This is a genomic window from Pseudomonas uvaldensis, from assembly GCF_021271205.1.
Lineage (GTDB): Bacteria > Pseudomonadota > Gammaproteobacteria > Pseudomonadales > Pseudomonadaceae > Aquipseudomonas > Aquipseudomonas uvaldensis.
This window is the reverse complement of the sequence record NZ_JAIWKS010000001.1, coordinates 629,562-684,694: the sequence shown is the minus strand read 5'-3', so window position 1 is coordinate 684,694 and position 55,133 is coordinate 629,562. Positions and strand designations below refer to the sequence as shown.

The window sequence follows — 55,133 nt, the reverse complement described above, 5'->3', positions numbered from 1 at the left end:
GACTCATACGCAGATTGCCGAACTGCGTCAGGCAATCGATCACCTCGCACCCATGCACTGGGACTACAGCGGCGTCATCGACCACTACAAATGTGTCTTCAATCGCGACCCGTTGTGGCTACCATTTCTGGATATGGAAGGGGTGATCGATCTGGCCGAAGCCGCGCTGGGGGACGATTGTCACATCATCGGCCAGACAGCCTGGCGCTGCCACCCCGGTTTCGTCGGGGCTCCATTACACGTGGATTATCTGGCGATGGCGTTGCCGCCGGACCTGCTCGCGGATCCAGCCTTCGAGCTGCCGATGCAGATTGTCACCGCACAGTTTTATCTGGATGACATCGATGCCGATTTGAGCCCAACGCGTGTCATTGCTGGCAGCCATCGGGCGGGACGGGCGCCTGCGGCAGGTGAGACGCAATGGGCAGGACATTCTGCGCAGCCGGTGTTATGCAAGGCGGGCGACGTGCTGGTGCTGCGTAGTGAGTTGTGGCATGCGGGCAGTGACAACCGCACCACCGATCGCACCCGTTATCTGCTGCAAGTGCATTATGGCCGGCGCATGGTCGCGCAGAAGTTTTCGCCTTATCTGCACTGGCGGTTCAACCCTGCCGTCCTGGCTGCCGCAACACCTCGCCAGCGGCGCCTGTTAGGCGACCATCGGGAAGCGGAATACGATTGACGCCGTGCCGGGCTGCCCGGTCAGATCCAGACATCATTATCCGCGGTTCGCTCATGGGCTTCGCCTGTGTTGATGACCCCGCGAGGTTCGATCAGCAACACCTTCGCTTCCCGAGCGGCACTGGGCCGGTGCTCGACGCCTTTCTTGACCACATACATTTCGCCTGCGCCTATTGTCACCGAGCCGTCGCGAAAATCGATACGAAGCTCCCCTTCCAACACTATGAAGGTTTCATCGGTGTCGGCATGGGAGTGCCAGATGAAATCGCCTTCAAGTCGGGCGACCTTGAACTGGTAGTCGTTCATTTCAGCCACGACTTTCGGTGCCCACTGATCCTGGAACAGGGCATATTTCTGAATGAGGTTGATGGGTGAGTGCCTGTTCATCGAAGGTGCTCGCTTTGGACTGGGGGAGGTCGTAAAAAAGTTGTTCGCCAGGCATGGAGCCCGGCGGAGCAGCTAATAGGATCCAGGCGTGACGCTGCGTCAGATTTCCTTCACAGGCGTCTCGCCCTGCACATTCTTGATCAACCCGATGACGTGAAGGCAGTCTGCCTTGTTCACATAGGATTCGCCGCTGGCGATCGTTTCGTGGTTGCCGGCCCTCAAGCGCCAGCGCCATTGGCCTTTACCGCTGCTCTGAGTGCCTCGGGTCTGTCTGTAGATTTCAAAATACATCGGTTCGCTCCCTGCGATTTACTTGTTCAAGACATGTTTTGAACATGACGTCGAAAGACTAGCCAAGATGAAAATTTTCGCTATCGCAAATACGTTTCCAAGGGTTATGAGATATTGCTATTGATGTCAGCATCAGGGGGCGACGGATGAACCGTAACGAATTGCGCAAGGCCGATATCAATCTGATGGTGGTTTTCGAGACACTCATGCTTGAGCGCAACGTGACCCGGGCGGCGGAAAAACTGTTTCTCGGCCAGCCGGCCATCAGTTCGGCCCTCAATCGGATGCGTGCGCGGTTCAATGATCCGTTGTTCATTCGTATCGGCCATCGCATGGAGCCGACGGCCCGGGCCGAGGAGATCTTCCAGCATTTGTCGCCGGCGCTGGATTCGCTCTCGGCGGCGTTGAGCCTGACCCATGATTTCGATCCCGCCAGCAGTACCATGACCTTCCGCATCGGCCTGTCGGACGATGTCGAGTTCGGCCTGTTGCCGCCGCTGTTGCGCAACCTGCGGCACGAAGCGCCGCAAGTGGTGTTCGTGGTCCAGCATGTCGATTACTGGCGAATTCCGGATTTGCTGGCGTCGGGCGACATTACCGTGGGCATCAGCCAGACCCGGGGATTGCCGGCCAACGCCAAGCGAAAACTGTTGCGACAGATTCAGCCACGGGTGTTGCGAGCCGATGCGTCGGACACGCTGCTGACGCTGGATGAATACTGTTCACGGCCTCACGTGCTGGTTTCACACACCGCCAACATTGCCGGTCTCGCGGATGAATGGCTGGCCGAGATCGGCCGCAAGCGCCATGTCGTGCTGTCGGTGCCTCAATACAGCGCGTTGCCGGCATTGCTGGCCGGTACCGATATGATCGCCAGCCTGCCGGACTATACGGCCGTCGCTATGGCCGCCTCGGGTCAGCTGTTCAACGAACCCTTTCCCTTCAAGACCCCGACCCTGGATTTGTCCATGGTCTGGCTGAGCCATGTCGACAATGATCCGGCCGAACGCTGGCTGCGCTCCCGGCTGGAGGCGTTCATGGGTGATGCCGAGGCTGTGGGTGCGGGAGCAAGGCTTGCCCGCGATGAAGGCTACCAGGTTCCCCGGCAGGCGCGCTAACCCCATCGCGGGCAAGCCTTGCTCCCATCCTCGCTCGATCCCGCCAAAGTGTTCTGTGCTTGAGAATTAAGTCGGGGTATGGTGGCGTCGACTGGAATCCACACCGCCCCTTTTCGAACCGGAGTCGAACACATGCCTCACCTGCACCTTGAGTACACCGCCAACCTGCCCGAGCTGAATGCCGATGTGGCGTTGCTGCGCTTGAACAACGCACTGGTCGCTTCCGGTCAGTTCGCAGCCGAGTCGGACATCAAGAGCCGAGCCACGAAGCTCGAGCACTTCCGGGTTGGAACCGGTTTGGGCGAGCGGGGGTTTGTACACGTGAAACTGTCCTTGCTGAGCGGTCGCTCTCCGGAAATAAAGAAGCAACTGGCGGACAGCCTGCTGGTCGTGGTCCAGGAGTTGGGCCCATGGCCAACTGGCCTCAACGTGCAGTGCAGTGTAGAGATCGTCGACTTGGACCGGGGCCCCTACGCGAAAGCCATCATTGACAATTGACGCTCAGTCGTCACGGGCGGTGCAGGCCTGGATCATCTGTTGTCTCAGCCAGACTGTCTGGCTGCGAGACGCTTGTACCGGCGTGACACGAATTGATGCTGTGCAGGATGGTGCGCACATGGTCGTACATGCCTACAGCTTTATAGGTAGGACGCATGCCGGTGCGGGTATTGACGAACAGTTCGTCCTTGAAACAGGTCCGCAGTTTCTTCAGGCAGTAGCTGACGGTTGATTGACTGACACAGAGTGCTTCGGACACACCGGTGACACTGCTTTGCTCGTACACGGCGCTGAACACCATGAGGTCCTGCATATCGAGCTTTCTGAGGGCGTTACTGTTCAGCATCCATTGCTTCTCGCTGTGCTCCTTGCGCGGATCTTGCGCAAACCAGATCGGTGATCCTAACGGAACGATGGTCCCAAGTGAATGCCGCGCAGGCGGTTTCACGGTCGGGAACGGGACAGATAATGTAGGGAATACGACAGGCACGATAGCGGCCGGGACCTGGTTCGGTTGTCGACCAAGTGCCTGGGGTGTATCGCTTAAAAAATAATTTAGTAGCAACTTTTTCACGAAAAATTGATGGTGGCTTACCTAAAGTTCAGGTTGCCGTGAAAACGAGTTTTTCACACTTTATTCCGGAAATTATTTTCGAAAAGCAACTTTCAGGAAACCGTCAATCATCATGCTGCCTATTAAAGCCGTGCGCCCCGAGTGGGTGACGCTGATCGCCAGTGCCTTCTTGTTAGTTGCCTTCAATATTGTTTTGTGGGAACACCTGCTGACCATCACGGCGGCCGATGGTCGGGGTGTGCTGGTATGCCTGGCATTCGGCGCGATGATTCTCGGGGCTTTCAACCTCGTGCTGACCTTCGTGGCGTTCCGTCCACTGCTCAAGCCCTTGCTGGTATCGCTGTTTTTAATCAGCGCCGGTGTCACCTATTTCATGGCCCAATACGGCGTGCTGATGGATGCTGGCATGTTTCGCAACTTCGCGGAAACCAACGCTACGGAAGTTCGCGATCTATTGTCATTTAAGTTGTTTGCCTACTTGGGGCTGCTGGGCGTAGTGCCGTCCTGGTTATTGTTGAAGACACCTGTCGAATATCGCCGGTGGCCCAGAGAGTTGTTAAGCAAGTTGATCGTCGGCGTGGCGTCGGCGGCGATCATCGGTGTGGTTGCCCTGGCCAACTATCAGGGGCTGTCGTCGTTGTTTCGCAATCATCACGAGTTGCGCCTGATGCTCGTGCCAAGCAACTACATCGGCGCGGCGTTCGGGTACTTGCACGAGCAGGTCGCTTCCGCCGAACAGCCGTTCATCAAGCTGGGGGAGGATGCGAGTCGTAACCCGGCCTGGCAAACCCACGCCCGCAAATCCCTGACGGTACTGGTGGTGGGTGAAAGCGCCCGCGCCGAGAACTTCGGCATCCTTGGCTATAACCGCGACACCACGCCGAAACTGAACCATGAGGCGGGCCTGATCGCCTTCACCGATGTGCATTCCTGCGGTACCGAAACCGCCGTGTCAGTGCCGTGCATGTTTTCCAACATGGGACGCAAGGGCTATGACGCCAGCAAGGCCAGGAACGAAGAGGGTTTGCTGGACGTTCTCAAGCGTGCCGGCCTGGAAGTCATCTGGCGGGACAACCAGTCTGGCTGCAAGGGCACCTGCGACCGGGTTACCGTGCAGGACGTGAGCAATCTCAAGGACCCGGACCTGTGTGCCAACAGTGAATGTCGCGACGAGATCCTGTTGCAGGGGCTGCAGCATTTCATCGACACCCTGGACAAGGACACGGTGCTGGTATTGCACCAGATGGGTAGCCATGGACCGGAATACTTCAAGCGCTACCCCAAGGAGTACGAGCATTTCACCCCGGTATGCGAAAGCAACGCGTTGAACAATTGCAGTCGTGAAAGCATCGTCAACGGCTACGACAACACGCTGGTGTACACCGATCATGTGCTATCGACCCTGATCGATCTGCTGCGGGCCAATCAGGATAAAGTCGACACGGCAATGCTGTATCTGTCGGACCATGGCGAGTCTCTGGGCGAATACAACCTGTTTCTTCATGGCACGCCCTACATGCTGGCCCCGGAGCAGCAGAAGCACGTGGCGATGCTTGCCTGGTTCTCCGACAACTATCAGAAATCCTTTTCGGTCGACACCCACTGCCTGCAACTGAGTCGGGACAAGCCTCTGACCCAGGACAACCTGTTCCACTCGATGCTCGGGTTGCTGGAAGTCAACAGTCAGGTCTACAACCCGGACCTGGACATGTTCGCCAACTGTCGCGGCGCCGTGATCGACGGTGTGCTGGCTCGCCAATAACATTATTTCTCGCAGGATCGTTCTGCTCTTCATCAAACTGATCCTGCGAGCCACGCGCGGCATCACCTGTCGTGCGATAAATCCGAATGTAGGACTATTCTTGCCATTGCGAAGGCGATTTCTCTCAGGCTCTTGCTCTATGGATGCTCGCAATCGCTGACGGCGATATATACTGCGCGCCATTCTTCAAGGGAGAGCCGTGTGGCCATCGATATTCACTGGATTCGCGACAACGATAGCCTCGATCGGTTTTGCGCCGAATGGCAACAGTTGCCCTTCGTCGCTCTTGACACCGAATTCATGCGGGTCGACACCTTTTACCCTATCGCCGGCCTTCTGCAGATCGGCGATGGCACGCGTGCCTACCTGATCGATCCCTTGACCATCGATAACTGGCAGCCCCTGGCGGCATTGCTGGAAAGCCCGGCAGTGCTCAAGGTGTTGCATGCCTGCAGCGAAGACCTTGAAGTGCTGCTGCGCCTGACGGGCAGCCTGCCCGCGCCGTTGTTCGATACCCAACTGGCGGCCGCCTATCTGAACCTGGGCTTTTCCATGGGGTATTCGCGGCTGGTGCAGGACGTACTGGGCATCGAATTGCCCAAGGGGGAGACCCGTTCCGATTGGTTACAGCGACCACTGTCCGAGACGCAGATCAGCTACGCGGCTGAAGATGCCGTGCACTTGGCGGAAGTTTTCGTACAACTACGCCCAAGGCTATCCGACGAGAAGTACGCCTGGGTCCTGGAGGACGGCGCCGAGCTGGTTGCCAACCTGCGCCGCGAAGTCGATCCCTACGAGGTCTATCGCGAAGCCAAGCTGGCCTGGAAACTGTCCCGGGCGCAATTGGCCGTGCTGCGCGAGCTGTGTGCCTGGCGTGAGCGGGAAGCGCGGGCTCGGGATCTGCCGCGCAATCGCATCATTCGCGAACATTCGCTGTGGCCCCTGGCCCGTACGCAGCCGGATAACCTCGGTGCGCTGGCAAAAATCGAAGACATGCATCCGCGTACCGTGCGCCAGGATGGCGAATTCCTGTTGGACCTCATCCAACGTGCCGCCAGTGTGCCGCCCGAGCAGTGGCCGCCGGCCGTACCGGAGCCGTTGCCGATCGAGGCCTCGGCCCTGGTCAAGCGTCTGCGGGCGCTGGGGCAGGCTGAAGCCGAACGGCTGGGAATTGCCCCTGAGCTGATGCTGCGCAAGAAAACCCTCGAAGCGCTGATCAAGAGCGGCTTCCCCGAGGGGCCTTACCAATTACCCGATTCGCTGCGTGGCTGGCGCCGCGAATTGATGGGCCAGGCGCTGCTGGACAGCCTGGCCACTGCCGGAGAACAGCCTTGAAACGAATCTGCTCCATCTACCGCAGCTCGAAGAAGAACGAGATGTACCTGTATGTGCTCAAGAGCGATGCGCTGGCGCGAGTACCGGAGCCCTTGCTGGCTGCCTTCGGCAAAGCGACCCACGTGTTCGATCTGGTGCTGAGTCCCGAGCGGCAGTTGTCCCGGGAGGACATCAACAAGGTGCTGGAAAACCTCGATACCCAGGGGTATCACCTGCAGATGCCACCGGCTGAAGACGAGTACATCGAACATCTGCCCGAAGAGCTGCTGCGACGCAACGATCCGGTCTGACGCGCTCCTGAGGTGCCCGTCCTGGGGCCTCTTGAAACACATTGGATTTTTTTGACGTTCGCCGCATGGATGGCGCGACACTCTGTCGGCGGTCGTTTGCACTGTTTTTGAAAGGTTTGATTCATGCGCGTTCTGATTGCCGAACACGACCATGCGGTGTACGCCCAGCTGCTGCGCCAGGCTGCATCCGATATCGAAGTCCTGACCAGCGGCGACTCCGCCGAACTGTCGCGCCTGGCCACCGACTGCCCGGTCTGGCTCGGCCAACCCGATCTGCTGGCGACTCTGCTGCGCCAGGGCCATCGACCCCGCTGGCTGCAGTCAACCTGGGCAGGCATTACGCCGTTGCTGGCCGAGGGCCTGACCCGGGACTACCGCCTGACCCGCGCCGTGGGCATCTTCGGCCAGCTGATGGCTGAGTACGTGCTGACCTATATGCTCGGCCACGAACGCGAGGTGCTGGCGCGTCTGGTCAGCCAGGTGGAGCGCAAGTGGGACCATCGGCAGGGACAGGGCCTGGCAGGTCGCAAGGTGTTGATCGTCGGGACCGGTGATATCGGCCAGTGCGTGGCAAAGTTCCTCGTACCGTTTGGCGTGCACCTCTATGGCATTGCCAGCGAGGCTCGGGAGTTGGCGCCTTTTGTCGAAGTCGGCACGATGAAGGACCTGCCGCGCCTGGTGGGCGAGGTGGACTATGTCATCAACCTGCTGCCCAACACGCCCCAGACCCATGATGTGTATGACGCGGCGCTGTTCAAGCGATTCAAGCCTACCGCACTGTTCATCAATGCCGGACGCGGGGTGGCCGTGGTGGATGCGGACCTGGTGCATGCCTTGAAGGAGGGGCATCTGGCCGGTGCGGTGATCGACGTTTGCCGCCAGGAACCCCTGCCGCAGCGTCACCCGTTCTGGACGGCCTGGGGCCTGCTCTTGACCGGCCACAGTTCGGCTCCGACATCGCCACCGATGATGGCGCAGTTATTTCTGGAGAACCTGCGGGCTTATCAGGCGGGCGAAGCCCTGCGTGGGGAAGTGGATTTCGCCCGGGGGTATTGAACCACTGTGATTCAAACTTGTGGGAGCGGGCTTGCTCGCGAAAGCGGTGTATCAGTCGATATTCACTTGTCTGACACACCGCATTCGCGAGCAAGCCCGCTTCCACATTTTTGCTTTGTACAGGATTACAGGGTGAAATCGCCTTCGGCCACCAGTTCGTTCAACGGTCGGCGCGGGCTTGGCGTCTCGCGGGCCTGGAGGTATTCGGCCAGGGTGGATTTGTCCCCCAGCTTGCCGATCGCCACCGCTGCGTGCAGCGCGTAGCCTTCGGGAATCTTCAATTCCTGGCGGGTCAGTTCGTGGTCGAAGCCGGCCATGCCGTGGGTGTGCCAGCCGCTGAGGCTGGCTTGCAGCGCCAGGTGGCCCCAGGCTGCGCCCGTGTCGAAGGTGTGGCACAACGCCGGAGTTTCTTCGCTGGCGCCCGGGACGGCAAAGGTGGTTTTTGACGCAACGATTACCAGCGCCGAGGCATGCTGGGCCCAGCCACGGTTGAATTCATTGAGCAGGCCCAGGAAACGCTCCCAGTTCGGTGTGTCGCGACGTGCATAAAGGAAGCGCCACGGTTGCGAGTTATAGGCCGACGGCGCCCAACGTGCCGCCTCGAAAAAGCCCAGCAGGGTTTCTTCGGCGATCGGCTCGCCGGTAAAGGCGCGGGGGGACCAGCGCTCGATGAATTGAGGATGGATGGCGTAATCGGCAATGCGAGGATTGGCGCTCATGGGTGTTACCTGACGGGGTTCGGGAAGGGGAATGACGAAACCTACTTCCCGACGCACGGCCTGACAAGCCCCGGCCTACCGACAGTCGCCAATGCTTGGCCTGGCGAGGCCCCGGCACTAGACTGTCGGCCTTTTCACCACCCGATGTCGATGCTCGAACCATGGCCGCCAAAGTCGAACCCTTCTGGATACGCAAGACCCTCGATCAGCTCGATGCGCAGGAATGGGAATCGCTGTGCGATGGCTGTGGCCTGTGCTGCCTGCAAAAGCTCGAAGACGAAGACGATAACAGCGTCTACTACACGCGTATCGCCTGCAAGCTGCTGGATCTGAAAACCTGCCAGTGCACCAACTACCCCAACCGCCGTGAATTTGTTCCTGATTGCATTCAACTCACGCCGGGCAAGGCCGATGAATTCAAGTGGCTGCCGCCGACCTGCGGTTATCGCCTGGTCAGCGAGGGCAAGGACCTGCCGTTGTGGCATCACCTGGTTTGCGGCGACCGCGACGCCGTGCATCATGAACGCATTTCCCAGTCCGGGCGCATGTTGGCCGAAGGCAGCGTGGCCGAGGAAGACTGGGAAGACCATCTGATTTTCCGCGCCGGCTGAACCGCCGGGCGTTGCATCACCGGGGAGCATCCATGTCGGCAGGATTGAGACGGACACTGGCACGGGGTTCGGCGGTGCGCAGCCTGGATTTCGACCTTGGCGATGGCAGCCGCTACAGTGATTTCAAGGCGGACGGCCAATGGCGGCTGACGCCAGGTAAAGCCGTCCGGGGCCTCTGGCGACCGGCCGGCGGGCTGGATGCTCGCCGGTCGCTCCCCCACACTGACCGAGTCGAACACAGATAATGTGTCAACACCGCCCCATGGGGAGCGAGCCGGCTCGCGATGAGGTCATCAGCCAAACGCAAACCGTCAGAGCCCGGCTTTCGGCGAAACCAGTGAATCATTTCCCGTCACCGTAGCCGTGCCAGTCGCCGCTTCGGCGTTGGCCTTCATGCGAGTCAGTTCATCACCGGCCTGCTCGATTCTTGCCCGAGCATTGCGCAGGTTCTGACGATTTTTCTCCAAAAGGGTCTTTGCCGAGCAATGCCCGGTAATACCCCGCGCCAGCGCCATGCCGCCGATGGCCAGTTGAGCCAGACCGATGATGCCGCCACGACGCAAGCCCTTGCCCATCATCAGCACACCGCCGGCCAGCGAGCCAGCACGCTCCCAGCCGTGTACGTTCTGCACTGGGTGGGACTGGAAAGGGGTGGTCTCGATCGGCTCGAACGGATTGTTATCGCTCATGGTCTGTCTCCAGTGTGGGAATGTGTATAAAACTGACTGCCAGAGAGAATCCGTCGTTCAATGGAATTTCACACCGGTCAGCGGAATTGCGGGCCCGAGCGAGTGTTGTTGCCTTTGGCCATGCGGTCATACAGCACGACGTTGACGGTGGCGGCCAGGTTCATGCAGCCGTTGGTGGGGATGTAGATCACGTCTTCGCACCAGTCGCGGATGTCCTTATCCAGCGAGCCGTCTTCGGGACCGAAGATATACAGCGCCCGGTCCGGGTGAGTGTATTCAGGCAGGGGACGGGCGCCCTCCACCAACTCCACGGCCACCGGCACGCAGCCCAGGGGCAGGATTTTTTTCAAATCGTCAATGCCGATCAGCGGGATGTCGTAGTGGACTTTCTTGGTGTCGGTGACGAAATCGGCGGCGCGTTCATAGCGCTTGCCGGTGTAGAACACCGACGCCACGCCGTAGCAGCCGGCGGCACGCATGACCGAACCGACGTTTTCCGGTGACTTGGGGTTGAACAGACCGATGCAGCTGTAGCGTTTGTTGGCCACGGGCGGAGTGCCTTTGGGAAAAGGCGCGATTATACGGGGAATGGGTAAGGCAGGTCAGTTTCGAGATTGGCGGTGCCTGTTGTATCGCCATCGCGAGCAGGCTCGCTCCCACATTGGAGTGCGTTCCCTTGTGGGAGCGAGCCTGCTCGCGAGGAGGGGGCGCGAAATTATTCGTCCTTCTTCATCAACCCAGCCAGCGCTGCAAACGGGTTGTGCGTCGCCTTGGCGATTTTCGGCGTGCTCAGGGAGCCGTCGCCGAAATATTGCTGGTCGGTGTAGCGCGAATGTTCATTGTCGTGGCAATACAGGCACAGCAGTTCCCAGTTGGAACCGTCCTGCGGGTTGTTGTCGTGGTTGTGGTCGCGATGGTGGACGGTCAGTTCGCTCAGGCGCTTGCCGGAGAACTCACGGGCACAGCGCCCACACACGTGGGGATACATTTTCAGGGCCTTGTCGCGATAGCCCATCTCCCGGTCGCGTTGGGCGTCGGCGAGGATCCGGTCCAGCTTGGAGGTGTTGGACGGTGGCGTTGACGAACTCATGGGTTCACCTTGTAGATAAAGACTGATGACGGTTGAACGAAGTTTAGCTCAGCCCTTGAGCTTCTCGGCAATCCAGATGGTGTGACGGGTGCCTTTGTTGCCATGAGCGAACACTTGCACCTCTTCGGCTTTGAAACCGGCTTTTTTCAGCTTGTCCGAAAACTGTCGATCGGCACTGGCCGACCAGACCGCCAACACCCCCTTGGGCCGCAGGGCCCTGGCGCAGGCGGCCAGGCCAGCGGCCGAGTACAGCCAACTATTGGCTTTCTGGGTCAGGCCTTCGGGGCCGTTGTCGACGTCCAGCATGACCGCGTCAAAACCCTGGGGGTCGCTCTGGAGTACCTTGGCGACATCTTCCATACGGATCACGGTGCGCGGGTCCGACAGGGGCCTGCCGGCCTTTTCACCGAGGGGGCCACGATTCCACTCCACCACGCCGGGTACCAGCTCGGCCACCACCACCTCAGCGTTCTTGCCCAGATGCTTGAGGGCCGAGGCGAGGGTGAAGCCCATGCCGAGGCCGCCGATCAACACGCGCGAGCCCGGACGGCCGGCGACCTTGCGGCAGGGGATCTCGGCCAGGGCATCTTCGGAACCGTGCATGCGCGTGTTCATCAACTGCCCGCCGTCACCGCCCTGGATCTTGATGACGAAGTCTTCACCGTATTCGAACAGGCACAGGGCGCCGCCGTTGTCGGGAATGGGCGTGGTATCGAGCAGAACGAAACGTTTCATGGAAGTCTCATGAGAAGGGCGGATCGGCGCAGTTGGGACTAGCCTTGAAGGTGACAGTAGCCACGGAGCCATTGATGAAGTGCATCATTGTAACGGCCATTGCCTTGGCGGCGCTCTCGATAAGTGACGCGCAGGCCCAGCAGCCGACGATTCCAGTGAGCCCACCGAGCATCCCCGGTTCGCCCGGCACCGCTACCCCCATGCCTTATCCACCCATCACCCCCAGCGGTGTGCCCAAGGCCGGGCCCGGAAGCGCCGGACCACCCTTACTGCCACCGATCGAAATGCCAAGGCCGCCCAAGGATCAGCCGATACCGGGGATGGAGCCGATAGCGCCGAAGTCCAAGCCCCCCGGCGGATGAAGCAAGGTGGATGCAAACCCTGTGGGAGCAAAGCTTGCTCGCGATTGCGGCGGCCCCTCCAGCATCGATGTCAATTGACCCAGCGCTATCGCGAGCAGGCTAGCTCCCACAGGGGCTGCGGTATGCACAGAGGCTGCGGTGCGGCTGTTAAACCTGTTGCGACAGCAACTGCCCATCCGCCATGCGCAGGCGCTTGGACAGGGATACAGCGAGGGCGCGGATGATTTTTGCGGCCACCTTGGGAGCATCGTTGATCATTTTTTCCAGGGAGTCCTTGCCCAGGTTCAGCAATTGGCAATCGCTGGCCGCGATGCACGTGGCCGAGCGCCGTTCGCCGTCCAGCACAGCCATTTCGCCGAATGCCCGGCCGCTGCGCAGGGTGGCGATGGTCACGGGTTGGCCGTCGGGGCCGGTTTTCTGCACGGCCACCTGGCCGGTGTGGATGATGCACATGAAGCTGCCGGCATCGCCCTCGTGGAAAATCGCTTCGCCCTGGGCGATGGCGCTGATGCTGAAGTAGCCCGACGCTGCGGCAAAGTCGACAGGCAGCAACGGGTCGAACAGACCGCAGTCCATCAACCAGTCGCGAATTTCGTTGTTCAGTAAGGTGGGTTCTGGCATGTCGTCACGGTCTTTTTCTTGTGTCTGTTGCGGTTGCGGGCAGGCCTGGATGCAAGATCCTCCATTGGGGGAGCGAGCAAACCCGCTCCCCCCTATACAGGCCGTGTCGTTCCCTATGACCCGGCCTTTATCCAGAGTTCCTCAAACCCGCTTCAGAATCTTCAACACAAACGCATATTCGAGCGCTACGTCACGCAACCCCTGGTAGCGTCCGCTCATTCCACCGTGGCCTGCGCCCAGTTCGGTCTTGAGCAGCAACGGATTGTCGTCGGTTTTGGTTGCCCGCAATTTCGCCACCCACTTGGCTGCTTCCCAATATTGCACACGGCTGTCGTTGTATCCGGCGATGACCAACAGTGCCGGATAAGCCTGGGCGCTGACGTTTTCGTACGGGGCGTAGGCCTTGATCCGATCATAGACCTGAGGATCCTCGGGGTTGCCCCATTCGTCGTATTCGGTGACGGTCAATGGCAAATCCGGGTCGAGCATTGTGTTGAGCACATCGACGAACGGCACTTCGGCGATGGCGACCCTGAACAATTCCGGGCGTTGGTTGAGCACCGCGCCGATCAGCAGGCCACCGGCGCTGCCGCCACTGATTGCCAACTGGTCGGCGGTGGTCAGACCGTTGTCGATCAGGTGTTCGGCACATGCGATAAAGTCGCTGAAGGTGTTGTGCTTGTGCTCTTGCTTGCCGGCGCGATACCAGGCTTCTCCCAGCTCGCCGCCTCCGCGTACGTGGGCAATGGCAAACGCCACGCCCCGGTCGAGCAGGCTCAGCCGTGCATGGGAAAACCACGGGTCGAGGCTGTGGCCATAGGCGCCGTAGCCATACAAGTACAGCGGCACCGGCTGGCCGAGGGCTTCGCGCTTGATCACCAGGCTGATGGGCACTTGCGTGCCGTCCGGGGCCGTCGCCCAGAGCCGTTGGCTGACGTAGGCATCGGCGTCGAACGGGCCCAGCACCGGGGTTTGCTTGAGTACGACCTGCTCGCCGCTGGCCAGGTCCAACTGGCGAATCTGCGCCGGACGGTTCAAGGCTTCATAGCGCAGGCGGATGCGGTCGCTGGAGAATTCCAGGCTGTTCTGCACATGCAGGCTGTAGGCCGCGTCGGGTAACTGCACCCGATACGCGGGCAGACCCTGTGGGTGAACTTCAATGATGGGCAGGCCACCTTCGCGCAAGCTCAGGGTCATGGCGCCCGCGTTCAGGCTCAGACCGTCGATCATCACCGTGTCGCTGTGTGGGATCAGGTTCTGCCAGTCGGCTTCGACCGGCGCCACGCCGGTGTCGGGTGCCTGGTACAGGGCGAAGTTGATGCCGTCGCGGTTGCTGCGGATAAACCACGTCCATTGTCCATCGAGCAGGCCGTGGTCGACGTCGTATTCATGATTTTCCGCCCGGGGCGCCAGGCAGGAGAACGGCTGCTGGGGTTGCGTCGCGTCGAGTACCCAGACTTCACTGGTGGTCTTGCTGCCCAGGGACAAAATCAGCTGGCGTTCGGAGCTGGAGCGGTAGCAATGCAGGAAAAAGCGTCCGTCCGGTTCATGGAACACTTGCTCGGCGGCGGTGCCATCGAGCCGATAGCGCCAGAGCTTGTGAGGGCGATGGGTGTCGTCCAGCTCGCCGAAAAACAGCGTCAGGCTGTCATTGGCCCAGGTCATGCTGCCATCGCAATTTTCGAAAGACAGTTCGCTGACCTTGCCGTTGGACAATTCCTTCACGAACAGGGTGTAGATTTCATCGCCCGAGGTGTCCTGGCTGTAGGCCAGGCGCTGATGATCGGGGCTGATGCTGAACGCCCCCAGGGAAAAGAACCCACCACCGGCCAGTTCGTTCGGGTCCAGCAGCAATTGCTCGCGGCTCTCGTCCACCGTCAGGCTGTCGTCGGTAGGACGTGGGCAACGGTAGTGGCGCGGGTATTCGTCACCGGCCGTGGTACGGGTGTAATACAAATACGGGCCCCAGGGAGAGGGCAGGGACAGGTCGGTCTCGAGGATCCGGCCCTTGATTTCCTGGAACAGGGTTTCGCGCAGTTCGGCCTGGTCGGCGAGTTGCGCCTCCTGGTAGCTGTTTTCAGCCTTGAGGTAATCGAGCACGGCCTCGGCATCGCGCTCCTGCAGCCAGGCGTACGGATCGACACCGATATCCCTGCGGGCCATCGGGGCGTTGGAAACGGGGGCGGATAAGGGCATGAAGGACTCTCGAACGTTGTACGAAAAAAGGACAAGCGGACGTTGCGATTAGTTCTGTCGGTCGGTCGCACTGTCCACAAAGGTCACCGGGCAGACGCCGGGGCAGCTTGAAGAGCGAAAAGCCGTTACTATAAGCGTCTATTTGCCTGCCTTGCCATGGACACCATGACCGAGAATGACTATCTGATTGCCTGGGGCCTCTACGCCTTCGCTGCGCTGGGCTGCCTGCTGGTATGGATGCGCATGACGCGCTGGATGTGGCGTTGGTTGCGCGAGCCGCTGCGGCTGCTGATGGCCGTGTTGCTGTTCAGCCCCACCATTGTCGACCCGGTGAAGGCAAAGGTTGCTCCGGCCTTGGCCATCGTTGCCCTGGACGTTTTGTTCAAGGTCGGCAACAACGCCTGGCGGGCGGTGTCCGATCTATTCATGTACGGCATGATCGCCTTGGGCCTTTACCTGATCGTCGTGCTGATCCGCTTGCCCATCGAGCGTGCAGCCAACGCCCGCAAGGAGCGGGACGCTGCCGCGAAAGCCGCTGCCGCCGTCGATGACACGCAGGATGAGCTGCCCTTCGGCGTGGCCGGCGACGACCGTTACGGTCGGCCGCCGGTGCCGAGCAACCCCCAGCGTTCGCGTATCGAACCGCGTCTGTAACCAGGCCTGCCTTCAAGCGAGAGTTCGAACATGTGTGAGTTATTGGGCATGAGTGCCAATGTGCCGACCGACATCGTGTTCAGCTTCACCGGGCTGATGCAGCGCGGTGGCAGGACCGGCCCGCACCGGGACGGCTGGGGCATCGCGTTTTATGAGGGCCGTGGCCTGCGCCTTTTCCAGGACCCGGCGGCCAGCAGCGAGTCGGAAGTGGCGAACCTGGTGCAGCGTTATCCGATCAAGAGCGAAGTGGTGATCGGGCATATCCGCCAGGCCAATGTCGGCAAGGTCTGCCTGTCCAACACCCATCCGTTCGTGCGCGAATTGTGGGGCCGCAACTGGTGTTTCGCCCATAACGGCCAGCTTGCCGACTTCCAGCCTCCAACCCGCTTCTATCGTCCGGTGGGCGATACCGATAGCGAAGCGGCGTTCTGCGATCTGCTCAACCGCGTGCGCGAGGCTTTTCCGGAACCGGTGGAGGTGGAACTGTTGCTGCCGTCACTTATTCAGGCTTGCGCCGAATACCGCAGCAAGGGCGTATTCAATTGCCTGCTCAGCGATGGCGACTGGCTGTTCTGCTATTGCTCGACCAAACTGGTCCAGATCACCCGTCGTGCGCCGTTTGGCCCGGCGCGGCTCAAGGACGTGGACGTGATCGTGGATTTCCAGGCCGAAACCACGCCCGACGATGTGGTCACGGTGATCGCCACCGAGCCTCTGACCGAAAACGAAACCTGGACCCGCTACGAACCGGGCCAATGGAGCCTGTGGCGACGCGGCGAATGCGTCAGCCAGGGCCGCACCGAATAAGGACGTCACGTTATGTTGCTCAGTTATCTACGGCTTGTGTTGTTTGCGGTGGGCCTGCTGGTGGGCGTGCAGGTACCGGGTTTCGTCAACGATTACGCCAAGCGGGTCGAGGCGCACCTGATCGAGGCGCAGACCGGCTTGCGCGGCTTCCAGGACACCGCCAACCAGTTTTTCAAAGGCGACATGCAGGCGCTGGTGGCCCATTACCGTGCCAGCGAAGACCCGATCTTCCGTAGTGATGCCGACAGCCTGAACACCTTGCTGGTGCGCCAGCAGGCGTTGGACAAGCAATTCCAGGCGATGCAAGGGCCGTGGTACATCCGTTTGCTGCAAGTGGCGCTGGCCGCTGATCCGGATATCCGTAAGGAAACCTGGAACGGTTACAGCTACCAGATCCTGCTGACCCCAGAGGCCATGATCTGGGGCATCGGCGGGGCCATGCTGCTGTCGTTCGGCCTGGAATGCCTGTTCCGCCTGATCGACTGGGTGGTGCTGGGCGGCAGGCGCCTGCGCCAGAGCCGGCCGATCGAAGAGCGCGACCTGCGCGGGCTCTGACTCAACCTGTTTAAACCGGTTTCCCGCGGCTCGGGGAATTTGTGGGAGCAAGGCTTGCCCGCGATGAATGCCACGCGGTTTGTCAGGAACCGAGGCGCCTGTTTCGCGAGCAAGCTTTGCTCCCACAGTAAGTTCCCTTGTCACATGGGGGCTTTGCCTGAGCCATCTTCGGCACCCAATCAAATTTTTCTTATGACCCGGCCGGGGATTTATTCGTTGGACGCGACGGCGCGCGCGCTCAAGAATCGGGGCAACCGGTCTCTGCGCTTTGCATCGTCGAGGCCCGATAACAATAAAACCGTGGAGAACCACCATGAGTGCACCCGACACCCTCGGCGTCCCCAAACCCCAGGCCCGGTCCGGCCCGTTCGACTGGTATCGCGACATCAACCAGCAGGAGCGCCGCACATTCTGGAGCTGCAAGATCGGCTACGCCCTGGACGGCATGGATACACAGATGCTCAGTTTCGTGGTGCCGACCCTGATCGCGATGTGGGGTATCACCACCGGTCAGGCCGGGCTGATCCACACCAGTACCCTGATTGCCTCAGCCATTGGCGGCTGGGTGGCGGGCATTCTGTCGGACCGTATCGGTCGGGTGCGCACCCTGCAACTGACGGTGCTGTGGTTCGCCTTCTTCACCTTCCTGTGTGGATTCGCCCAGAGCTATGAACAATTGCTGATCGCCCGTACGCTGATGGGCTTCGGCTTCGGCGGCGAATGGACGGCCGGCGCGGTATTGATGGGGGAGGTGATCCGGGCCAAGGACCGCGGCAAGGCGGTAGGCATGGTGCAGTCGGGTTGGGCGCTGGGCTGGGGCATGACAGCGATTCTGTATGCGCTGCTGTTTTCGGTGTTGCCGCCTGAGGATGCCTGGCGTGCCTTGTTCATCCTCGGCATCGTCCCGGCGGTGTTCGTGATTTTTGTTCGTCGGCTGGTCAAGGATCCGGAAATCTATAACCAGACCAAGGCCCGTGAAGCGTCCAGCAATTCTGCGAAATTCTACGAGATTTTCGCCCCTGGCATCCTGTTTACCACCGTTCGCGCTTCGCTGTTGACCACTGGCGCCTTGGGGGGCTATTACGCCATCACTTCCTGGCTACCGACGTTTCTCAAGAATGAACGCGGCTTGAGCGTCCTGAGCACCGGCGGGTACCTGGCGATGGTGATCGTCGGTTCCTACGTCGGCTATGTCATCAGCGCGTACCTGTCGGACATCCTGGGGCGCAAGAAGAACTTCGTCCTCTACGCCATCGGCTCGTTCACCATCGTGTTGCTGTATACCCAGATGCCGGTGAGCAATGATGTGATGCTCTGGCTGGGCTTTCCCCTGGGATTCTTCGCTTCCGGTATGTTCAGCGGCATGGGTTCGTTCCTGACGGAGCTGTTTCCTACGCGCATCAGGGGCTCGGGCCAGGGTTTTTGCTACAACATCGGCCGTGCGTTGGCGGCATTGTTCCCACTGTTGATCGGCCTGCTGAGCCAGAAAGTGCCACTGAGCGTCGGCATCGGTGCGTTCGCGGCGGTGTCCTACGGCGTGGTGATACTGGCGGCCCTGAGCCTGCCGGAAACCCAAGGCAAGCAGCTGGAAGCCGAGTAACGGTTAATCTGTGGGGCACAGGCCCCTGCTTAAATCTACAGGAGCGTTCACGTGAACCGCCTGCTATTGAATTGCGACATCGGCGAAAGCTTCGGCAGTTGGACCATGGGCCTGGACGCCGAGGTGATGCCCTTCATCGACTGCGCCAACATCGCCTGCGGTTTCCATGCTGGCGATCCGAGCACCATGCGCAAGACCGTCAGTCTGGCCCTGAGCCATGGTGTGCGGATCGGCGCGCACCCGGCCTATCAGGATCTGGTGGGGTTCGGCCGACGCTCCATGGCCTATACCGCCCGGGAACTGCAGGACCTGCTGCATTACCAGATCGGTGCCCTCGACGGTATTTGCCGGGCCCAGGGCGGTCGGGTCAGCTACGTCAAGCCTCACGGCGCGATGTACAACGACATGATGGCCAATCCGGCGCAGCTGCGCACCGTGATCCAGGCGGTCGCCGCCTATGACCGGGAACTGCCGCTGATGCTGATGGCGACCCGGGACAACAGCATCGCCCAGGCCCTGGGGGATGAATACGGCCTGACCTTATGGTTCGAAGCCTTCGCCGACCGTGCCTATGACAGCGCTGGGCATCTGGTTTCGCGGCAATTGCCAGGGGCTGTGCATCACGAGGCCGAGGTCATCATCGCCCAGGCCCTGACCATTGCCCGTGGCGGTGCGCTGACCGCCAGTGACGGAAGCGAGTTGATCCTGAATGCCAACACATTGTGCGTGCACGGTGACAACGCCAGTTCAGTGGCTGCCGTACGGCGCATCCGCGAGGCTCTGGACCGGCAGAGTGCACCATGAAGCCACGTGTGGAAGTGGTGGCGGTGGACTGCCTGATGGTGCGCCTGTTCGATGAAATCGCCGAGGCCAACATGCCCTGGATGCTCGCCGCCGGTGAGCGCCTGAGGGCGGTGTTCGCCGAGCGCCTGATCGACCTGGTGCCGTCCTACACGACGCTGATGGTGCATTACGACCTGCTGGCACTGAGCCCGGCCGAGGCGAAGGAACTGATCGACGAGGCGCTGAATAACTTGTCGCCCGACGATCGGACCGTCGGCCAGCGGCATGTACTGCCGGTGTGGTACGACCTCAGTGTCGGGCCGGAGCTGGCGCTGCTGTCCCAACGCAGCGGCCTGACCGTGGACCAGGTGATCCGTACCCATAGCGACCGTGAGTATCAGGTGTTCGCCCTGGGTTTTGCACCCGGGTTCGCTTTTATGGGGCTGGTGGACGAAGTGCTGGCCGCGCCACGCCTCGATACGCCACGCAAGCGGGTGGCGGCGGGCAGTGTCGGGATCGCCGAGCGCCAGACCGCTGCTTACCCGGTGGTATCGCCCGGCGGCTGGAACCTGATCGGCCGCACGCCGGCCCGACTGTTTGACCGTGGGCGTGATGGCTACAGCCTGATGCAACCTGGCGACACGGTGCGTTTCTCACCTGTGGACCACGCCGAATTCATCGCCCTGGGAGGGGATGACACACCGCTGGAGGCCCAGTCATGAGCCGTCTGTTGATCGAGGCCAGCACCCCTCTGTGCCTGTTGCAGGATGCCGGCCGTTTCGGGGTGAGGCATCTGGGCGTGACCCAGGGCGGCGCGGCGGATTGGTTGTCGATGAGTTGGGCCAACTGGATGCTGGGCAATGCGCTGGACGCCGCAGTCGTGGAGATTACCCTCGGCGGCTTCACGGTGGTGGCCGAAGAGGATTGCGTATTGGCGCTGGCGGGGGCAGACCTGGGGGCGCGGATCGATGGCCAGCCGGTCGCATCGTGGCGATTTTTCAGCCTGCGCAGGGGACAGGTGCTGTCGCTGACCCAACCGGTGCTCGGAGCCAGGGCCTATCTGGCGGCCCCCGGCGGGTTCGATGCGCCTGCGGTGCTCGGCAGTCGGGCGACGGTGGTGAGGGAAGAACTCGGTGGCCTGGACGGACAGGGGCGGGCGCTGGACCGCGGCGAGCAGCTGAGTTATTGCGGCTTGGCGACGTGCCGACCCATGCCGCACTCACGGATTCCGGATTTCCAGCAGCAGGCGCCGCTGGATCTGATCCTGGGGGCGCAAAATGGCGCATTCAGTGGACGGAGTCTGTTCGATGCGTTCAATACGGCCTGGACACTGGACAGCCGCGCCGACCGCATGGGTATCCGGTTGTTGGGCACGCCGTTGGAATATCAGGGTAGCGCGATGATTTCCGAAGGCATTCCCCTGGGCGCCGTGCAGGTGCCGCCGGACGGTCAGCCGATCGTGCTGCTCAACGACCGGCAAACCATTGGCGGTTATCCACGCCTGGGGGCTTTGACGCCGCTGTCCCTGGTGCGCCTGGCACAATGCCTGCCGGGGGCGCAGGTGCGGTTGCGGCCGGTGGTGCAGGAGGTTGCGCATTGGCAGCAGGTCCAGTATTTGCGCAGTCTTCAAGGTAGCTAGGAGCTTCGCGAGCAAGCCCGCTCCCACATTGGATCTTGTAGACGACATAGATCCAGTGTGGGAGCGGGCCTGCTCGCGATGAGGCCAGATCAGACGCCCAAAAAACTACTTGGACAGAAACCGCATCCCTTCCTCCAGCCCCCGCAACGTCAGCGGATACATCCGGTCCTCCACCAACTCCCGCACGATATTGGTCGAAGCGGTATAGCCCCAGGTGTCCTTGGGGTAAGGATTGATCCAGATGAGTTTCTTGTACGTCTCCATGAAGCGCTGCATCCACACATAACCGGCTTCTTCATTCCAGTGTTCGACGCTGCCACCGGCCTGGGTGATTTCATAAGGCGCCATGGCGGCGTCACCGATGAAGATCACTTTGTAGTCGGGACCGTATTTATGCAGCAAATCCAGGGTCGAAGTGCGTTCCGAGGTGCGACGCAGGTTGTTCTTCCAGACCGACTCGTAGATGAAGTTGTGGAAGTAGAAGTATTCCAGATGCTTGAACTCGGTCTTGCAGGCCGAGAACAGCTCTTCGCAGATTCTTACGTGGGCATCCATCGAGCCGCCGATGTCGAACAGCAGCAGCAACTTGACGGAGTTGCGCCGTTCCGGGCGCATCTGGATGTTCAACAGGCCGGCGTCCCGAGCGGTGTGGTCGATGGTGCCGTCGATGTCCAGCTCTTCGGCCGCCCCCTGGCGGGCGAACTTGCGCAGGCGGCGCAGGGCGATCTTGATATTGCGAGTGCCCAGTTCCACCTGGTCGTCGAGGTTTTTGTACTCGCGCTGGTCCCAGACTTTGACCGCCTTGCCCTGGCGCTTGCCAGCGTCACCGACGCGGATACCTTCGGGGTTGAAGCCGCCGGAGCCAAACGGGCTGGTGCCGCCAGTGCCGATCCATTTGTTGCCGCCGGCATGGCGCTCCTTCTGTTCCTCCAGACGCTTCTTGAATTCTTCGATCAGCTTGTCGAGGCCGCCCAGGGTCTGAATCTGTGCACGCTCTTCGTCGGTCAGCGAGCGCTCGAATTCCTTGCGCAACCAGTCTTCGGGGATCAGTGCCTGAAGGTGATCGTCGAGTTTCTCCAGGCCATTGAAGTAGGCGGCGAACGCCCGGTCGAACTTGTCGAAATGTCGCTCATCCTTCACCAGGATTGCCCGGGCCAAGTAATAAAACTCGTCCATGTCAGCGAAGATCACCCGCTGTTTCAGTGCGTTGATCAGGTCCAGCAGTTCGCGCACCGACACGGGCACCTTGGCCGCGCGCATTTCATTGAACAGGTTGAGCAGCATGGCAATCGCCCTCGCTCTTGTTAAACGACGAGGGTTTCAGCGAGTGCCGCGACGGCTCATGAACGCCAGGCGCTCGAGCAGTTGCACGTCCTGCTCGTTCTTGACCAGGGCACCGGCCAAAGGCGGGATCGCCTTGGTCGGATCGCGCTCGCGCAGGACCGCTTCGCCGATGTTGTCGGCCATCAACAGCTTGAGCCAGTCCACCAGTTCGGAGGTGGAAGGTTTCTTCTTCAAGCCCGGCACCTTGCGCACGTCGAAGAACACGTCCAGCGCTTCGCTGACCAGGTCCTTCTTGATGTCCGGGTAGTGCACGTCGACGATTTTCTGCAGCGTGGCGCGATCGGGGAAGGCGATGTAATGGAAGAAGCAGCGGCGCAGGAAGGCGTCCGGCAGCTCTTTTTCGTTGTTGGAGGTAATGATGATGATCGGGCGCTGCTTGGCCTTGATGGTTTCATCGGTCTCGTAGACGTAGAACTCCATCTTGTCGAGTTCTTGCAGCAGGTCGTTGGGGAACTCGATGTCGGCCTTGTCGATCTCGTCGATCAGCAGGATCACCCGTTCCTCGGACTCGAACGCCTCCCAGAGCTTGCCCTTCTTCAGGTAGTTGCGCACGTCATGGACCTTGTCCACACCCAGTTGCGAGTCCCGCAAGCGGCTGACCGCATCGTACTCATACAAGCCCTGGTGGGCCTTGGTGGTGGATTTGATATGCCAGGTAATCAGGCGCGCGCCGAAGGACTGCGCCAGTTGCTCGGCCAGCATGGTCTTGCCAGTGCCCGGTTCGCCCTTGACCAGCAACGGCCGCTCCAGGGTGATGGCGGCGTTGACGGCCAGTTTCAGGTCATCGGTGGCGACATAGGCGCTGGTGCCTTCGAACTTCATCTGCAATTCCTCGACGGTGACGCCGGCCTGGACGAGGCGGGGCGCGTAATAAAATGCCATGCCCGACTATAACGCGACGTCCCGCCGACTGTGAACGCAGACGCCGTATTCAGTCTCTGAATGGAGCGTCACATGTTGACTCAGTCTTGGCATCAACCCTAATCCGTTGAGGGGGCCGGTTGTTCATATCGGGCATTGAACGCCTGGACGAAACCGTTGCGCAGTATCTGCAGGAAGGCTTCGAAAGCGCTGATGTCCTGTTGATGCACATTGCCGCTGAGCTCTACGCGGGTGGCGAACTGGTTCTTGCGCTGGTTCTTGAGCGCCGTCTCGCCGGTGCCGACCAGTGCTTCCCAGATTGAGCGGAAGATGTTCTTTTTCTCGTTCTCCACATCCTGCTGCCAATCGAAAACATCCACGTCACGAAGCAATGGCTTGATGTAGCCACTGAGCCTGGCGTTGTTGGCCTCCGCCTCGATCACCAGGTCGCCGTGGCCCGCGTTGAAGTCGAATTTGCCGTAGGCCGCGGCAAAATCATTCAGGCGCTTGAGTTCGATGTTCCTGGCCCGCAGGCGGAAATCGAAATCCTCGAAATTGCTCAACGGGTCGAACGTGGCCTGTACCTCCAGCGGAGCATGTTCGGCCACCAACGCCTTGCCTTCGAATCGGGCGTCGCGCTTGCCTTCGGTGTCGACCACATTGGTCAGGTTGTAAATACTGGCATCGACGTTGGTGGCCCGCAGATTGACCGGTGGTTTGGAGTTGAAATTGCGGAACGTGACCTTACCGTCATTAATGCGGACTTCATTGAGGGTGATGGGCAGCAGTTTGCTCAGTTGTTCGCGCCAGTCGGTGCCCCGGCCCGTCTGGGAGTTCTGCCGGTTGCCGCCACCGTCGACGAAGTTCACCTCCGGATGGGCGAACGTCACTTCGGCCACCACCGCATGGTCGTACCACAATGAATGCCAGCTCACGGACAAATCGATCAGCGGCGCATCGACGAACGGCACCGGAACCTTGCCATCGACCTTGACGATTTTCAGCCCGTTGATCCGATAGGCCCCGCGCCAGAGTGCCAGGTCCACATCCGTGATCTGCCCGCGGTAATCGCCCATGTCGGCCAGCCGCTCGTTGAGGTAGTCCCGTACCAGATAAGGCAGGGCCAGATGCAAGGCCACCAGCAGCGCGACGATGGCGGCCAGGGTCCACAGTGGCCAACTGTATCGACGTTTCATGTCATTGAGTCTCCAGCATGTTTCTCCAGAACACCCCAAAACCATTGACTGTTGTAACACTTGGACGTTCGGTGCAACTGGACGCCCACCGGCAACAGGCATACCTTTAGGCGCTTGAATTCACGCCGCATTAAGGACCCCGACATGAGCCGCATATATGCTGACAACGCCCATTCCATCGGTAATACGCCCCTGGTGCAGATCAACCGGCTCGCCCCGCGCGGCGTGACCATCCTGGCCAAGATCGAAGGACGGAACCCGGGCTACTCGGTCAAGTGCAGGATTGGCGCGAACATGATCTGGGACGCGGAAAGCACAGGCAGGCTCAAGCCGGGCATGACCATCGTCGAACCCACGTCGGGCAACACCGGCATCGGTCTGGCGTTCGTGGCCGCCGCCCGTGGCTACAAACTGATGCTGACCATGCCGGCCTCCATGAGCATCGAACGACGCAAGGTGCTCAAGGCCCTCGGCGCCGAGCTGGTGCTGACCGAGCCGGCCAAGGGCATGAAAGGGGCCATCGAGAAGGCCGCCGAGATCGTGGCCAGCGATCCAGCCACCTACTTCATGCCGCAGCAGTTCGATAACCCGGCGAACCCGGCCATTCACGAAAAAACCACCGGCCCGGAAATCTGGAACGATACCGACGGCGCGGTGGATGTGTTGGTGGCGGGCGTGGGCACGGGAGGCACCATTACCGGGGTGTCGCGGTACATCAAGAACACCTGCGGCAAGCCGATCCTGTCGGTGGCCGTAGAGCCAGAGAGTTCGCCGGTGATCACCCAGGCGATGGCCGGCCAGGAAATCAAGCCCAGCCCCCACAAGATCCAGGGGATCGGCGCGGGCTTCGTGCCGAAGAACCTCGACCTGACGATGGTCGACCAGGTGGAACGGGTCACTGACGAGGAATCCAAGGCCATGGCTTTGCGCTTGATGCAGGAGGAGGGGATACTTTGCGGAATCTCCTGTGGCGCGGCGATGGCCGTGGCCGTGCGCCTGGCGGAAAAACCGGAAATGCAGGGCAAGACCCTGGTGGTGATCCTGCCGGATTCCGGCGAGCGGTACCTGTCGAGCATGCTGTTCAGCGACCTGTTCACCGAACAGGAAACACAGCAGTGACGTTGGGTTGAAATGAAGCCTGATGCGACGAGGGGATATCCCCTCGCCGCAAGAACGAGAGGAGAATGTTTGCTGGCGTCAGCCATGGTTCAGCTGACGCATGCTAGAAGGGTTTATTGCGTTTTACTCAACAGAGAATGTTGCGTCGGACGGTTTTTACCCAGGCCATGAATCTTTAACATGGCCTTCGGCTACGTCGGGCAATTGGCGTTGCTTGAGTTTTTGACAAGGAGTTTGAAAATGACCGTTTCGTTCGTCGCCAAGGCGTCGGTCTTGCTGTTGTTCATAGGCAGTACCCTCTACGTACACCTGCGCGGCAGGGCGCGCCTGCCGGTGTTGCGCCAGTTCGTCAACCACTCGGCGTTATTCGCCCCCTACAACACCTTGATGTACCTGTTTTCCGGGGTGCCCTCCAAACCTTATCTGGACCGCAGCAAGTTTCCGGAACTGGATGTGCTCAAGGACAACTGGCAGGTCATTCGCGACGAAGCCATGCGCCTGTTCGATGAGGGATACATCCGCGCTGCAGAAAAGAACAATGACGCCGGCTTCGGTTCGTTCTTCAAGAAAGGCTGGAAGCGCTTCTACCTCAAGTGGTACGACAAACCATTGCCATCGGCGCAATTGCTGTGTCCCAGAACCGTCGAACTGGTCAACCGCATTCCCAACGTCCGCGGCGCGATGTTCGCCCTGCTGCCGGGCGACAGCCACTTGAACCCGCATCGCGATCCGTTCGCGGGCTCGCTGCGCTATCACCTTGGGCTTTCCACGCCCAATTCCGACGATTGCCGGATCTTCGTCGACGGCCAGATCTATGCCTGGCGCGATGGCGAAGACGTGATGTTCGACGAAACCTATGTGCATTGGGTCAAGAATGAAACACCGCAGACCCGTGTGATCCTGTTCTGCGATGTCGAGCGGCCGCTCAAAAGTCGGCTGATGACCCGCCTCAACCGTTCCATCAGCGCCTTCCTTGGGCGTGCCACCGCACCGCAGAACCTGGATGACGAACATGTCGGTGGTATCAACCGGGCCTATGCCTGGAGCAAGTCGTTCAGCGATGGCATCAGTGGCCGGGTCAAGCAATGGAAGCGCAAGCATCCCAAGGCCTACCGTGTGATGCGGCCGGTACTGGCGGTAGCGGTGCTGACGGCATTGGGCTACTGGTTGTTCGTTTGAGCATTGCATTATGCCTCGAGCGCTGGTTATAGTCGGCGCTCTCCGGGTCCTCGAACCCATCCTTTCCAGAGATCGGCTCATGCCTGTATCCCCAGTTGTCGCGGTCGTGATTCCAGCGTTGAACGCTGGCGTCGTGCCGTGGGGGAATCAGCAACGTGGGCAGGTCGGTCAATACCCTCCACCTGTCAGTAGCCCACCGGTGTGCGTCGTCGTATCACCGCCGGGTGTTGGCGTCCAGGGCTGATCGGCAGTCGTTGCCGTTTCCTGCGCCCGCCTGAAAAAACTACTGAATTTCAGCTCCGGCTGAGTTGGCTTTTGCCTGATAACAGGTGGCATTCATGTTTTCCCTATCCAGAAACGCCTTATTGGCGGCGGCTTCCACGAGCCTGTTCGTCCTGCTGTGGAGCAGCGGGGCGATCTTTTCCAAACTGGGCCTGGCCCATGCTTCGCCTTTTGCTTTCCTGCTGATCCGCTTTTCCATAGCCCTGTGCGCGCTGGTGCTGTTGATCCCGGTGTGCAAATTCAAGTTACCCAGAATCGGCAAGCCGATGCTGTACGCGGCGGCCACTGGGTTGGTGCTGCTGGGCGCCTATCAGATTTTCTATCTGTTGGCGTTGCAGATGAATGTCACACCGGGGGTCATGGCGACGTTAATGGGGGTACAGCCGATCCTGACGGTGGTGCTCATCGAGCGCCAGCGTTCCTGGCAGCGGATGTCCGGTCTGATGCTGGGGTTGGCGGGGCTGGTCATGGTGGTCTACCAGGGCATCGGCCTGGCCGGTATGTCCCTGGCTGGAATGCTGTGTGGATTGCTTGCGCTGCTGAGCATGACGGCCGGTTCGATCATGCAGAAACGCATCACCCAAAACCCTCTGGGCACGCTGCCCGTTCAATACCTTGCCGGGCTTGTGCTGTGCGCGGTGTTCGTGCCGTTTCAACCGTTTCACTTCGAACACAGCGCGGGTTTCATCGTGCCGGTGGTGTGGATGGCGCTGGTGGTTTCGGTGCTGGCAACGCTGTTGCTGTACCGGTTGATCGCACGGGGCAACCTGGTGAACGTCACCAGTCTGTTCTACCTGGTGCCGGCGGTGACGGCCATCATGGATTACCTGGTGTTTGGCAACCGGTTGGCGTTGCTGAGCGTGCTGGGGATGGGGCTGATCATCGTCGGGTTGGCGTTTGTGTTTCGTAAAAGTGGCTGACCGTTAGAGGCTCGTCAGCCGCACGATCGCTCTCGCGAGCAGGCTCGCTCCACCAGTACGGTACAAAAACCTGTGGGAGCGGGCTTGCTCGCGAAGGCTTTTTCCGCCACGCCGACACCCTACCGGGCCGACACCTCAGCCGGCTTCACCGCCCCAGGCTTCAACACCAGCCACAATGCCGCCGCGATCAACACTCCGCCATACAGATGCGCCATGCCCAGCGGCTCATCCAGCAGCAACGCCCCCCACAGCACGCCGAACGGCGGGATCAGGAAGGTCACGGTCATGGACTTCACCGGGCCGATGGCACTGAGCAGTCTGAAATAAAGGATGTAGGCCAGCGCGGTACACACCAGGCCCAAGCCCAACAGCGACAGCCAGACGCTCCAGCCTCCCCAACTGGCCGGTGGCTGGCTGATGACGCTGTAGCCGAACAATGGCAGCAGAAACAACGTGGCACCGAACATGCTGCCCAGGGCCGAGAGGCGGCTGTCGAGCCCGCCTTGATGATCGAGCCAGCGACGGGTCAGGAAGCCGGCGAAGCCATAACAGGTGGTAGCCATCAGGCAGGCGAGGGCGCCCATCAGCAGTTGCAGGTCGAACGCCACTGGCCCGGCACCGGTCAGGATGCCCACGCCCAAGAGGCCGAGGAACACGCCGCTGACCTTCGCCACGGTAAGCTGTTCGCTGAAGAACAGTCCACCGATCAACACGCCCATCAGAGGCGTCGTAGCGTTGAAGATCGCCGAATAACCCGCCGGCAGCACCTGGGCCGCCAGGGAATAGAACGTGGCCGGGATGCCCGAGTTGATCAGGCCCAGCACCATCACCACCTTCAGCTTGCCGCGAAAACTCCAGTCGACACGCATCAGCGCCAGGATCACCAGCAAGCCGACGAAGGCGATGGAGACGCGAAAGAAGGCGGTGGGGATCGTGCCGATGACCGGGGCGATGATGCGCATGAACAGGAAGCTAGCCCCCCAGATGGCGGCCAGTGACAGCAGGCGCAAGATGTCGACGAGGTTCACAAGTCATTCCTTCCTTGATGGGCTGGCAAGTGTCGCCGCCCTCCAGGCCGATGGCAACGGTTGCGTTGCCGACGGATTGGCCTCTAAGCTCAGTCGCCAATAACAAGATGACCCGTCGAGGTTCCCGATGCCCCAGCCATGGCCCGCCACCGAAATCGCCCGTTCGATTCTCGACGGTTTCGACGATTATCGTGAGCATTTCCGGCAAATCACCGATGGCGCCCGGGCCCGGTTCGAGCAGGCCCGGTGGCAGGAGGCGCAAGCGGCTTCGGCGGCGCGGATCAATTTGTATGAAGAGAAAGTCTTCGAAACCGTCGCCCGGCTGCGCAAGGCTTTCGACGCCGAAGCGCTGATGGACGTCAGCTGCTGGCCTCTGGTGAAAAGCGCCTACATCAGCCTGATCGACCTGCGTTTCGACGATGAACTGTCCGAAACCTGGTACAACTCGATCTTCTGCGGCCTGTTCAGCCACGACCTGATCAGCGACGGCACGATGTTCATCCACACCACCCGGCCCAGCCTGCGCCGAGCCCGTGCTGCCCAGACCCGCACCTACAAGCCTCAGGGCCAACTCGACCGGATGCTGGCGCAGATCTTTGCCGATTACCGTTTCAGCGAGGACTATGCCGACCTGCCGGGTGATTTGCAGCGTCTCGAAGCCCAGCTACGAGAGAACCTGCCGGACTGGGTCTGCAAGGACCCCGAGCTGACGGTGGAGCTGTTTTCTTCGGTGCTCTATCGCAACAAAGGCGCCTATCTGGTGGGCCGGATCTACACCCGGGATGACCAATGGCCCCTGGTCGTTCCGCTGCTGCATCGCGAGGGCCGGGGCATCCAGATCGACGCGCTGATCACGGACGAGGCCCAGGTGTCGATCATCTTTTCGTTCACGCGTTCCTACTTCATGGTGGATGTGCCGGTGCCCGCGGAATTCGTCGGCTTTCTCAAGCGCATCCTGCCGGGCAAGCACATTGCCGAGCTGTACACCTCCATTGGTTTCTACAAGCATGGCAAGTCCGAATTCTATCGGGCCTTGATCAATCACCTGGCCAATACCGACGACCAATTCATCATGGCGCCCGGTGTGCGCGGCATGGTCATGAGTGTGTTCACGCTGCCGGGTTTCAATACCGTTTTCAAAATCATCAAGGACCGTTTTTCCCCCTCGAAAAACGTCGACCGGGCCACGGTGATCGAGAAGTATCGACTGGTGAAAAGCGTCGACCGGGTCGGGCGCATGGCCGATACCCAGGAGTTCGCCGATTTTCGCTTTCCGTTGAGCAAGTTCGAGCCGGCGTGCCTGGAGGAGTTGCTGGAGGTCGCGCCGTCGACGGTGTCGGTGGAGGGCGACACGGTGTTGATCCGCCACTGCTGGACCGAGCGGCGCATGACACCACTGAACCTCTACCTGGAGAACGCCAGCGAAGCCCAGGTGCGTGAGGCACTGGAAGACTATGGTCTGGCCATCAAGCAACTGGCGGCGGCCAATATCTTTCCCGGAGACATGCTGCTCAAGAACTTCGGCGTGACCCGTCACGGCCGCGTGGTGTTCTACGACTACGATGAAATCTGCTTCCTGACCGAAGCCAACTTCCGCCATATTCCCCAGCCGCGCACGCCGGAAGATGAAATGGCCTCCGAGCCTTGGTACTCCATCGGACCGCTGGACGTCTTCCCCGAGGAGTTCCCGCCGTTCCTGTTCGCCGACGCCGGACAACGCAAGTTGTTCGACCAGATGCACGGCGAGCTGTACAACGCCGACTACTGGAAAGGCCTGCAGGAGGCGATCCGGGCCGGGAAGGTAATCGATGTGTTTCCGTACCGGCGCAAGGGATAGAAGCCGCTTCAAGGTTCAAGCGGCAAGTTTCGAGTTTCCGGCCAACGCAGCTTGCAACTTGCAGCTTGCCGCTTGAAACTTGCCGCTGCTCCTTTTCCCTTGCGTACCTGATGACTGACCAAGCCCCCGCTATCGACAAGTTGCTGAAAAACCTCGACCACGCCATGCTCGCCGACCGTCACCGGTTGCGGCGCCAGTTGCTCGAGCTGCGCAAGAAACCCGATGAGGCGAAACTCGCCCAATGGGTGACGCGCATGCAAGCGTCCTGTGATCAGGTGCTGGCGCGCAAGGCCAGCCTGCCGGTGATCCGCTACGACGACAACTTGCCGATCGCCGCCAAGCGCGACGAGATCAAGCAGGCGTTGCTCAAGCATCAGGTACTGATCATCGCCGGTGAAACCGGCTCAGGCAAAACCACCCAATTGCCGAAGATCTGCCTGGAAATCGGTCGCGGCCAGCATGGCTTGATCGGCCATACCCAGCCACGCCGTATCGCCGCCCGCAGCGTGGCCAGCCGCGTGGCCGAGGAACTGGGCACGCCACTGGGCGCGTTGGTGGGCTATCAGGTGCGGTTCGAGGACCAGAGCGACGCCAATACGTTGGTCAAGCTGATGACCGACGGGATCCTGCTGGCCGAAACTCAGAATGACCGTTACCTGGAACGCTACGACACCATCATCGTCGACGAAGCCCACGAGCGCAGTCTGAACATCGACTTCCTGCTGGGTTACCTGAAAACCCTGCTGCCGCGCCGCCCGGACCTGAAGGTCATCATCACCTCGGCGACCATCGACCTGGAGCGCTTCTCCAAACACTTCGATGACGCGCCGATCGTCGAGGTTTCCGGTCGCACCTTCCCGGTGGAAACCTGGTATCGCCCGCTGACCCTGGAGCAGGACGAAGAGGGCAACCGGGTCGAGGATGACCTGACCGTCGACCAGGCGATCCTCGCCGCCCTCGATGAAATCGCCGCCCATGAGCGCAGCGAGCGCCGCAGCCCTGGCGATGTGCTGGTGTTCCTGCCGGGCGAACGGGAGATTCGCGACGCGGCGGAGATGCTGCGCAAGGCCCAACTCAAGCACACCGAAATCCTGCCGCTCTATGCGCGTTTGACGCCAGCCGAGCAGCAGCGGATTTTCCAATCCCATCCGGGGCGGCGTGTAGTGCTGGCAACCAACGTCGCCGAAACCTCGCTGACCGTACCGGGTATCCGCTATGTGATCGACAGCGGTACCGCGCGCATCAGCCGCTACAGCTATCGCGCCAAGGTCCAGCGCCTGCCCATCGAGGCCATTTCCCAGGCCAGCGCCAACCAGCGCAAGGGTCGCTGCGGGCGGGTCGAGCCGGGGATTTGCATACGTTTGTACAGCGAGGAAGATTTCCTCGGCAGGCCGGAATTCACCGATCCCGAGATTCTGCGTACCAACCTGGCGGCGGTGATCCTGCAGATGCTGCACCTGCGCCTGGGCGAGATCACCGACTTCCCGTTCATCGAACCGCCGGACGGCAAGGCCATCAGCGACGGTTTCAACCTGCTGCAAGAATTGTCCGCAGTGGACCGCAACGGCCAGCTGACCCCGCTGGGCCGCCAGTTGGCGCGCTTGCCGGTGGATCCGCGCATGGGTCGCATGCTGCTGGAAGCGGCGAAGCTCGGCAGCCTTCAGGAAGTGCTGATCGTCGCCAGCGCCATGTCGATCCAGGATCCGCGCGAACGCCCACCCGAGCGCCAGCAGGCCGCGGACCAGGCCCATGCCCAATGGAAAGACACGGATTCGGATTTCGCCGGGCTGGTCAATCTGTGGCGCGGTTTCGAAGAGCAGCGCCAGGCGCTGACTGCCAGCCCGCTGCGCAACTGGTGTCGCAAGAACTTCCTCAATTACCTGCGCCTGCGGGAATGGCGCGATTCCCATCGTCAACTGAGCCTGATCTGCCGCGATATGCAGTTGAGCCTCAACAAAGAGCCGGCGGACTACCCGAAGCTGCACAAAGCGGTGCTGTCGGGCCTGCTCAGCCAGATTGGCCAGAAGACCGAAGACGGCGATTATCTGGGTGCCCGTCAGCGACGCTTCTGGGTCCATCCGTCATCGGGCCTGGGCAAGAAACGTCCGCAATGGCTGATGACCGCCGAGCTGGTGGAAACCACCAAGCTGTATGCGCGCATGGTCGCCAAGATCGAGCCGGACTGGATCGAACCGCTGGCCGGACACCTGATCAAGAAAAACCACTTCGAACCCCATTGGGAGAAGAAGCGCGGGCAGGTGGTGGCGTATGAACAGATCACTTTGTTCGGGCTGATCGTGGTCGGACGCCGGCCGGTGCATTACGGCCCGGTGGACCCGGTGGTGTCGCGGGAGCTGTTTATCCGCGAGGCGTTGGTGCGCGGCGAGATCCAGTCCCGGGCCAAATGCCTGGGAGCCAACACCAGGCTTCTGGAACAACTCGACGAACTGGAAGCCAAGGCGCGCCGCCGCGACATCCTGGCGGACGAAGAAACCCTGTTCGCTTTTTACGACGCACGGTTGCCGGCCGAGATTCACCAGACGGCGACCTTCGACAGCTGGTATCGCATCAACAGCCAGAAAGACCCACAGCTGCTGATCATGCGCGAGGAGGACGTGCTGGCGCGTGACGCCAGCGAAGTCACCGCCGCGCATTTTCCCGACACCTTGCGCGTCGGCGACCTGACCTTGCCGCTGAGCTATCACTTCGAACCCAACCACCCCCGCGACGGTGTGACCCTGCGAGTGCCGGCGCCGCTGTTGCCGATGCTGCCGCCGGAACGCCTGGAATGGCTGGTACCCGGAATGATCGAGGCCAAGTGCATCGCCCTGGTGCGCAACCTGCCCAAGGCCCTGCGCAAGAATTTCGTGCCGGTGCCGGATTTCGTCAAGGCCGCGCTGCAACGCATCACTTTTGCCGAAGGCTCGTTGCCCCAATCCCTGGGTCGCGAATTGCTGCGCATGACCGGGGCGAGGGTGAGTGACGAAGCCTGGGCTGAGGCGGCGCAGCAGGTGGAAAGTCACCTGCGCATGAACCTGGAGATCGTCGACGGCCAGGGCAAGTTTCTCGGCGAAGGCCGCGATCTGGCCGAATTGACGGCGCGGTTTGCCGAAGCCAGCCAGGCCGCATTGGCCGTGCCGCAGACGGCCAAGAGCCAGGCGCCCGTGGAGGCGAAGGTCTTCGCGCCGGTGGCGGAAAAAACCCAGCAAAAAATTGCCGGGCTGTCGATGACGGTGTATCCGGCCCTGGTGGAAGAGGGGGGCGTGGTCAAGGAGGGCCGTTTCCCGACGCCCGCCGAAGCCGAATTCCAGCATCGCCGCGCCTTGCAGCGCTTGCTGATGCAGCAATTGGCCGAGTCGGCCAAGTTCCTGCGGGGCAAATTGCCGGGATTGACCGAGCTGGGCCTGCTCTACCGCGAGCTGGGGCGTATCGACAGTTTGGTGGAAGACATCCTGCTGGTGAGCCTCGACAGTTGCGTGCTGGAAGGCGAGGCGAGTCTGCCCCGTGACGGCGCCGCGCTGGCTTCCCTGGCCGAGCGCAAGCGTGGCGGCTGGACGGAGCACGCCGAGCGCCTGGCGAAGCTGACCCTGGACATCCTCAAGCTCTGGCACGGCCTGCAAAAACGCTTCAAAGGCAAGATCGACCTGGCCCAGGCCGTGGCCCTGAACGACATCAAGCAGCAGCTCAGCCATTTGGTGTACCCAGGTTTCGTGCGCGAAACCCCGCATCAATGGCTCAAGGAACTGCCACGTTATCTCAAGGCCATCGAACAGCGCTTCGAGAAACTGGGCAGTCAAGTACAGAAGGATCGGGTCTGGAGCGGCGAGTTGTCGACGCTCTGGACCCAATACCAGGCCCGCGCGGGCAAACATGCCCAGGAAGGCAAGCGTGATCCGCAACTGGAACTGTACCGCTGGTGGCTGGAGGAGTACCGGGTGTCGTTGTTCGCCCAACAGTTGGGGACCAAGGTGCCGATTTCGGACAAGCGCCTGAGTAAGCAGTGGGGGCAGGTCGAACCCTGAAGCTGACACAAACCGCTGTGGGAGCGGGCTTGCTCGCGAATGCGGTGTATCAATCGACATAGAATTTGGATGGACCACCGCTTTCGCGAGCAAGCCCGCTCCCACAAGTGTTTTGTGTTGTCAGTAAGGGAGAATGGGCCAAACGCCAGCGTTTATGGCAAACTTCGCGCCTATAAGTGCCGGTCCCGTGGTTTTGAGCTTCAATGCCTACGGGCGGATCGGAATAAAGCGAGGCCAGGTCTGCTTCCCCGGGATGGGAAAAGACCCTTTGCGTGTTGGCACGATTGTGCCAATGCTTTCTGCCTGAACAGATCAGAGACACGACCATGCATAACGTCGTCATCAGTGGCACCGGCCTGTACACCCCGGCCAACAGCATTTCCAATGAAGAGCTGGTGCAATCTTTCAACACCTATGTCGCGCAATTCAATGCGGACAACGCCGAGGCCATCGAGCGCGGCGAAGTGGAGGCCTTGACCGAATCCAGCGCGGCGTTCATCGAAAAGGCCTCTGGCATCAAGAGCCGCTTCGTCATGGACAAGGACGGCATCCTCGACCCGCAACGCATGACCCCACGCCTGCCGGAACGCTCCAACGAGCAGTGGTCGGTACTCTGCGAAATGGCTGTCGGCGCCGCGAAACAAGCCCTTGAGCGTGCCGGGCGCACCGCCGCCGACATCGACGGCGTGATCGTCGCCTGTTCCAACTTGCAGCGCGCTTACCCGGCCATCGCCATCGAAGTCCAGGAAGCCTTGGGCATCGACGGTTTCGGCTTCGACATGAACGTGGCCTGTTCCTCGGCGACCTTCGGCATCCAGGCCGCGGCCAACAGCGTACAACTGGGCCAGGCGCGGGCGATCCTGATGGTTAACCCCGAAGTGTGCACCGGCCACCTGAACTTCCGCGACCGTGACAGCCACTTCATTTTCGGCGACGCAGCCACCGCCGTGATCATCGAACGGGCGGACCTGGCGACTTCGCCGTATCAGTTCGACGTGGTCAGCACCAAACTGCTCACCAAGTTCTCCAACAATATCCGTAACAACTTTGGTTTTCTCAACCGGGCGGCCGAGGAAGGGATCGGCACGCGGGACAAGCTGTTCGTCCAGGAAGGTCGCAAGGTCTTCCGCGACGTCTGCCCGATGGTGGCCGAGCTGATCGGGGTTCATCTGGAGGAAAACCAGCTGGACGTCGGTGAAGTGAAGCGCTTCTGGCTGCACCAGGCCAACCTGAGCATGAACCACCTGATTGTGCGCAAGCTGCTGGGCCGGGAAGCCACCGAAGAGGAAGCCCCGGTGATCCTCGACACCTACGCCAACACCAGCTCGGCCGGTTCGGTGATTGCATTCCACAAGTACCAGGACGACCTGCCCAGCGGCACGGTCGCGGTACTCAGCTCGTTCGGCGCCGGTTATTCGATTGGCAGTGTGATTCTGCGCAAGCGTTGATCTTGTGGGAGCAAGGCCTTGCTCCCACAAGCCCCGCTCCCACAGATCGGACAGGATGTTGAATGACGGCCGGTGATGACACCCAACTGCTCCAACGCCTCCTGGCCGGCGAGCAGCAGGCCTACAAAGAGCTGGTCAGCACCTACCAGGGAGCGATGCGCGCCGTGGCGTTCGCTATTGTGGGCAGCCGCCATGCCGATGAAGTCGTGCAGGACGCCTGGCTGTCGGTAGTGCGCAATCTCGACGGGTTCCAGGGCCGTTCCAGCCTCAAGACCTGGCTGCTGACCATCACGGCCAACGCGGCCAAGGGACGCTATAAACAAAATCGTCGCGAAGTATTGCTCGACGATCTTCCGGCGCCCCACGGCACCCTCGGCGAGGATCGCTTTGCCGCCGATGGACACTGGCTGCTGGCGCCGTTCGCCTGGCACCAGGACACGCCGGAAGCGCTGCTCACGGAGAGCGAATTGCGCGATTGCCTTGAACACACCTTGCTCAGCCTCTCGGAGCTGCAAGGCAGCGTGCTGACCCTGCGCGAGCGCCAGGGGCTGGAGCTGGAAGAAATCTGTAACCTTCTCGATATCTCGCTCTCCAACGTACGCGTGCTGTTGCATCGCGCCCGATTGAAAGTTTTCGCGACTGTTGAACATTTCGAGGAAACCGGCGAATGCTGACCTGCAAGGAACAAGTAGCGCGCTCCAGCGATTACCTCGACGGACAACTGACCTTCCGTGAACGCCTGATGGTGCGCCATCACCTGATGTTCTGCCCCAATTGCCGGCGCTTCATCCGCCAGATGCGCCTGATGCAGGCAACCCTCAGGAAGCTTCCCGTAGCACCGGTGCCGAACCTGGACCACCTCGCGGAAAAACTTGCCGCCGAGCGCCGTAGAGCCCACCGCTAAACCCCGAGACGCCCCCAACCTTGTGGGAGCGGGCTTGCTCGCGAATGCGGTGGTCCATCCAACTTCGATGTCGATTGATACACCGCTTTCGCGAGCAAGCCCGCTCCCACAGGGGTCATCGGTGTTTCCAGTTATTTCTTTTCGAAGTAAAAAGTTCCGCTGTCATGAAATCTTTATGTGATGGCAACCTGCCTGACACAACCGGTCGCCAAGATCCCCTCCCAACACCAGCGGGCCCGTTTCCGCGTGTTTTCTAACGCATAGACTACCAACAGGGGAATTCTTCGATGATCCGTAAGCACTTCGCAGGTTTTGCCGCCAGCGCGCTGGCAATGGCAGTAACCGCCCAGGCTTTCGCCGGCACCGTCACCACCGACGGCGCCGATATCGTGGTCAAAACCAAGGGCGGCCTTGAAGTCGCCACCACTGACAAAGAGTTCAGCTTCAAGCTTGGCGGTCGTTTGCAGGCTGACTACAGCCAGTTCGATGGGATCTACACCGACAACGGCAACTCGGCCGATGCCGCTTACATCCGTCGCGCCTTCCTGGAACTGTCCGGTGTGCTGTACACGGATTGGGCCTACACCATCAACTACGACATGTCCCACAACAGCGGCGACTCCGACAACGGCTACTTCGACGAAGCGTCCCTGGCCTACAACGGCTTCAAGCCGGTCTCGATCAAAGTCGGTCGCTTCGACCCCGATTTCGGCCTGGAAAAAGCCACCAGCTCCAAGTGGGTGACTGCGCCTGAGCGTAACGCCGCCTACGACCTGATCGATTGGACCAACAGCCACCAGAACGGCCTGGGCCTGCAAGCGTCCAGCACCTTCGCCGATTCGTTCTACGCCTCGGCCGGTGTGTTCAGCAAGGACACCGACGACACCGACGGCGACAGCGTCAAGCAAGTCAACGGCCGTTTTGTGTTCGCGCCGATGCATGACGCCGGCAATGTGCTGCACTTCGGTGTGAACGTGGCTTCCCGTGATGTTTCCGACACCGTATTCGACGCACGCTATCGTTCCCGCCTGGGCATGCGTGGTGTTGAAACCCTCGGCGGCAACGATGCCGGTCCGAACGGCAACCGTCCTGTACTGGGCGGCGCCAACAACTCGCCAGCAGGTTCCTACGACCGCGATACCGCGTTCGGCCTGGAAGCCGCCTTTGCCATGGGCCCGGCCTCGATCCAGGGTGAATACATCACTCGCAAGACCAAGGCTGACGCCGACGGTTTCGAAGACATCAAGGGCCACGGTTTCTACGTGCAGGGCGCCTACACCCTCACTGGCGAGTCCCGTGGCTACAAGGTCGGCAAATTCGATTCGATCAAGCCTCAGAACAAGTCCATCGGTGCCTGGGAACTGTTCTATCGCTTTGACAGCCTGACCGTCGAGGACGACAACATCACCACGGCCTCGGCCACCCGTGAAGTGGGCGATGCCGAAGCCAAGGTGCACAACCTGGGCGTGAACTGGTACGCCAACGAGGCTGTGAAAATCACCGGCGCTTACATCAAGGCCAAGACCGACAAAGTCACCAACGCCAACGGTGACGACGATGGTGACGGCTTCGTGGTCCGTGCCCAGTACGTGTTCTGAGTCGCGCTGACCTGATACAGAGCGCTTTCTTCATCCGTTAAAGCTCCTTTCAACCCCGCTCCGGCGGGGTTTTTTTATGGTGCGCGGGCCGAGATCGGCGATACTCGCCCCATCCGCAGTCTGGAGATCGGGGAACCGCATGCCGCTACACGTCCTGGACAACCTGTCCGCCATCGCGCCGCATGAGTGGGACGCGTTGGTGCCCATCAATCAACCGTTCCTGCGTCACGCTTTCCTCGGCGCATTGGAGGACAGTGCCAGCCTCGGGCCGCAATCCGGCTGGCAACCCGAGCATTTGCTGCACATCGAAGAGGGTCGTTTGATGGCGGCCTTGCCCAGTTATCGCAAGTGGCATTCATACGGCGAATACGTGTTCGATCACGGCTGGGCCGACGCCTGCGCCCGTGCCGGGATCGACTATTACCCCAAGCTGTTGACGGCGGTGCCATTCAGCCCGGTCAGCGGGCCCCGGCTGCTGACGGCGCGGCTGGAGGATGGTCTGGAGCTGCTTGGCTGCCTGCCGGGCTATCTGGAGATCGAGGGGCTTTCCAGTGCCCACATCAACTTCACCGACACCTTTACCGACACGGCGCTGGCCGGGCAGGAAGGTTGGCTGCAGCGGATCGGCTGCCAATATCACTGGCAGAACCGGGGTTACCGGGACTTCCAGGATTTTCTCGACGCCCTCAGTTCCCGAAAGCGCAAGCAGATGCGCAAGGAGCGCGAGCAGGTGGCGGGGCAGGGGATCGAATTCGAATGGCTTGCGGGGCATGAGCTGGACGAGGCACTGTGGGATTTCGTCTACGCCTGTTACGCCAATACCTACGCGGTGCGCCGTCAGGCGCCGTACCTGACCCGCGCGTTTTTCAGCCTGTTGGCCGAACGCATGCCCGAGGCGATTCGCGTCGTCCTGGCCAAACAAGGCGCCCGTCCCGTGGCGATGGCGTTCAGCCTGGTGGGCGGCGACAGTTTCTATGGGCGTTACTGGGGTTGCCTGGCGGAGTTCGACCGCTTGCACTTCGAGACCTGTTTCTACCAGGGTATGGATTACGCGATTGCCCAGGGCTTGCAGCGCTTCGATGCGGGTGCTCAAGGCGAGCACAAATTGATACGCGGGTTCGAGCCGGTGATTACCCGGTCGTGGCATTACCTGCGCCATCCGGGGCTGAAAGCGGCGGTGGAGGATTTTCTCGTCCGTGAACAGGAAGGGGTGTTGACCTATGCCGAAGAGGCCAGGATGGCACTGCCGTATCGGCAGTGCTGATATCGGCTGACCGCCACGGTGAGTCAGCAGTCAGCGCCTTATTCCTGGGGTCAAGCCGCACCTCTCAATTCAGTCGATCCCCACGAACCCACCCGTCTGATGCTGCCATAACCGCGCATACAGCCCGCCATGAGCCAGCAGTTCGGCATGGCTGCCCGTTTCGGCGATGCGACCGTTCTCCAGCACTACGAGACGGTCCATCCGGGCGATGGTCGAGAGGCGGTGGGCGATGGCGATCACGGTCTTGCCCTGCATCAGCGTTTCCAGGCTCTCCTGGATCGCGGCCTCCACTTCCGAGTCCAACGCCGAGGTCGCTTCGTCCATGATCAGGATCGGTGCATCCTTGAGCAGGACTCGGGCAATGGCGATGCGCTGGCGCTGGCCACCGGACAGTTTCACGCCGCGCTCGCCCACATGGGCATCGAAGCCGGTACGGCCCTGGGCGTCGGAAAGCAACGGAATGAATTCATCGGCACGGGCCTTGTGTACCGCTTCCCAGAGTTGCGCGTCGGTGGCGTTGGGTTTGCCGTAAAGCAGGTTGTCGCGAATCGAGCGGTGCAGCAGCGAGGTGTCCTGGGTGATCATGCCGATCCGCTCGCGCAGGCTTTCCTGGCTCACTTCGGCGATGTCCTGGCCGTCGATGAGGATGCGGCCACCTTGCACGTCATAGAGACGCAGCAGCAGGTTGACCAGGGTGGATTTGCCCGCGCCGGACGGGCCGATCAGGCCGATCTTCTCGCCGGCCCTGATGGTCAGATTCAGGTCGCTGATCACGCCGCTTTTCTTGCCGTAGTGGAAGTCCACATGCTCGAAACGCACCTCGCCACGGGCGACCGCCAGTGGCTTGGCGTGTTCGCGGTCGGTGACACTGACCGGCTGGGCGATGGTCTCCAGGCCGTCCTGGACCATGCCGATATTTTCGAAGATGCCGTTGACCACCCACATGATCCAGCCGGACATGTTGACGATGCGGATCACCAGCCCGGTGGCCAGGGCAATGGCGCCGACGCTGATCAGCGACTGGGTCCACAGCCACAACGCCAGGCCGGTGGTGCCGACGATCAACAGTCCGTTCATGCTGGTGATGACCACGTCCATGCTGGTCACCACACGGCCGGCCAACTGGGCTTTTTCGGTCTGTTCCTGGATCGCTTCGCGTGCGTACTGTTGTTCGAAGTTCGTGTGGGCGAACAGCTTCAGGGTGGTGATGTTGGTGTAGCCGTCGACGATCCGGCCCATGAGCTTGGAGCGGGCGTCGGACGACACCACGGAACGTTCCTTGACCCGCGGCACGAAGTAATAGAGCGCGCCGATGTAGGCGGCGATCCACAGCAGCAGCGGGATCATCAGGCGCCAGTCGGCTTCGGCGAACAGTACCAGCGAACTGATGGCGTAGATCAGCACGTGCCACAGCGCGTCCACGGCCTGTACCGCTGAGTCGCGCAGGGAGTTGCCGGTCTGCATGATGCGTTGGGCGATACGTCCGGCGAAATCGTTCTGAAAAAAATTCAGGCTCTGCTTGAGCACGTAGCTGTGATTCTGCCAGCGGATCAGGCTGGTCATGCCGGGGCTCAGGGTCTGGTGCACCAGCAGGTCATGCAGCGCCACGAAGATTGGCCGCAGGATCAGCGTCACCACCGCCATCCACGCCAGTTCCAGGCCGTGGATCTTGAAGAAATCGACGTTGGGCGTGCCTTGGGCCAGGTCGATGATGCGGCTCAGGTAGCTGAACAGCGCCACTTCGATCAATGCGCCGACCAATCCCACCACCAGCAGGACGGCGAAGCTTGGCCAGACTTGTTTCAGGTAATACGTGTAGAAGGGCAGGACGCGGTTCGGTGGGGCCGAGCTGGGGGCGTCGCGGAAGATGTCGATCAGTTTTTCGAAACGGCGGTAAACCATGAATTAACAGCCCGGGCAGGGCTCTCCTTTGTGCTGTGAGCGGCGCATGATCAGCCGCCGCTCAGGCTTGCCCTGTGTGTTCAGTCGATGCGTTTGGCCGACTTGATGATCACAGGGTCGATCGGCACGTTTTGCATGCCTTGTTTGGTGGTGGACTGGGAGTTGACGATGATGTCCACGACATCCATGCCCTTGACCACTTTGCCGAAGACCGCATAGCCGGCGTCACGGCCCGGATCGAGGAAGGCGTTGTCGGCCACGTTGATGAAGAACTGGCTGGTGGCCGAGTTCGGGTTGGACGTGCGAGCCATCGCCAGGGTACCGCGAACGTTATGCAAGCCGTTGCTGGCTTCGTTCTGAATCGGGGCCTTGGTCTCCTTCTGTTGCATTTGCGGGGTAAAGCCACCGCCCTGGGCCATGAAGCCCGGAATCACTCGATGGAAGATCGTGCCGTTGTAGAAGCCGCTGTCCACGTACTCAAGAAAGTTTTTCGTACTGGCAGGCGCCTTGACCGGGTCCAGTTCGATTTCGATCTGGCCGTTGGTAGTCTCCAGCAGTACGTGCGGCGCCTTGGCCGGCTGCGCCGCCATCAGATTGGCGGCAAACAGAACGGTGCCGGCGGCGAGGGCGATTTTTTTCAGCATGGGTCAATGATCCTGATGGGTAGAGTCGACTGCGATCAGAAAGTCGAGCAGGGTTTGGTTGAAGCGTTCGGGTTGATCCAGCGGGGTAGCGTGCCGTGAATCGGCGATCACTACCAGCCGTGCATCGGGCAGCAGCTTTACATAGGCTTCTTTCACCGCCACCGGGGTGTAGTCGTGATCGGCACAGATGACCAGGGTTGGACAGGCAATTTGCGAGAGTCGTTCCTGCACCCCCCAACCCACGACGGCATCGAAGCTGGCGAGATAAGCATGTTTGTCGTTCGTTGCCCAGCGCCGGGCCATTTCCAGTCGTAACTCGGTCTGTTCGGGTTTGGGAAAAAGCTTGGCGCCCAGGGCCTTGCCGATGGTTTCCAGGCTGAGGAGGCGCATCAGGCTCCAGCGCTTGAACCATTGCCAGCAATCGTCGAGCGTGCGGATCTTTACCTGGGGCGTGCTGTTGACAATGCACAGGCTCTTGACGAGACCGGGTTCGTCCACCGCCAGTTGGAAGGCGATCATGCCGCCCATGGACCAGCCCACCAGATGCACCGGACCCAGGCCAAGGTGTTCGATCAGGGCGATCAGGTCGGCGCTGAAGCCTTCAATGCTGTAGTGCCCGCGGGGTTTGTCGGAGCGGCCGTGACCGCGCACGTCCACGACGATCAGGCGGTAGTGGGCGGATAACACCGGGATCTGCTTTTCCCAGTCCCGCGTACTGGAGCCCAGCCCATGGACCAACAACAAAGGTGCGCCATGGCCGTACTCCTCGTAGTGCAGGTTGCAATCTTCATGAGCGAAATAGGCCATGGGCGAAGTCCTTGTCAGGCTTGTTCAGGGGCGGCGAACGGCGCATCGAGCGGCGCGGTGTCGAAGGTACGCAACAGTTCGATGAGAATCTGGGTAGCCGGGCCGAGGGGTTTTTCCTTGTTCGAAAAAAGATAGAAGGTGGAGTTTCGGCTGCCTCCCTGTTCCAAGGGTAGACGCTTGAGCAAACCCTCCTTGAGTTCCCGCTCGATCATGTGCCGGGGCAGCCAGGCGAAGCCCAGGCCACTGCCGACGAAGGTCGCGGCGGTGGCCAGGCTGCCGACGGTCCAGCGCTGTTCGGCACCCAGCCAGCCGACGTCCCGGGGCTGCTGGCGACCGGAGTCGCGGATGACCACCTGCAGTTGGCTTTCCAGGTCCTGGAAGCTTAGCTCGCGATTGAGCCGATGCAGGGCATGTTCGGGATGGGCCACCGCGACGAACTCCACGTCGCTCAATTCCGCCCCCAGGTAGCCGGGGATGCTGAAGCCGCTGATGGCCAAGTCCGCTACGCCTTCGAGCAACACTTCCTCGACCCCCGACAGCACTTCTTCTCGCAGACGCACCCGACAACCGCGGCTCTGCGGCATGAACGCCGTCAGGGCCCGCACGAGGCGCGCGGAGGGGTAGGCAGCGTCGACTACCAGGCGCACTTCGGCTTCCCAACCTTGCTCCATATGATGGGCGAGGTCCTCCAGTTGGCTGGCCTGTTTCACTAATTGCCGGGAACGACGCAACAACACGCCGCCGGCCTCGGTCAGCACGGCCTTGCGTCCATCGATGCGCAGCAGCGGCACGCCGAGCTGGTCCTGCATGCGAGCCACGGTGTAGCTCACCGACGACTGGGAGCGATGCAACACTTCGGCGGCCTGGGCGAAACCGCCGTGGTCCACCACGGCTTGCAGCGTTCGCCATTGATCAAGGGTCACGCGGGGCGCTTTCATATTGAGCTCCTCTTGTCCTAAGCTGGCGGTCCCTGGGTGGAGACTGCCGAATGAAGAAAATCTGTTGTGCGTTGCTGGCCCTGTTGCCGCTGACTGCCCTTGCCTATCCCATCGATGTGGAAAAACACCTCGAAGGGGTGAGCATCGACTACACCCCCTACGACACCGATGCCGATATCGGTTCCATTCAGGTCAACAACTACGGCAATACCGACGCGGCCTGCACCGTGCTGTTCCGCAATGGGCCCGAGGCGCCTCGTACCCGCAAGATCGAAGTCGCCGCGGGTAAATTCAAGAACGTTACCGCCAAGTTCAACCGCGACATCATCAAGCTGCGTATTGTGCTGACGTGTAAGCCGAAATGATCGGATGCAAGGCGGCGACACAACGCTTGCCTTGCTTATAAACGAATTTATCGATTGTTTGCAGCAGTTATTTGCGCTTTTTCATCGATAAGGTCACGTTTAACCTTCACTCCATCGACTGACAACATTCTCCGATGGAGGCTACATCCCATGTCCCGCGTTCTGATCATCGAAAGCAGTGCTCGCCAGCAAGACTCTGTTTCCCGCCAACTGACCCAGACGTTCATCAACCAGTGGAAAGCCGCCCATCCGGCCGATGAAATCAGCGTCCGCGACCTGGCCGTCAACCCGGTGCCTCATCTGGACGCCAACCTGCTGGGTGGCTGGATGAAGCCTGTCGAGCAGCGCAACGACATCGAGAATGCGTCGCTGGAGCGCTCCAACCGGTTGACCGATGAGCTGCTGGCCGCCGATGTCCTGGTCATGGCCGCGCCGATGTACAACTTCGCCATCCCCAGCACCCTGAAAGCGTGGCTCGACCACGTGCTGCGTGCCGGCGTGACCTTCAAGTACACCCCAACCGGCCCGCAAGGCTTGCTGACCGGCAAACGCGCCTTCGTCCTGACTGCCCGCGGCGGGATTCACGCCGGTGCCAGCTCTGACCACCAGGAACCCTACCTGCGTCAGGTCATGGCGTTCATCGGTATCCACGACGTGACCTTCATCCATGCCGAAGGCATGAACCTGGGGGGCGACTTCCAGGAGAAAGGTTTGAATCAGGCTAACGCCAAACTGTCCCAGGTCGCTTGATCCGTTAATCCTCGGGTAATCGTCAGGTGGCCTACTGACCTGGCGCTTCCCTTCAAACCGTTTTGCGCATCGAACCTCCCTTTGCACTTATTGCTCCTGAGTGCCGTAGCCCGATCGAACGCTTTAGCGAGATCGGGCTTTTTTTTGCCTGTGATTCCACTTACACATACCGCCCCCTGTGGGAGCGGGCTTGCTCGCGAAAGCGGAGTATCAGCTGATTGACTGACCCACCGCCTTCGCGAGCAGGCTCGCCCCCACAGGTCAAAACCGCTATCTTCGCCGCCATTCGAAACGAGGGGCGTATGGGCTATCTACTTTTTGTGACCTTGATCCAGGCATTTTCCTTCAGCTTGATCGGTGAATACCTGGCCGGGCATGTCGACAGTTACTTTGCGGTGCTGGTGCGGGTGGTGCTGGCGGGGCTGGTGTTCATCCCGTTGACGCGTTGGCGTCAGGTGGAACCGTCGTTCATGCGCGGCATGCTCCTGATCGGCGCGTTGCAATTCGGCGTGACCTACGTGTGCTTGTACCTGAGCTTCCGGGTGCTGACCGTGCCCGAGGTGCTGCTCTTCACCATTCTCACACCGCTGCACGTTACTTTGATCGAAGACGCGCTGAACCGCCGTTTCAATCCCTGGGCGCTGGTCGCCGCGCTGGTGGCCGTGGCCGGTGCGGCAGTGATTCGCTACGACCGGGTCAATCCGGATTTCTTCATGGGCTTCCTGTTGCTGCAACTGGCCAATTTCACCTACGCGGCCGGGCAGGTGCTGTACAAGCACTTGGTGGCGCGCCACCCCAGCGACCTGCCGCACTACCGACGGTTCGGCTATTTCTACCTTGGCGCGTTGGCGGTGGCATTGCCGGCCTTTTTGCTGTTCGGCAAGACCAACTTCTGGCCCGAGGCCCCGCTGCAATGGGGCGTGCTGGTGTTCCTCGGCCTGGTCTCCACCGCGCTGGGGCTGTACTGGTGGAACAAAGGTGCATGCCTGGTCACCGGCGGGACGCTGGCGGTGATGAACAACCTGCATGTGCCGGTGGGGCTGTTGCTGAACCTTCTGATCTGGAATCAGCACGAAGAACTGGGGCGGCTGTTTCTCGGCGGCGCTGTCATCCTGGCGGCGGTGTGGATCAGTCGGTTGGGCCTGCACAGACCGCGGACGGCTTAGTCGCCAGTTGTTCAACCAGAAACTCAATGAACGCCCTGGTCTTCTGCGGCAGGCGCCGGGCTGACGAATACACCGCGTTAATGCTGATCGCCGGTGCCTGCCATTCGCACAGCACCGGCACCAGACGCCCGGCGGCCAGGGCGTCTTCGACGATGAAGTCCGGCAGCAGCGCAATGCCCATGCCGGCCTCGGCGGCCTGGGCCAGCAGGTCGCCGTTGTTGACGTGCAGGGGACCTGTGACCGTCACCCGTTGCGTCTCCTTGCCATTGCACAGTTGCAGGCTCACACCACTTTGCAGGTAGCCGTAGTTGAGGCACTGATGGGCGCGCAGCTCCTGGGGTGTCTGCGGGACGCCTGCGCGCTCGAGATAGGCGGGGGCGGCGACCATGATCCGCGGGGCCGGGGCGAGCTGGCGAGCGATCATGGTCGAGTCGGGCATGCTGGCGATGCGGATGGTCACGTCGAAGCCGCCGCGTACCGGATCGACCTGCTGGTCGCTGAGCACCACTTGCAGTTCGATGTTCGGATGCCGCTCGTGGAACAGAGGAATCAGCTTGCCCAACCGGCGCAGGCCGAACGACATGGGTGCGTTCACCCGCAACACGCCGCGCAGTTCACCGATCCCGTCCCGTGCCCGTTGTTCGGCTTCATCCAGTGCCGCCAGGACTTCCCTTGCCGCTTCGAAATACTCTGCACCCGCTTCGGTGAGGTGCAGGCTGCGGGTGGTGCGTTGCAGCAGTTGCACACCGATCGCTTCTTCCAGCGCCTGGATCTGCTTGCTGACTTTCGACCTTGGCACGTCCATGGCCCGGGCGGCTGCGGCGAAGCCATTCTCGCCGACCGTGACGACGAACGCGCGCATGCATTCGATGCGATCCATTATTGTCCCTTTTTTAGAATCAATGATTCTCGATTTTAGGTAATTGTCCCTTTAAATGCGAGCCCCTAAAGTAGCACCCATGCCGACGACATCACCGACGAAGGCAAGCGCTACTTACCCAAACCATTGAAATTTCGACATTAAAAAAGGAACACACCATGTCTAACCGCGAACTGCTGAACCCAACCAACTCCGCCCTGATCCTGATCGACCACCAGCCACAAATGGCCTTCGGCGTGCAATCGATCGACCGCCAGACGCTGAAGAACAACACCGTGGGTTTGGCTAAAGCCGCAAAGATCTTCAACGTGCCGACCATCTACACCTCGGTGGAAACCGAAAGCTTCAGTGGCTACATCTGGCCTGAACTGCTGGCGGTGCACCCGGACCAGAAACCCATCGAGCGCACCTCGATGAACTCCTGGGAAGACAAGGCTCTGGTAGACGCGGTGAAAGCCACCGGTCGCAAGAAACTGATCATCGCCGCGCTGTGGACCGAGGTCTGCCTGACTTTCCCGGCGCTGGAAGCCCTGGCTGAAGGCTACGAGGTGTACATCGTCACCGACGCCTCTGGCGGCACCACCAAAGAAGCCCACGACATGTCGGTACAGCGCATGATTCAAGCCGGTGCGGTGCCGGTGACCTGGCAGCAGGTGCTGCTGGAATACCAACGTGACTGGGCGCACAAAGAGACTTACGAGGCGGTGATGCAACTGGTACTGGAACACAGCGGCGCCTACGGCATGGGCGTGGACTACGCCTACACCATGGTCCACAAGGCCCCGCAGCGTCAGGCCAAATAATTAGCCAGTAGCCACAACCCCCTGTGGGAGCGAGTCTGCTCGCGATAGCAATCGGTCAGACGACATCGGTGTCGACTGGGGTTGCCAATCGCGAGCAGGCTCGCTCCCACAAGGGTGTGTGGGTTTCAGATGACTTTTTTCTGTGGTTCGGGAATATGACTTGCCCCCAACACCGCCGGCAACACCCCCGAACGCAAATCCATGCCGCTCGGCTGCTGATACAGATGCAACCCGAACTCGGGCATCACCGCCAGCAGGTAATCGAAGATATCCCCCTGGATTCGCTCGTAGTCGGCCCACACGGTGGTACGGGTGAAACAGTAGATTTCCAGCGGGATACCGTGGGCCGTGGTCTGTAGTTGCCGGACCATGCAGGTCATGTTCGGCTGAATCTCGGGATGGCTCTTGAGGTACGCCAGGGCATAGGCCCGGAACGTACCCAGGTTGGTCATCCGCCGACGGTTGGCCGACATCGCCGCGACGTTGCCCTGGGCTTCGTTCCAGGCCTTGAGTTCGGCCTGTTTGCGGCCGATGTAGTCGGTCAGCAGGCGTACCTGTGTCAGGCGCTGCTCTTCCTCATCGAGTAGAAAACGCACGCCGCTGGCGTCGATGAACAGGCTGCGCTTGATCCGTCGCCCACCGGACTGCTGCATGCCGCGCCAGTTCTTGAACGATTCGGACATCAGGCGCCAGGTAGGAATCGAGACGATGGTCTTGTCGAAGTTCTGCACCTTGACCGTGTGCAACGTGATGTCCACCACATCACCGTCGGCGCCGACCTGGGGCATCTCGATCCAATCGCCGACCCGCAGCATGTCGTTGCTGGTCAGTTGCACGCTGGCAACGAACGACAGGAGCGTGTCCTTGTACACCAACAGAATCACCGCCGACATCGCACCCAGGCCCGAGAGCAGCAACAGCGGCGAGCGATCGATCAGGGTGGCGACGATGATGATCGCGCCGAATACATACAGCACCATCTTCGTCAGCTGTACATAACCCTTGATCGAACGGGTACGCGCGTGCTCGGTGCGGGCATAAACATCCAGCAGGGCGCTGAGCAAGGCGCTGATGGCCAACAGCATGAACAGAATGGTGAACGCGGTGGCGACATTGCCGAGAAACACCAGGCTGGTCTTGTTGAGGCCGGGCACCAGGTGCAGGCCGAACTGGATGATCAACGAGGGCGTGGTCTGTGCCAGGCGATGAAAGACTTTGTTCTGGCGCAGGTCGTTGACCCACTGCAGGGCCGGTTGGCGACCGAGCAGCTTGGCGCCATGCAGGATCAAGTAGCGCGCCAGGCGTCCGAGGACCAGCGCAATGACCAGCAACAGCGCCAGAGCGATGCCCGAATGCAGGAGTGGATGCTGGTCGAGGGCACCCCAGAGGTCTTGAAGGTTGAGCCAGAGCTGTTTGATATCCATGGGCGAAACGGTTCTTCTGTGGGCGTGACGAAGCGAATTAGAGCATTTAACCCCGGTGAAGTGACCGTTGATGGCGGACTCGTTGATAAAAACACGCAGATTTGTCGCCGTTTGCACAAAGAAACTCGGCCTTCGCGCTTGAAACCGTTACCCTATGCAGCTGTTTTTTTGCATTTCTTCGAGGTAGCACCCGTGTTTTCCGAATTCGCCCTGCACGAACGCCTGCTCAAAGCCGTGGCCGAGCTTAAATTTGTCGAGCCAACGCCTGTGCAGGCAGCGGCCATTCCGCTCGCGCTCCAAGGGCGTGACCTGCGGGTGACGGCGCAAACCGGCAGCGGCAAGACCGCCGCGTTCGTGCTGCCGATCCTCAACCGCCTGATTGGCCCGGCCAAGATCCGCGTCAGCATCAAGACCCTGATCCTGCTGCCAACCCGTGAACTGGCCCAGCAGACGTTGAAGGAAGTGGAACGCTTTTCCCAGTTCACCTTCATTAAGTCCGGTCTGATCACCGGCGGCGAAGATTTCAAGGTTCAGGCCGCCATGCTGCGCAAGGTGCCGGACATTCTGATCGGCACGCCGGGGCGGATGATCGAGCACCTGAACGCCGGCAACCTCGACCTCAAGGAAGTCGAAGTGCTGGTGCTGGACGAAGCCGATCGCATGCTGGACATGGGCTTTGCCGAAGACGTGCAGCGTCTGGTGGATGAGTGCAGCCAGCGTCAGCAGACCATGCTGTTTTCCGCCACGACCGGCGGCTCGGGCCTGCGGGAGATGGTTGCCAAGGTGCTGAACAACCCTGAGCACCTGCAGCTCAACGCGGTCAGCCAACTGAACTCCTCCACCCGTCAGCAAATCATCACCGCCGATCACAACCAGCATAAAGAACAGATCGTGAACTGGTTGCTGGCCAACGAAACCTACGAAAAAGCCATCGTCTTCACCAACACCCGAGCCATGGCCGACCGCATCTATGGCCGTCTGGTGGCCCAGGAATACAAGGCGTTCGTGCTGCACGGCGAGAAGGACCAGAAGGATCGCAAGCTGGCCATCGATCGTCTCAAGCAGGGCGGCGTGAAGATCCTCGTCGCCACCGACGTCGCTGCCCGTGGCCTGGACGTGGAAGGCCTGGACATGGTCATCAACTTCGACATGCCCCGCAGCGGCGATGAATACGTACACCGCATTGGCCGTACCGGCCGTGCCGGCAATGATGGCCTAGCGATCTCGCTGATCTGTCATGGCGACTGGAACCTGATGTCGAGCATCGAGCGCTACCTCAAGCAGAGCTTCGAGCGCCGTACCATCAAGGAAGTCAAAGGCACCTACAGCGGACCTAAAAAGGTCAAGGCTTCGGGCAAGGCTGTTGGCGCGAAGAAGAAAAAAGTCGATGCCAAGGGCGACAAGAAGAAATCCGCCGCCAAGGCCCCGACCAAGCGCAAGACCGCCAACCGCCCTAAGACCGAGGCCCCGGCCCTGGTCAGCAAGGACGGCATGGCCCCGCTCAAGCGCCGCAAGCCACAGGCGCCGGCGGCTGAGTGACACGGCGATAAGCTTCATAAAAAAACCGGACCCTGGGTCCGGTTTTTTTATGGGGGTGATTGAGCGCTCAGCCAGCCTTCCTTTCCGCCGCTTCCAGCTCTTGCAGGCGCTTATCGATCAACTGGCATTTGTCCGGCAGATCCTTGCTGGACGTTCCCAGATCCATGGCCTGCAATTCGTCGTTCATTTCCTTGGCCTTGGCCGGATCCTGCTCGGTGAGCTTGGCGACCTTGTCGGCCAATTGTTCGCGTTTGATGGTCGCTTCCTCGGGCGTGCAAGTAGCCCAGGCGGGCAGGGCGCAGGTCAGGGCGGCCGCGAGAGTGAACTTCATGAGGGTTTTCATGGTGTGGGCCTCGTATTCCTTATTTGGGCAGTAATGGGTTGAGGCTTGGGTTGGGTTGAAAGTTCATTAGTCCGAGGGGGGAGGTGCGGCTGGCGAGATGTCTGTCGACTTCAGAGGCAACTTCCGGCCTTCAAGCGGGACGTTTCGTACCTGAAAGACCGAGGGGGCTGATTCCCGATGAACGGTCGGGGTTATACCTTGGGCGTCCCACTATTTAATTGACGTCAGGGAAGCTTGGTTCTTGGGGGGGGAAAAGGTTCGCTGAACACATCCTTGCTGGATGAGCTAACTGCGAACGGCGTGAAGTTTACTCCAGAAAATGTCGTTGCGACGGCACGTGATTCTAGTGGAAAGGTGATATTTCTAGAGACGGGGAACTCAAAGGCTGGGTTACAACATATCGTTGAGGAGCACGGTGCTCAGTTTGCTCAAATGGGGGTTCTGAGGCTCAGATTCCCGAAGTCGTAATGAGAGGGGTTTCAGAAGGTAAACTCGTGGGGTTACCAAGGCTCGGGAGCAGGGCGCCCGATTTATGAGCTAAGTATTAATGGGCAGACGCAACGAATAGCTGTGACTGTAGGGGATAATGGTTTTGTAGTTGGTGCGAATCCAAGGGGAAGCCTTAAGTGAAATGTATTAAGTTAATGGCTGATTATCAGTGTTATCCAATATGGAATACTTCACCAGGGGAGTATGGGGATATGTCTCCTTGTGATCTTCCAATTTCCAAAGAGCTCCAGGATCGCATACTGAACTGGGCTGTCGTATATGATGGAACTTTAGATTCCGATTATCCGCCAAACTCCGGATTTAAGAGTTCTGAGTTAGAGGACGACTTTAAGCGGGAGGGTGAGCGATTAGTTAAGATGCTGAGGGATGAGCTTGGCCCTGGTTTTTCCGTTACTCTTAAGGTTTGAGATTGATGATTGTTGGTGAGAGGATGTATGAGTTTAGATTTCGATCTTTTTTTATATCGAGATCTCTGGTTTGTGAAGTGCTGGTTCTGTTTTTTAGGTTCTCAGGGGCGGGATGGGTTTCATTAGATATCGGGGAGGGCGTGTTAAGGGTTTTATCCGTTGGCTCTGAACCGAAGCTGTTGGGGTTAGATGAAATATCTGATGATTTCGCTTACCCGATTCGGAATTCGGATGAGCTGAATAAGTATTTTGATAAGCAGCTCCTTGCTGTATATAAGTACGTTGTAGTGAATGTTGAAGATGGGTGTGTTGGTGTGTATTTTGATTTTGGGGGTTGTGGGTTTAGCGTTTTTGAGTCCGAGGATGGTTTGTCTATCGTTGATGGTGTAGTTCGAGTTTCGGATGACGTGGCTTTATGTGGTTTAAAAATTTAAAGAATGAAAAGATGTAGTAAAAACGGGGCAGATTTATTTTTTCATCCTCTGCTACGCTGAAAGTTTCCAAGGAAAAAGGGGGCGGGTTTATTTTTCACAGTCGGATTCATATTTTCTCGCTTGTAGTCGTTAAATTGAATTGAATCCTGTGCGCGCTCGCATGGTCGCCAACGTCGCAGACTATGCATGGTCGAGCTATCGAAGCCGGGTAGATAATGAGTCTGGTGGGGGCTGGTTAGATGCTGATCCATGCTTTATGGCCTTGGGTGATACCTCGATGGAGCGGCGGCTTCGGTATGAAGAGTTTGTGCGCCAGGCCATTCCGACTGATCAGCTTCGATTAATCCGCGATGCTTTGCAGCGAGGTCAACTAACGGGTACAAGCCGTTTCGTAGATGAGGTCGAGCGGATTGCGGGTGTGCGGGTAGAGCAGCGAGGGCAGGGGCGGCCGAGGGCTGGGTCTGGAAAATATATCTGTCCCCTTTTTGGACAGGAGGCCAAATATTATGTCGAAAGCATCGAAAACTGACTGGGGACGCCTGGCCAATATGGACGACCAGGACATCGATACCAGCGATGTTCCTGAACTGGATAAGGATTTTTTTGGCCGGGCCGAGTTGCATGTGCCGGTAAAGAAGGCCGTGACTATTCGCCTCGACGCCGATGTGCTTGAGTGGTTCAAGGGACAGGGCACAGGCTATCAGACACGTATTAATCAGCTCCTGCGCCAGTACATGCAGGCTCAGCAGAGCCACCGGCACTGAACAACTGGCGTTGAAATGGGCGACCGGCGGCCGCCCGTCCCATTTATTCCCCAGCCTGTGCCCGCAACCGCCTCCCAATCACATCCATCACATCACAGCCATCACGTAGCGCTATCGTCAGCATTTTGCAGAAGTCGGTCAGCACCACCGTCTCCGAGTCGATATCCGAACGAAAGGCAATGTTTTCCAGTACCTGGGTCACGGTGCGGATGCGGTAGTCGGGAAAAAAGGGGACAGATTTATTTTTCAACCCTCTGCTACGCTGAAAGCTTCCAAGGATGGAGGAACCCAATATGCCCAGGATGGGACGTATTGTTTTACCGAATTACCCACATCACGTAGTACAACGCGGCCATAACCGGCAGGTGGTGTTTGCAGCGGCAGAGGACTATCAGCGCTATCTCTCTGATCTGCGCGAGCTAAAGGATGCGTTCGGGGTAAAGGTCTACGCCTATTGCCTGATGACGAATCATGTCCATTTGCTGCTAGCTCCAGGGGAGTCGACTGTTGGGCTGGGGCAGTTAATGAAAGCATTGGCTGCTCGTGCGACGCGCTATCGAAATCGATTGGAAGGGCGTTCAGGCACCTTGTGGGAAAGCCGTTACAAATCCAGCGTGGTACAGTCGGATTCATATTTGCTCGCTTGTAGTCGTTACATTGAATTGAATCCTGTACGGGCTCGCATGGTCGCCGATGTTGCAGACTATGCATGGTCGAGCTATCGAAGCCGGGTAGATAATGAGTCTGGTGGGGGCTGGTTAGATGCTGATCCATGCTTCATGGCCTTGGGTGATACCTCGATGGAGCGGCGGCTTCGGTATGAAGAGTTTGTGCGCCAGGCCATTCCGACTGATCAGCTTCGATTAATCCGCGATGCTTTGCAGCGAGGTCAACTAACGGGTACAAGCCGTTTCGTAGATGAGGTCGAGCGGATTGCGGGTGTGCGGGTAGAGCAGCGAGGGCAGGGGCGGCCCAGGGCTGGGTCTGGAAAATAAATCTGTCCCCTTTTCTATGCATTACAGGCACCTTGTGGGAAAGCCGTTACAAATCCAGCGTGGTACAGTCGGATTCATATTTGCTCGCTTGTAGTCGTTACATTGAATTGAATCCTGTGCGCGTTCGCATGGTCGCCAACGTCGCAGACTATGCATGGTCGAGCTATCGAAGCCGGGTAGATGATGAGTCTGGTGGGGGCTGGTTAGATGCTGATCCATGCTTCATGGCCTTGGGTGATACCTCGATGGAGCGGCGGCTTCGGTATGAAGAGTTTGTGCGCCAGGCCATTCGACTGATCAAATTCAATTGATCCGCGATGCTTTGCAGCGAGGTCAACTAACGGGTACAAGCCGTTTCGTAGATGAGGTCGAGCGGATTGCGGGTGTGCGGGTAGAGCAGCGAGGGC

General features: G+C 60.2%; 55 protein-coding genes and 4 pseudogenes (2 of these 59 cut by a window edge). 37 read left to right on the top strand and 22 right to left on the bottom strand.

All coding sequences use genetic code 11. The features are described 5' to 3' along the window. On the top strand, positions 1-682 hold the 3' portion of the coding sequence (locus LCU97_RS03175) for a phytanoyl-CoA dioxygenase family protein (protein ID WP_332875335.1). It extends 89 nt beyond the left edge of the window; 682 of the gene's 771 nt are visible here — the last part of the coding sequence; its start codon lies beyond the left edge, outside the window; the stop codon is at positions 680-682. Between the two features lie 20 nt (positions 683-702). On the opposite strand, the gene LCU97_RS03170 is transcribed toward LCU97_RS03175, so the two are convergent. Together LCU97_RS03170 and LCU97_RS03165 are read right to left on the bottom strand one after the other, a co-directional pair. Continuing rightward, complete coding sequence (locus tag LCU97_RS03170) at positions 703-1,068, bottom strand: cupin domain-containing protein (RefSeq protein ID WP_053155864.1); 366 nt, start codon at positions 1,066-1,068, stop codon at positions 703-705. 99 nt (positions 1,069-1,167) lie between these two features. Next, a complete protein-coding gene (locus LCU97_RS03165) occupies positions 1,168-1,359 on the bottom strand; it encodes a YegP family protein (protein ID WP_041023896.1) in 192 nt (63 codons plus the stop codon). Positions 1,360-1,505: 146 nt separating this feature from the next. On the opposite strand from LCU97_RS03165, the gene LCU97_RS03160 reads away from it, so the two are divergent. Further along, complete coding sequence (locus LCU97_RS03160) at positions 1,506-2,477, top strand: LysR substrate-binding domain-containing protein (protein ID WP_053155861.1); 972 nt, start codon at positions 1,506-1,508, stop codon at positions 2,475-2,477. Between the two features lie 132 nt (positions 2,478-2,609). Further along, entirely contained in the window at positions 2,610-2,975 is a 366-nt protein-coding gene (locus LCU97_RS03155; RefSeq protein ID WP_053155858.1) for a 5-carboxymethyl-2-hydroxymuconate Delta-isomerase, read from the top strand. A 58-nt stretch (positions 2,976-3,033) separates the two neighbouring features. Here LCU97_RS03155 and LCU97_RS03150 read toward each other — a convergent pair. Continuing rightward, a pseudogene (locus tag LCU97_RS03150) lies at positions 3,034-3,321 on the bottom strand (LysR family transcriptional regulator); the annotation flags it as partial. A gap of 340 nt (positions 3,322-3,661) precedes the next feature. Between LCU97_RS03150 and LCU97_RS03145 the strand changes: the two are divergent. From LCU97_RS03145 to LCU97_RS03130, 4 genes are all read left to right on the top strand, one after another. Then, the gene (locus LCU97_RS03145; RefSeq protein ID WP_232775515.1) at positions 3,662-5,311 is read left to right on the top strand and encodes a phosphoethanolamine transferase; all 1,650 of its coding nucleotides are present in this window, start codon (positions 3,662-3,664) and stop codon (positions 5,309-5,311) included. 201 nt (positions 5,312-5,512) lie between these two features. Beyond that, a complete protein-coding gene (rnd, locus tag LCU97_RS03140; protein ID WP_053155849.1) occupies positions 5,513-6,646 on the top strand; it encodes a ribonuclease D in 1,134 nt (377 codons plus the stop codon). After that, entirely contained in the window at positions 6,643-6,936 is a 294-nt protein-coding gene (locus LCU97_RS03135) for a YcgL domain-containing protein (RefSeq protein ID WP_053155846.1), read from the top strand. The genes rnd and LCU97_RS03135 overlap by 4 nt, the downstream gene beginning before the upstream one ends. 123 nt (positions 6,937-7,059) lie before the next feature. Further along, the gene (locus LCU97_RS03130; RefSeq protein ID WP_053155843.1) at positions 7,060-7,992 is read left to right on the top strand and encodes a D-2-hydroxyacid dehydrogenase; all 933 of its coding nucleotides are present in this window, start codon (positions 7,060-7,062) and stop codon (positions 7,990-7,992) included. A 125-nt stretch (positions 7,993-8,117) separates the two neighbouring features. Here the strand turns inward: LCU97_RS03130 and LCU97_RS03125 are convergent, their stop codons facing one another. Continuing rightward, complete coding sequence (locus LCU97_RS03125; RefSeq protein ID WP_053155840.1) at positions 8,118-8,711, bottom strand: nitroreductase family protein; 594 nt, start codon at positions 8,709-8,711, stop codon at positions 8,118-8,120. A gap of 161 nt (positions 8,712-8,872) precedes the next feature. Between LCU97_RS03125 and LCU97_RS03120 the strand changes: the two genes are divergently transcribed. Both LCU97_RS03120 and LCU97_RS03115 read left to right on the top strand, forming a co-directional pair. Continuing rightward, positions 8,873-9,322, top strand: a complete 450-nt coding sequence (locus LCU97_RS03120) for a YcgN family cysteine cluster protein (protein ID WP_232775514.1) — start codon at positions 8,873-8,875, stop codon at positions 9,320-9,322. Between the two features lie 29 nt (positions 9,323-9,351). Continuing rightward, positions 9,352-9,561 (top strand): annotated as a pseudogene (locus tag LCU97_RS03115) (hypothetical protein); the annotation flags it as partial. A gap of 72 nt (positions 9,562-9,633) precedes the next feature. Here the strand turns inward: LCU97_RS03115 and LCU97_RS03110 are convergent. The 4 genes from LCU97_RS03110 to LCU97_RS03095 form a co-directional block, all read right to left on the bottom strand. Further along, positions 9,634-10,011: a YgaP family membrane protein gene (locus tag LCU97_RS03110; RefSeq protein ID WP_053155834.1), complete on the bottom strand. Its 378-nt coding sequence runs from the start codon at positions 10,009-10,011 to the stop codon at positions 9,634-9,636. 77 nt (positions 10,012-10,088) lie between these two features. Beyond that, positions 10,089-10,559 carry an RNA methyltransferase gene (locus LCU97_RS03105; RefSeq protein ID WP_030141187.1) on the bottom strand — a complete coding sequence of 157 codons (471 nt, stop codon included), beginning with the start codon at positions 10,557-10,559 and terminating at the stop codon, positions 10,089-10,091. A gap of 167 nt (positions 10,560-10,726) precedes the next feature. Then, positions 10,727-11,101, bottom strand: coding sequence for a YajD family HNH nuclease (locus LCU97_RS03100; RefSeq protein WP_053155832.1), 375 nt, complete (start codon positions 11,099-11,101; stop codon positions 10,727-10,729). A gap of 48 nt (positions 11,102-11,149) precedes the next feature. Next, a complete protein-coding gene (locus LCU97_RS03095) occupies positions 11,150-11,836 on the bottom strand; it encodes a spermine/spermidine synthase domain-containing protein (protein WP_053155829.1) in 687 nt (228 codons plus the stop codon). A 74-nt stretch (positions 11,837-11,910) separates the two neighbouring features. Here LCU97_RS03095 and LCU97_RS03090 point away from each other — a divergent pair, with 74 nt between their 5' ends. After that, entirely contained in the window at positions 11,911-12,198 is a 288-nt protein-coding gene (locus LCU97_RS03090; protein WP_082339870.1) for a hypothetical protein, read from the top strand. Positions 12,199-12,345: 147 nt separating this feature from the next. On the opposite strand, the gene LCU97_RS03085 is transcribed toward LCU97_RS03090, so the two are convergent. Together LCU97_RS03085 and LCU97_RS03080 are read right to left on the bottom strand one after the other, a co-directional pair. Next, a complete protein-coding gene (locus LCU97_RS03085; protein WP_053155823.1) occupies positions 12,346-12,819 on the bottom strand; it encodes a cyclic nucleotide-binding domain-containing protein in 474 nt (157 codons plus the stop codon). A 141-nt stretch (positions 12,820-12,960) separates the two neighbouring features. Continuing rightward, entirely contained in the window at positions 12,961-15,015 is a 2,055-nt protein-coding gene (locus tag LCU97_RS03080; RefSeq protein WP_232775513.1) for a S9 family peptidase, read from the bottom strand. Between the two features lie 156 nt (positions 15,016-15,171). Between LCU97_RS03080 and LCU97_RS03075 the strand changes: the two genes are divergently transcribed. The 7 genes from LCU97_RS03075 (at position 15,172) to LCU97_RS03045 (ending at position 21,053) form a co-directional block, all read left to right on the top strand. Further along, positions 15,172-15,669 carry a hypothetical protein gene (locus LCU97_RS03075; protein ID WP_053155816.1) on the top strand — a complete coding sequence of 166 codons (498 nt, stop codon included), beginning with the start codon at positions 15,172-15,174 and terminating at the stop codon, positions 15,667-15,669. Between the two features lie 30 nt (positions 15,670-15,699). Then, on the top strand, positions 15,700-16,476 hold the full coding sequence (locus LCU97_RS03070) for a class II glutamine amidotransferase (RefSeq protein ID WP_232775512.1): 777 nt from the start codon (positions 15,700-15,702) through the stop codon (positions 16,474-16,476). A gap of 12 nt (positions 16,477-16,488) precedes the next feature. Next, complete coding sequence (locus LCU97_RS03065) at positions 16,489-17,031, top strand: DUF2937 family protein (protein ID WP_053155810.1); 543 nt, start codon at positions 16,489-16,491, stop codon at positions 17,029-17,031. 313 nt (positions 17,032-17,344) lie between these two features. Next, a complete protein-coding gene (locus tag LCU97_RS03060; protein ID WP_053155807.1) occupies positions 17,345-18,631 on the top strand; it encodes an MFS transporter in 1,287 nt (428 codons plus the stop codon). A gap of 51 nt (positions 18,632-18,682) precedes the next feature. After that, complete coding sequence (locus LCU97_RS03055; protein WP_232775511.1) at positions 18,683-19,435, top strand: 5-oxoprolinase subunit PxpA; 753 nt, start codon at positions 18,683-18,685, stop codon at positions 19,433-19,435. Next, a complete protein-coding gene (pxpB, locus tag LCU97_RS03050) occupies positions 19,432-20,136 on the top strand; it encodes a 5-oxoprolinase subunit PxpB (RefSeq protein WP_232775510.1) in 705 nt (234 codons plus the stop codon). The genes LCU97_RS03055 and pxpB overlap by 4 nt, the downstream gene beginning before the upstream one ends. Continuing rightward, entirely contained in the window at positions 20,133-21,053 is a 921-nt protein-coding gene (locus tag LCU97_RS03045) for a 5-oxoprolinase subunit C family protein (protein ID WP_232775509.1), read from the top strand. The genes pxpB and LCU97_RS03045 overlap by 4 nt, the downstream gene beginning before the upstream one ends. Positions 21,054-21,158: 105 nt before the next feature. Here LCU97_RS03045 and LCU97_RS03040 read toward each other — a convergent pair whose 3' ends face one another. The 3 genes from LCU97_RS03040 to LCU97_RS03030 all read right to left on the bottom strand — a co-directional run bounded on the left by LCU97_RS03040 (position 21,159) and on the right by LCU97_RS03030 (position 24,454). Continuing rightward, positions 21,159-22,337 (bottom strand): vWA domain-containing protein, encoded by a 1,179-nt coding sequence (locus LCU97_RS03040; protein ID WP_232775508.1) that lies wholly within the window; start codon positions 22,335-22,337, stop codon positions 21,159-21,161. A 36-nt stretch (positions 22,338-22,373) separates the two neighbouring features. Then, a complete protein-coding gene (locus LCU97_RS03035; RefSeq protein WP_053155966.1) occupies positions 22,374-23,219 on the bottom strand; it encodes an AAA family ATPase in 846 nt (281 codons plus the stop codon). A 158-nt stretch (positions 23,220-23,377) separates the two neighbouring features. Next, entirely contained in the window at positions 23,378-24,454 is a 1,077-nt protein-coding gene (locus tag LCU97_RS03030) for a DUF748 domain-containing protein (RefSeq protein ID WP_232775507.1), read from the bottom strand. Between the two features lie 144 nt (positions 24,455-24,598). On the opposite strand from LCU97_RS03030, the gene cysK reads away from it, so the two are divergent. The 3 genes from cysK (at position 24,599) to LCU97_RS03015 (ending at position 27,954) form a co-directional block, all read left to right on the top strand. Beyond that, complete coding sequence (gene cysK, locus LCU97_RS03025) at positions 24,599-25,573, top strand: cysteine synthase A (protein WP_232775506.1); 975 nt, start codon at positions 24,599-24,601, stop codon at positions 25,571-25,573. A gap of 240 nt (positions 25,574-25,813) precedes the next feature. Then, on the top strand, positions 25,814-26,752 hold the full coding sequence (locus LCU97_RS03020) for an aspartyl/asparaginyl beta-hydroxylase domain-containing protein (RefSeq protein WP_053155787.1): 939 nt from the start codon (positions 25,814-25,816) through the stop codon (positions 26,750-26,752). 338 nt (positions 26,753-27,090) lie between these two features. Further along, positions 27,091-27,954 (top strand): DMT family transporter, encoded by an 864-nt coding sequence (locus LCU97_RS03015; RefSeq protein WP_053155784.1) that lies wholly within the window; start codon positions 27,091-27,093, stop codon positions 27,952-27,954. Positions 27,955-28,073: 119 nt separating this feature from the next. On the opposite strand, the gene LCU97_RS03010 is transcribed toward LCU97_RS03015, so the two are convergent. Further along, positions 28,074-28,982, bottom strand: a complete 909-nt coding sequence (locus LCU97_RS03010) for a DMT family transporter (RefSeq protein ID WP_053155782.1) — start codon at positions 28,980-28,982, stop codon at positions 28,074-28,076. Between the two features lie 127 nt (positions 28,983-29,109). Between LCU97_RS03010 and aceK the strand changes: the two genes are divergently transcribed. The 7 genes from aceK to LCU97_RS02975 all read left to right on the top strand — a co-directional run bounded on the left by aceK (position 29,110) and on the right by LCU97_RS02975 (position 40,055). Beyond that, positions 29,110-30,819, top strand: a complete 1,710-nt coding sequence (aceK, locus tag LCU97_RS03005) for a bifunctional isocitrate dehydrogenase kinase/phosphatase (RefSeq protein WP_053155780.1) — start codon at positions 29,110-29,112, stop codon at positions 30,817-30,819. 110 nt (positions 30,820-30,929) lie between these two features. Further along, positions 30,930-34,841, top strand: coding sequence for an ATP-dependent RNA helicase HrpA (hrpA, locus tag LCU97_RS03000; RefSeq protein WP_232775505.1), 3,912 nt, complete (start codon positions 30,930-30,932; stop codon positions 34,839-34,841). 326 nt (positions 34,842-35,167) lie between these two features. Continuing rightward, a complete protein-coding gene (locus tag LCU97_RS02995) occupies positions 35,168-36,289 on the top strand; it encodes a beta-ketoacyl-ACP synthase III (RefSeq protein ID WP_232775504.1) in 1,122 nt (373 codons plus the stop codon). Between the two features lie 62 nt (positions 36,290-36,351). Beyond that, positions 36,352-36,963 (top strand): RNA polymerase sigma factor, encoded by a 612-nt coding sequence (locus LCU97_RS02990; RefSeq protein ID WP_232775503.1) that lies wholly within the window; start codon positions 36,352-36,354, stop codon positions 36,961-36,963. Then, positions 36,957-37,193 (top strand): anti-sigma factor family protein, encoded by a 237-nt coding sequence (locus LCU97_RS02985; protein ID WP_232775502.1) that lies wholly within the window; start codon positions 36,957-36,959, stop codon positions 37,191-37,193. The genes LCU97_RS02990 and LCU97_RS02985 overlap by 7 nt, the downstream gene beginning before the upstream one ends. 287 nt (positions 37,194-37,480) lie before the next feature. Then, on the top strand, positions 37,481-38,791 hold the full coding sequence (locus LCU97_RS02980; protein ID WP_053155770.1) for an OprO/OprP family phosphate-selective porin: 1,311 nt from the start codon (positions 37,481-37,483) through the stop codon (positions 38,789-38,791). 139 nt (positions 38,792-38,930) lie between these two features. Next, the gene (locus LCU97_RS02975) at positions 38,931-40,055 is read left to right on the top strand and encodes a GNAT family N-acetyltransferase (RefSeq protein WP_232775501.1); all 1,125 of its coding nucleotides are present in this window, start codon (positions 38,931-38,933) and stop codon (positions 40,053-40,055) included. Positions 40,056-40,124: 69 nt separating this feature from the next. Here LCU97_RS02975 and LCU97_RS02970 read toward each other — a convergent pair whose 3' ends face one another. The 4 genes from LCU97_RS02970 to LCU97_RS02955 all read right to left on the bottom strand — a co-directional run bounded on the left by LCU97_RS02970 (position 40,125) and on the right by LCU97_RS02955 (position 44,346). Further along, entirely contained in the window at positions 40,125-41,957 is a 1,833-nt protein-coding gene (locus LCU97_RS02970) for an ABC transporter ATP-binding protein (protein WP_232775500.1), read from the bottom strand. 80 nt (positions 41,958-42,037) lie between these two features. Then, on the bottom strand, positions 42,038-42,601 hold the full coding sequence (locus LCU97_RS02965) for a peptidylprolyl isomerase (protein ID WP_232775499.1): 564 nt from the start codon (positions 42,599-42,601) through the stop codon (positions 42,038-42,040). A gap of 3 nt (positions 42,602-42,604) precedes the next feature. Next, entirely contained in the window at positions 42,605-43,408 is an 804-nt protein-coding gene (locus LCU97_RS02960) for an alpha/beta fold hydrolase (RefSeq protein ID WP_232775498.1), read from the bottom strand. Between the two features lie 14 nt (positions 43,409-43,422). Further along, positions 43,423-44,346, bottom strand: coding sequence for a LysR family transcriptional regulator (locus LCU97_RS02955; protein ID WP_053155756.1), 924 nt, complete (start codon positions 44,344-44,346; stop codon positions 43,423-43,425). A 50-nt stretch (positions 44,347-44,396) separates the two neighbouring features. On the opposite strand from LCU97_RS02955, the gene LCU97_RS02950 reads away from it, so the two are divergent. The 3 genes from LCU97_RS02950 (at position 44,397) to LCU97_RS02940 (ending at position 46,627) form a co-directional block, all read left to right on the top strand. After that, a complete protein-coding gene (locus LCU97_RS02950) occupies positions 44,397-44,711 on the top strand; it encodes a hypothetical protein (protein WP_053155754.1) in 315 nt (104 codons plus the stop codon). Between the two features lie 150 nt (positions 44,712-44,861). Continuing rightward, positions 44,862-45,461 carry an FMN-dependent NADH-azoreductase gene (locus tag LCU97_RS02945; RefSeq protein WP_053155752.1) on the top strand — a complete coding sequence of 200 codons (600 nt, stop codon included), beginning with the start codon at positions 44,862-44,864 and terminating at the stop codon, positions 45,459-45,461. A 302-nt stretch (positions 45,462-45,763) separates the two neighbouring features. Further along, positions 45,764-46,627 carry a carboxylate/amino acid/amine transporter gene (locus tag LCU97_RS02940; RefSeq protein WP_053155750.1) on the top strand — a complete coding sequence of 288 codons (864 nt, stop codon included), beginning with the start codon at positions 45,764-45,766 and terminating at the stop codon, positions 46,625-46,627. Here the strand turns inward: LCU97_RS02940 and LCU97_RS02935 are convergent. Then, a complete protein-coding gene (locus tag LCU97_RS02935; RefSeq protein WP_053155748.1) occupies positions 46,590-47,507 on the bottom strand; it encodes a LysR family transcriptional regulator in 918 nt (305 codons plus the stop codon). The genes LCU97_RS02940 and LCU97_RS02935 overlap by 38 nt on opposite strands. Before the next feature lie 158 nt (positions 47,508-47,665). On the opposite strand from LCU97_RS02935, the gene LCU97_RS02930 reads away from it, so the two are divergent. Beyond that, positions 47,666-48,310 carry a hydrolase gene (locus tag LCU97_RS02930; RefSeq protein WP_053155745.1) on the top strand — a complete coding sequence of 215 codons (645 nt, stop codon included), beginning with the start codon at positions 47,666-47,668 and terminating at the stop codon, positions 48,308-48,310. Between the two features lie 125 nt (positions 48,311-48,435). Here the strand turns inward: LCU97_RS02930 and LCU97_RS02925 are convergent, their stop codons facing one another. Further along, positions 48,436-49,734: a mechanosensitive ion channel family protein gene (locus tag LCU97_RS02925; RefSeq protein ID WP_232775497.1), complete on the bottom strand. Its 1,299-nt coding sequence runs from the start codon at positions 49,732-49,734 to the stop codon at positions 48,436-48,438. A gap of 192 nt (positions 49,735-49,926) precedes the next feature. On the opposite strand from LCU97_RS02925, the gene LCU97_RS02920 reads away from it, so the two are divergent. Further along, entirely contained in the window at positions 49,927-51,273 is a 1,347-nt protein-coding gene (locus LCU97_RS02920; protein WP_232775496.1) for a DEAD/DEAH box helicase, read from the top strand. Between the two features lie 67 nt (positions 51,274-51,340). Here the strand turns inward: LCU97_RS02920 and LCU97_RS02915 are convergent, their stop codons facing one another. Continuing rightward, positions 51,341-51,616 carry a hypothetical protein gene (locus LCU97_RS02915; protein ID WP_053155739.1) on the bottom strand — a complete coding sequence of 92 codons (276 nt, stop codon included), beginning with the start codon at positions 51,614-51,616 and terminating at the stop codon, positions 51,341-51,343. Positions 51,617-52,610: 994 nt separating this feature from the next. Between LCU97_RS02915 and LCU97_RS02910 the strand changes: the two genes are divergently transcribed. The 3 genes and pseudogenes from LCU97_RS02910 to LCU97_RS02900 all read left to right on the top strand — a co-directional run bounded on the left by LCU97_RS02910 (position 52,611) and on the right by LCU97_RS02900 (position 53,731). Continuing rightward, complete coding sequence (locus tag LCU97_RS02910; protein WP_232775495.1) at positions 52,611-52,967, top strand: hypothetical protein; 357 nt, start codon at positions 52,611-52,613, stop codon at positions 52,965-52,967. Positions 52,968-53,061: 94 nt separating this feature from the next. Next, a pseudogene (locus LCU97_RS02905) lies at positions 53,062-53,496 on the top strand (hypothetical protein); the annotation flags it as partial. Then, positions 53,474-53,731 carry a BrnA antitoxin family protein gene (locus tag LCU97_RS02900; RefSeq protein ID WP_232775494.1) on the top strand — a complete coding sequence of 86 codons (258 nt, stop codon included), beginning with the start codon at positions 53,474-53,476 and terminating at the stop codon, positions 53,729-53,731. The pseudogene LCU97_RS02905 and the gene LCU97_RS02900, both read left to right, overlap by 23 nt. Positions 53,732-53,774: 43 nt before the next feature. On the opposite strand, the gene LCU97_RS02895 is transcribed toward LCU97_RS02900, so the two are convergent. Then, complete coding sequence (locus tag LCU97_RS02895) at positions 53,775-53,981, bottom strand: hypothetical protein (protein ID WP_232775580.1); 207 nt, start codon at positions 53,979-53,981, stop codon at positions 53,775-53,777. 43 nt (positions 53,982-54,024) lie between these two features. On the opposite strand from LCU97_RS02895, the gene LCU97_RS02890 reads away from it, so the two are divergent. Both LCU97_RS02890 and LCU97_RS02885 read left to right on the top strand, forming a co-directional pair. Further along, positions 54,025-54,726, top strand: coding sequence for a transposase (locus LCU97_RS02890; protein WP_232775493.1), 702 nt, complete (start codon positions 54,025-54,027; stop codon positions 54,724-54,726). A 23-nt stretch (positions 54,727-54,749) separates the two neighbouring features. Beyond that, positions 54,750-55,133, top strand: a pseudogene (locus tag LCU97_RS02885) (transposase) (its annotated part continues 47 nt past the right edge of the window); the annotation flags it as partial.

What these genes read in the sequence shown, in the direction of transcription:
- LCU97_RS03020 (WP_053155787.1), top strand. Translation starts at nt 25,814, where the DNA reads ATGACCGTTTCGTTCGTCGCCAAGGCGTCGGTCTTGCTGTTGTTCATA.
- LCU97_RS02890 (WP_232775493.1), top strand. Translation starts at nt 54,025, where the DNA reads ATGCCCAGGATGGGACGTATTGTTTTACCGAATTACCCACATCACGTA.
- LCU97_RS02985 (WP_232775502.1), top strand. Translation starts at nt 36,957, where the DNA reads ATGCTGACCTGCAAGGAACAAGTAGCGCGCTCCAGCGATTACCTCGAC.
- LCU97_RS03090 (WP_082339870.1), top strand. Translation starts at nt 11,911, where the DNA reads ATGAAGTGCATCATTGTAACGGCCATTGCCTTGGCGGCGCTCTCGATA.
- LCU97_RS02960 (WP_232775498.1), bottom strand. Translation starts at nt 43,408, where the DNA reads ATGGCCTATTTCGCTCATGAAGATTGCAACCTGCACTACGAGGAGTAC.
- LCU97_RS03170 (WP_053155864.1), bottom strand. Translation starts at nt 1,068, where the DNA reads ATGAACAGGCACTCACCCATCAACCTCATTCAGAAATATGCCCTGTTC.
- LCU97_RS02965 (WP_232775499.1), bottom strand. Translation starts at nt 42,601, where the DNA reads ATGCTGAAAAAAATCGCCCTCGCCGCCGGCACCGTTCTGTTTGCCGCC.
- LCU97_RS03065 (WP_053155810.1), top strand. Translation starts at nt 16,489, where the DNA reads ATGTTGCTCAGTTATCTACGGCTTGTGTTGTTTGCGGTGGGCCTGCTG.
- LCU97_RS03100 (WP_053155832.1), bottom strand. Translation starts at nt 11,101, where the DNA reads ATGAGTTCGTCAACGCCACCGTCCAACACCTCCAAGCTGGACCGGATC.
- LCU97_RS02940 (WP_053155750.1), top strand. Translation starts at nt 45,764, where the DNA reads ATGGGCTATCTACTTTTTGTGACCTTGATCCAGGCATTTTCCTTCAGC.
- LCU97_RS02950 (WP_053155754.1), top strand. Translation starts at nt 44,397, where the DNA reads ATGAAGAAAATCTGTTGTGCGTTGCTGGCCCTGTTGCCGCTGACTGCC.
- LCU97_RS02980 (WP_053155770.1), top strand. Translation starts at nt 37,481, where the DNA reads ATGATCCGTAAGCACTTCGCAGGTTTTGCCGCCAGCGCGCTGGCAATG.
- LCU97_RS03165 (WP_041023896.1), bottom strand. Translation starts at nt 1,359, where the DNA reads ATGTATTTTGAAATCTACAGACAGACCCGAGGCACTCAGAGCAGCGGT.
- LCU97_RS03075 (WP_053155816.1), top strand. Translation starts at nt 15,172, where the DNA reads ATGGACACCATGACCGAGAATGACTATCTGATTGCCTGGGGCCTCTAC.
- LCU97_RS03060 (WP_053155807.1), top strand. Translation starts at nt 17,345, where the DNA reads ATGAGTGCACCCGACACCCTCGGCGTCCCCAAACCCCAGGCCCGGTCC.
- LCU97_RS03130 (WP_053155843.1), top strand. Translation starts at nt 7,060, where the DNA reads ATGCGCGTTCTGATTGCCGAACACGACCATGCGGTGTACGCCCAGCTG.
- LCU97_RS02915 (WP_053155739.1), bottom strand. Translation starts at nt 51,616, where the DNA reads ATGAAAACCCTCATGAAGTTCACTCTCGCGGCCGCCCTGACCTGCGCC.
- LCU97_RS02900 (WP_232775494.1), top strand. Translation starts at nt 53,474, where the DNA reads ATGTCGAAAGCATCGAAAACTGACTGGGGACGCCTGGCCAATATGGAC.
- LCU97_RS02945 (WP_053155752.1), top strand. Translation starts at nt 44,862, where the DNA reads ATGTCCCGCGTTCTGATCATCGAAAGCAGTGCTCGCCAGCAAGACTCT.
- LCU97_RS02925 (WP_232775497.1), bottom strand. Translation starts at nt 49,734, where the DNA reads ATGGATATCAAACAGCTCTGGCTCAACCTTCAAGACCTCTGGGGTGCC.
- LCU97_RS02970 (WP_232775500.1), bottom strand. Translation starts at nt 41,957, where the DNA reads ATGGTTTACCGCCGTTTCGAAAAACTGATCGACATCTTCCGCGACGCC.
- LCU97_RS02930 (WP_053155745.1), top strand. Translation starts at nt 47,666, where the DNA reads ATGTCTAACCGCGAACTGCTGAACCCAACCAACTCCGCCCTGATCCTG.
- LCU97_RS03030 (WP_232775507.1), bottom strand. Translation starts at nt 24,454, where the DNA reads ATGAAACGTCGATACAGTTGGCCACTGTGGACCCTGGCCGCCATCGTC.
- LCU97_RS02990 (WP_232775503.1), top strand. Translation starts at nt 36,352, where the DNA reads ATGACGGCCGGTGATGACACCCAACTGCTCCAACGCCTCCTGGCCGGC.
- LCU97_RS02955 (WP_053155756.1), bottom strand. Translation starts at nt 44,346, where the DNA reads ATGAAAGCGCCCCGCGTGACCCTTGATCAATGGCGAACGCTGCAAGCC.
- LCU97_RS03145 (WP_232775515.1), top strand. Translation starts at nt 3,662, where the DNA reads ATGCTGCCTATTAAAGCCGTGCGCCCCGAGTGGGTGACGCTGATCGCC.
- LCU97_RS03160 (WP_053155861.1), top strand. Translation starts at nt 1,506, where the DNA reads ATGAACCGTAACGAATTGCGCAAGGCCGATATCAATCTGATGGTGGTT.
- LCU97_RS03015 (WP_053155784.1), top strand. Translation starts at nt 27,091, where the DNA reads ATGTTTTCCCTATCCAGAAACGCCTTATTGGCGGCGGCTTCCACGAGC.
- aceK (WP_053155780.1), top strand. Translation starts at nt 29,110, where the DNA reads ATGCCCCAGCCATGGCCCGCCACCGAAATCGCCCGTTCGATTCTCGAC.
- LCU97_RS03040 (WP_232775508.1), bottom strand. Translation starts at nt 22,337, where the DNA reads ATGCTGCTCAACCTGTTCAATGAAATGCGCGCGGCCAAGGTGCCCGTG.
- LCU97_RS03095 (WP_053155829.1), bottom strand. Translation starts at nt 11,836, where the DNA reads ATGAAACGTTTCGTTCTGCTCGATACCACGCCCATTCCCGACAACGGC.
- LCU97_RS03110 (WP_053155834.1), bottom strand. Translation starts at nt 10,011, where the DNA reads ATGAGCGATAACAATCCGTTCGAGCCGATCGAGACCACCCCTTTCCAG.
- cysK (WP_232775506.1), top strand. Translation starts at nt 24,599, where the DNA reads ATGAGCCGCATATATGCTGACAACGCCCATTCCATCGGTAATACGCCC.
- LCU97_RS03070 (WP_232775512.1), top strand. Translation starts at nt 15,700, where the DNA reads ATGTGTGAGTTATTGGGCATGAGTGCCAATGTGCCGACCGACATCGTG.
- LCU97_RS03125 (WP_053155840.1), bottom strand. Translation starts at nt 8,711, where the DNA reads ATGAGCGCCAATCCTCGCATTGCCGATTACGCCATCCATCCTCAATTC.
- LCU97_RS03080 (WP_232775513.1), bottom strand. Translation starts at nt 15,015, where the DNA reads ATGCCCTTATCCGCCCCCGTTTCCAACGCCCCGATGGCCCGCAGGGAT.
- pxpB (WP_232775510.1), top strand. Translation starts at nt 19,432, where the DNA reads ATGAAGCCACGTGTGGAAGTGGTGGCGGTGGACTGCCTGATGGTGCGC.
- LCU97_RS03155 (WP_053155858.1), top strand. Translation starts at nt 2,610, where the DNA reads ATGCCTCACCTGCACCTTGAGTACACCGCCAACCTGCCCGAGCTGAAT.
- LCU97_RS02995 (WP_232775504.1), top strand. Translation starts at nt 35,168, where the DNA reads ATGCATAACGTCGTCATCAGTGGCACCGGCCTGTACACCCCGGCCAAC.
- LCU97_RS03035 (WP_053155966.1), bottom strand. Translation starts at nt 23,219, where the DNA reads ATGAAGTTCGAAGGCACCAGCGCCTATGTCGCCACCGATGACCTGAAA.
- LCU97_RS02935 (WP_053155748.1), bottom strand. Translation starts at nt 47,507, where the DNA reads ATGGATCGCATCGAATGCATGCGCGCGTTCGTCGTCACGGTCGGCGAG.
- hrpA (WP_232775505.1), top strand. Translation starts at nt 30,930, where the DNA reads ATGACTGACCAAGCCCCCGCTATCGACAAGTTGCTGAAAAACCTCGAC.
- LCU97_RS02975 (WP_232775501.1), top strand. Translation starts at nt 38,931, where the DNA reads ATGCCGCTACACGTCCTGGACAACCTGTCCGCCATCGCGCCGCATGAG.
- LCU97_RS03120 (WP_232775514.1), top strand. Translation starts at nt 8,873, where the DNA reads ATGGCCGCCAAAGTCGAACCCTTCTGGATACGCAAGACCCTCGATCAG.
- LCU97_RS03085 (WP_053155823.1), bottom strand. Translation starts at nt 12,819, where the DNA reads ATGCCAGAACCCACCTTACTGAACAACGAAATTCGCGACTGGTTGATG.
- LCU97_RS03045 (WP_232775509.1), top strand. Translation starts at nt 20,133, where the DNA reads ATGAGCCGTCTGTTGATCGAGGCCAGCACCCCTCTGTGCCTGTTGCAG.